General features: G+C 61.6%; 54 protein-coding genes and 1 riboswitch (2 of these 55 only partly in view). Of the genes, 30 read left to right on the top strand and 24 right to left on the bottom strand.

Annotated elements, in window-relative coordinates; genetic code table 11:
* The 3 genes from I5S59_RS10500 to I5S59_RS10490 form a co-directional block, all read left to right on the top strand.
* Nucleotides 1–277: the 3' portion of a DUF6124 family protein gene (locus tag I5S59_RS10500; protein ID WP_197876534.1), read on the top strand. The gene continues 53 nt to the left of window position 1, outside the view; the window shows 277 of its 330 coding nt (coding positions 54–330); its start codon lies off the left edge, out of view; the stop codon is at nucleotides 275–277.
* A gap of 454 nt (nucleotides 278–731) precedes the next feature.
* A complete protein-coding gene (locus I5S59_RS10495; RefSeq protein WP_197876533.1) occupies nucleotides 732–1244 on the top strand; it encodes a DUF4880 domain-containing protein in 513 nt (170 codons plus the stop codon).
* A 48-nt stretch (nucleotides 1245–1292) separates the two neighbouring features.
* Nucleotides 1293–2441, top strand: coding sequence for a M14 family metallopeptidase (locus I5S59_RS10490; protein WP_197876532.1), 1149 nt, complete (start codon nucleotides 1293–1295; stop codon nucleotides 2439–2441).
* Between the two features lie 25 nt (nucleotides 2442–2466).
* Here I5S59_RS10490 and I5S59_RS10485 read toward each other — a convergent pair whose 3' ends face one another.
* Together I5S59_RS10485 and I5S59_RS10480 are read right to left on the bottom strand one after the other, a co-directional pair.
* On the bottom strand, nucleotides 2467–2964 hold the full coding sequence (locus I5S59_RS10485; protein ID WP_128325078.1) for a PaaI family thioesterase: 498 nt from the start codon (nucleotides 2962–2964) through the stop codon (nucleotides 2467–2469).
* A gap of 109 nt (nucleotides 2965–3073) precedes the next feature.
* Entirely contained in the window at nucleotides 3074–4477 is a 1404-nt protein-coding gene (locus I5S59_RS10480) for an amino acid permease (protein WP_197876531.1), read from the bottom strand.
* Nucleotides 4478–4810: 333 nt separating this feature from the next.
* On the opposite strand from I5S59_RS10480, the gene I5S59_RS10475 reads away from it, so the two are divergent.
* Nucleotides 4811–5716, top strand: coding sequence for a LysR substrate-binding domain-containing protein (locus I5S59_RS10475; protein WP_197876530.1), 906 nt, complete (start codon nucleotides 4811–4813; stop codon nucleotides 5714–5716).
* Between the two features lie 92 nt (nucleotides 5717–5808).
* On the top strand, nucleotides 5809–7059 hold the full coding sequence (locus tag I5S59_RS10470) for an aspartate aminotransferase family protein (RefSeq protein WP_197876529.1): 1251 nt from the start codon (nucleotides 5809–5811) through the stop codon (nucleotides 7057–7059).
* A 1-nt stretch (nucleotide 7060) separates the two neighbouring features.
* Here the strand turns inward: I5S59_RS10470 and I5S59_RS10465 are convergent, their stop codons facing one another.
* The 4 genes from I5S59_RS10465 to I5S59_RS10450 form a co-directional block, all read right to left on the bottom strand.
* Entirely contained in the window at nucleotides 7061–7765 is a 705-nt protein-coding gene (locus I5S59_RS10465) for an anti-sigma factor (RefSeq protein ID WP_197876528.1), read from the bottom strand.
* On the bottom strand, nucleotides 7762–8304 hold the full coding sequence (locus tag I5S59_RS10460; protein ID WP_197876527.1) for a sigma-70 family RNA polymerase sigma factor: 543 nt from the start codon (nucleotides 8302–8304) through the stop codon (nucleotides 7762–7764). The genes I5S59_RS10465 and I5S59_RS10460 overlap by 4 nt, the downstream gene beginning before the upstream one ends.
* A gap of 83 nt (nucleotides 8305–8387) precedes the next feature.
* Nucleotides 8388–8870, bottom strand: coding sequence for a DUF3455 domain-containing protein (locus tag I5S59_RS10455; RefSeq protein ID WP_232239688.1), 483 nt, complete (start codon nucleotides 8868–8870; stop codon nucleotides 8388–8390).
* A 154-nt stretch (nucleotides 8871–9024) separates the two neighbouring features.
* Entirely contained in the window at nucleotides 9025–9312 is a 288-nt protein-coding gene (locus I5S59_RS10450; RefSeq protein WP_128325072.1) for a hypothetical protein, read from the bottom strand.
* 156 nt (nucleotides 9313–9468) lie between these two features.
* Here I5S59_RS10450 and I5S59_RS10445 point away from each other — a divergent pair, with 156 nt between their 5' ends.
* On the top strand, nucleotides 9469–9900 hold the full coding sequence (locus tag I5S59_RS10445) for a hypothetical protein (RefSeq protein WP_197876525.1): 432 nt from the start codon (nucleotides 9469–9471) through the stop codon (nucleotides 9898–9900).
* Nucleotides 9901–9926: 26 nt separating this feature from the next.
* Here I5S59_RS10445 and I5S59_RS10440 read toward each other — a convergent pair whose 3' ends face one another.
* Complete coding sequence (locus tag I5S59_RS10440) at nucleotides 9927–10871, bottom strand: LysR family transcriptional regulator (protein WP_197876524.1); 945 nt, start codon at nucleotides 10869–10871, stop codon at nucleotides 9927–9929.
* Between the two features lie 90 nt (nucleotides 10872–10961).
* Here I5S59_RS10440 and I5S59_RS10435 point away from each other — a divergent pair, with 90 nt between their 5' ends.
* From I5S59_RS10435 to I5S59_RS10420, 4 genes are read left to right on the top strand one after another with little or no spacing between them, the layout of a single operon-like run.
* Complete coding sequence (locus I5S59_RS10435; RefSeq protein ID WP_197876523.1) at nucleotides 10962–12014, top strand: Gfo/Idh/MocA family protein; 1053 nt, start codon at nucleotides 10962–10964, stop codon at nucleotides 12012–12014.
* Nucleotides 12015–12057: 43 nt separating this feature from the next.
* Nucleotides 12058–13452 carry an MFS transporter gene (locus I5S59_RS10430; protein WP_197876522.1) on the top strand — a complete coding sequence of 465 codons (1395 nt, stop codon included), beginning with the start codon at nucleotides 12058–12060 and terminating at the stop codon, nucleotides 13450–13452.
* The gene (gene aroQ / locus I5S59_RS10425; protein WP_197876521.1) at nucleotides 13449–13895 is read left to right on the top strand and encodes a type II 3-dehydroquinate dehydratase; all 447 of its coding nucleotides are present in this window, start codon (nucleotides 13449–13451) and stop codon (nucleotides 13893–13895) included. Before I5S59_RS10430 ends, aroQ begins: the two co-directional genes overlap by 4 nt.
* Nucleotides 13892–15058: a Gfo/Idh/MocA family protein gene (locus I5S59_RS10420; protein WP_197876520.1), complete on the top strand. Its 1167-nt coding sequence runs from the start codon at nucleotides 13892–13894 to the stop codon at nucleotides 15056–15058. Before aroQ ends, I5S59_RS10420 begins: the two co-directional genes overlap by 4 nt.
* Nucleotide 15059: 1 nt before the next feature.
* Here the strand turns inward: I5S59_RS10420 and I5S59_RS10415 are convergent, their stop codons facing one another.
* Nucleotides 15060–15635 carry a DUF4174 domain-containing protein gene (locus I5S59_RS10415; protein ID WP_197876519.1) on the bottom strand — a complete coding sequence of 192 codons (576 nt, stop codon included), beginning with the start codon at nucleotides 15633–15635 and terminating at the stop codon, nucleotides 15060–15062.
* Between the two features lie 221 nt (nucleotides 15636–15856).
* Between I5S59_RS10415 and I5S59_RS10410 the strand changes: the two genes are divergently transcribed.
* On the top strand, nucleotides 15857–16354 hold the full coding sequence (locus I5S59_RS10410) for a DUF1772 domain-containing protein (RefSeq protein ID WP_197876518.1): 498 nt from the start codon (nucleotides 15857–15859) through the stop codon (nucleotides 16352–16354).
* Here I5S59_RS10410 and thpR read toward each other — a convergent pair.
* Nucleotides 16341–16895, bottom strand: coding sequence for an RNA 2',3'-cyclic phosphodiesterase (thpR, locus tag I5S59_RS10405; protein ID WP_197876517.1), 555 nt, complete (start codon nucleotides 16893–16895; stop codon nucleotides 16341–16343). The two genes, I5S59_RS10410 and thpR, sit on opposite strands and share 14 nt — an antisense overlap.
* 215 nt (nucleotides 16896–17110) lie before the next feature.
* Between thpR and lpxO the strand changes: the two genes are divergently transcribed.
* From lpxO to I5S59_RS10380, 5 genes are all read left to right on the top strand, one after another.
* Nucleotides 17111–18010 carry a lipid A hydroxylase LpxO gene (gene lpxO / locus I5S59_RS10400; protein WP_197876516.1) on the top strand — a complete coding sequence of 300 codons (900 nt, stop codon included), beginning with the start codon at nucleotides 17111–17113 and terminating at the stop codon, nucleotides 18008–18010.
* 150 nt (nucleotides 18011–18160) lie between these two features.
* Entirely contained in the window at nucleotides 18161–18505 is a 345-nt protein-coding gene (locus I5S59_RS10395; protein WP_128325061.1) for a carboxymuconolactone decarboxylase family protein, read from the top strand.
* A gap of 101 nt (nucleotides 18506–18606) precedes the next feature.
* Nucleotides 18607–19164, top strand: a complete 558-nt coding sequence (locus tag I5S59_RS10390; RefSeq protein ID WP_197876515.1) for a GNAT family N-acetyltransferase — start codon at nucleotides 18607–18609, stop codon at nucleotides 19162–19164.
* Between the two features lie 56 nt (nucleotides 19165–19220).
* A riboswitch (cobalamin riboswitch) is annotated at nucleotides 19221–19428 on the top strand.
* A 106-nt stretch (nucleotides 19429–19534) separates the two neighbouring features.
* Nucleotides 19535–21670: a TonB-dependent receptor gene (locus tag I5S59_RS10385; RefSeq protein ID WP_197876514.1), complete on the top strand. Its 2136-nt coding sequence runs from the start codon at nucleotides 19535–19537 to the stop codon at nucleotides 21668–21670.
* Nucleotides 21671–21903: 233 nt separating this feature from the next.
* Nucleotides 21904–23580, top strand: a complete 1677-nt coding sequence (locus tag I5S59_RS10380) for an MFS transporter (RefSeq protein ID WP_197876513.1) — start codon at nucleotides 21904–21906, stop codon at nucleotides 23578–23580.
* A 41-nt stretch (nucleotides 23581–23621) separates the two neighbouring features.
* Here the strand turns inward: I5S59_RS10380 and I5S59_RS10375 are convergent, their stop codons facing one another.
* The 5 genes from I5S59_RS10375 to I5S59_RS10355 form a co-directional block, all read right to left on the bottom strand.
* Nucleotides 23622–24368 (bottom strand): DUF4393 domain-containing protein, encoded by a 747-nt coding sequence (locus I5S59_RS10375; protein ID WP_197876512.1) that lies wholly within the window; start codon nucleotides 24366–24368, stop codon nucleotides 23622–23624.
* A gap of 334 nt (nucleotides 24369–24702) precedes the next feature.
* The gene (locus I5S59_RS10370) at nucleotides 24703–25938 is read right to left on the bottom strand and encodes a saccharopine dehydrogenase family protein (RefSeq protein ID WP_197876511.1); all 1236 of its coding nucleotides are present in this window, start codon (nucleotides 25936–25938) and stop codon (nucleotides 24703–24705) included.
* A gap of 27 nt (nucleotides 25939–25965) precedes the next feature.
* The gene (nspC, locus tag I5S59_RS10365) at nucleotides 25966–27063 is read right to left on the bottom strand and encodes a carboxynorspermidine decarboxylase (RefSeq protein WP_197876548.1); all 1098 of its coding nucleotides are present in this window, start codon (nucleotides 27061–27063) and stop codon (nucleotides 25966–25968) included.
* Between the two features lie 180 nt (nucleotides 27064–27243).
* Nucleotides 27244–27798 carry a hypothetical protein gene (locus tag I5S59_RS10360; RefSeq protein ID WP_197876510.1) on the bottom strand — a complete coding sequence of 185 codons (555 nt, stop codon included), beginning with the start codon at nucleotides 27796–27798 and terminating at the stop codon, nucleotides 27244–27246.
* 97 nt (nucleotides 27799–27895) lie between these two features.
* Nucleotides 27896–29488, bottom strand: coding sequence for a GMC family oxidoreductase (locus I5S59_RS10355; RefSeq protein ID WP_197876509.1), 1593 nt, complete (start codon nucleotides 29486–29488; stop codon nucleotides 27896–27898).
* 97 nt (nucleotides 29489–29585) lie between these two features.
* On the opposite strand from I5S59_RS10355, the gene I5S59_RS10350 reads away from it, so the two are divergent.
* Nucleotides 29586–30602 (top strand): AraC family transcriptional regulator, encoded by a 1017-nt coding sequence (locus I5S59_RS10350; RefSeq protein WP_197876508.1) that lies wholly within the window; start codon nucleotides 29586–29588, stop codon nucleotides 30600–30602.
* Here I5S59_RS10350 and I5S59_RS10345 read toward each other — a convergent pair whose 3' ends face one another.
* Nucleotides 30603–33134 (bottom strand): LuxR C-terminal-related transcriptional regulator, encoded by a 2532-nt coding sequence (locus I5S59_RS10345; RefSeq protein WP_197876507.1) that lies wholly within the window; start codon nucleotides 33132–33134, stop codon nucleotides 30603–30605.
* Between the two features lie 98 nt (nucleotides 33135–33232).
* Complete coding sequence (locus I5S59_RS10340; protein ID WP_197876506.1) at nucleotides 33233–33421, bottom strand: hypothetical protein; 189 nt, start codon at nucleotides 33419–33421, stop codon at nucleotides 33233–33235.
* A 117-nt stretch (nucleotides 33422–33538) separates the two neighbouring features.
* Between I5S59_RS10340 and I5S59_RS10335 the strand changes: the two genes are divergently transcribed.
* Complete coding sequence (locus tag I5S59_RS10335) at nucleotides 33539–34405, top strand: LysR family transcriptional regulator (RefSeq protein ID WP_197876505.1); 867 nt, start codon at nucleotides 33539–33541, stop codon at nucleotides 34403–34405.
* Here the strand turns inward: I5S59_RS10335 and I5S59_RS10330 are convergent.
* The 5 genes from I5S59_RS10330 to I5S59_RS10310 form a co-directional block, all read right to left on the bottom strand.
* Entirely contained in the window at nucleotides 34379–35536 is a 1158-nt protein-coding gene (locus tag I5S59_RS10330) for an HPP family protein (RefSeq protein WP_197876504.1), read from the bottom strand. The two genes, I5S59_RS10335 and I5S59_RS10330, sit on opposite strands and share 27 nt — an antisense overlap.
* A 218-nt stretch (nucleotides 35537–35754) precedes the next feature.
* A complete protein-coding gene (locus I5S59_RS10325) occupies nucleotides 35755–35949 on the bottom strand; it encodes a hypothetical protein (RefSeq protein WP_197876503.1) in 195 nt (64 codons plus the stop codon).
* Nucleotides 35946–36755: a DUF2092 domain-containing protein gene (locus I5S59_RS10320; protein WP_197876502.1), complete on the bottom strand. Its 810-nt coding sequence runs from the start codon at nucleotides 36753–36755 to the stop codon at nucleotides 35946–35948. Before I5S59_RS10320 ends, I5S59_RS10325 begins: the two co-directional genes overlap by 4 nt.
* A 118-nt stretch (nucleotides 36756–36873) precedes the next feature.
* Entirely contained in the window at nucleotides 36874–37467 is a 594-nt protein-coding gene (locus I5S59_RS10315) for a hypothetical protein (protein WP_197876501.1), read from the bottom strand.
* Nucleotides 37468–37623: 156 nt separating this feature from the next.
* Nucleotides 37624–38415: an aldolase gene (locus I5S59_RS10310; protein ID WP_197876500.1), complete on the bottom strand. Its 792-nt coding sequence runs from the start codon at nucleotides 38413–38415 to the stop codon at nucleotides 37624–37626.
* Between the two features lie 209 nt (nucleotides 38416–38624).
* Between I5S59_RS10310 and I5S59_RS10305 the strand changes: the two genes are divergently transcribed.
* Complete coding sequence (locus tag I5S59_RS10305; RefSeq protein WP_197876499.1) at nucleotides 38625–39947, top strand: aspartate aminotransferase family protein; 1323 nt, start codon at nucleotides 38625–38627, stop codon at nucleotides 39945–39947.
* A gap of 78 nt (nucleotides 39948–40025) precedes the next feature.
* Here the strand turns inward: I5S59_RS10305 and I5S59_RS10300 are convergent, their stop codons facing one another.
* Nucleotides 40026–41522 (bottom strand): PLP-dependent aminotransferase family protein, encoded by a 1497-nt coding sequence (locus I5S59_RS10300; protein ID WP_197876498.1) that lies wholly within the window; start codon nucleotides 41520–41522, stop codon nucleotides 40026–40028.
* A gap of 199 nt (nucleotides 41523–41721) precedes the next feature.
* Here I5S59_RS10300 and I5S59_RS10295 point away from each other — a divergent pair, with 199 nt between their 5' ends.
* The 5 genes from I5S59_RS10295 (at nucleotide 41722) to I5S59_RS10275 (ending at nucleotide 45616) form a co-directional block, all read left to right on the top strand.
* The gene (locus tag I5S59_RS10295; protein WP_197876497.1) at nucleotides 41722–42615 is read left to right on the top strand and encodes a transporter substrate-binding domain-containing protein; all 894 of its coding nucleotides are present in this window, start codon (nucleotides 41722–41724) and stop codon (nucleotides 42613–42615) included.
* Nucleotides 42616–42693: 78 nt separating this feature from the next.
* The gene (locus I5S59_RS10290; protein ID WP_197876496.1) at nucleotides 42694–43335 is read left to right on the top strand and encodes an amino acid ABC transporter permease; all 642 of its coding nucleotides are present in this window, start codon (nucleotides 42694–42696) and stop codon (nucleotides 43333–43335) included.
* A 12-nt stretch (nucleotides 43336–43347) separates the two neighbouring features.
* Nucleotides 43348–44010: an amino acid ABC transporter permease gene (locus tag I5S59_RS10285; protein ID WP_197876495.1), complete on the top strand. Its 663-nt coding sequence runs from the start codon at nucleotides 43348–43350 to the stop codon at nucleotides 44008–44010.
* The gene (locus I5S59_RS10280) at nucleotides 44003–44782 is read left to right on the top strand and encodes an amino acid ABC transporter ATP-binding protein (RefSeq protein WP_197876494.1); all 780 of its coding nucleotides are present in this window, start codon (nucleotides 44003–44005) and stop codon (nucleotides 44780–44782) included. The genes I5S59_RS10285 and I5S59_RS10280 overlap by 8 nt, the downstream gene beginning before the upstream one ends.
* Before the next feature lie 75 nt (nucleotides 44783–44857).
* A complete protein-coding gene (locus I5S59_RS10275) occupies nucleotides 44858–45616 on the top strand; it encodes an SDR family NAD(P)-dependent oxidoreductase (protein ID WP_197876493.1) in 759 nt (252 codons plus the stop codon).
* Nucleotides 45617–45681: 65 nt separating this feature from the next.
* On the opposite strand, the gene I5S59_RS10270 is transcribed toward I5S59_RS10275, so the two are convergent.
* On the bottom strand, nucleotides 45682–46404 hold the full coding sequence (locus I5S59_RS10270) for a sulfite exporter TauE/SafE family protein (RefSeq protein WP_197876492.1): 723 nt from the start codon (nucleotides 46402–46404) through the stop codon (nucleotides 45682–45684).
* A 97-nt stretch (nucleotides 46405–46501) separates the two neighbouring features.
* Nucleotides 46502–51001 carry an NEL-type E3 ubiquitin ligase domain-containing protein gene (locus I5S59_RS10265; RefSeq protein WP_197876491.1) on the bottom strand — a complete coding sequence of 1500 codons (4500 nt, stop codon included), beginning with the start codon at nucleotides 50999–51001 and terminating at the stop codon, nucleotides 46502–46504.
* 363 nt (nucleotides 51002–51364) lie between these two features.
* On the opposite strand from I5S59_RS10265, the gene tssA reads away from it, so the two are divergent.
* The 6 genes from tssA to tssF all read left to right on the top strand — a co-directional run.
* Entirely contained in the window at nucleotides 51365–52930 is a 1566-nt protein-coding gene (tssA, locus tag I5S59_RS10260; RefSeq protein ID WP_197876547.1) for a type VI secretion system protein TssA, read from the top strand.
* Between the two features lie 31 nt (nucleotides 52931–52961).
* On the top strand, nucleotides 52962–53468 hold the full coding sequence (gene tssB / locus I5S59_RS10255; protein ID WP_197876490.1) for a type VI secretion system contractile sheath small subunit: 507 nt from the start codon (nucleotides 52962–52964) through the stop codon (nucleotides 53466–53468).
* Nucleotides 53469–53491: 23 nt separating this feature from the next.
* Nucleotides 53492–54967, top strand: coding sequence for a type VI secretion system contractile sheath large subunit (gene tssC, locus I5S59_RS10250; RefSeq protein WP_197876489.1), 1476 nt, complete (start codon nucleotides 53492–53494; stop codon nucleotides 54965–54967).
* A gap of 10 nt (nucleotides 54968–54977) precedes the next feature.
* The gene (gene tssE / locus I5S59_RS10245) at nucleotides 54978–55385 is read left to right on the top strand and encodes a type VI secretion system baseplate subunit TssE (protein ID WP_197876488.1); all 408 of its coding nucleotides are present in this window, start codon (nucleotides 54978–54980) and stop codon (nucleotides 55383–55385) included.
* A 10-nt stretch (nucleotides 55386–55395) separates the two neighbouring features.
* Complete coding sequence (locus tag I5S59_RS10240; protein WP_197876487.1) at nucleotides 55396–55656, top strand: PAAR domain-containing protein; 261 nt, start codon at nucleotides 55396–55398, stop codon at nucleotides 55654–55656.
* Nucleotides 55657–55724: 68 nt separating this feature from the next.
* Nucleotides 55725–55807, top strand: the 5' portion of a protein-coding gene (gene tssF / locus I5S59_RS10235; RefSeq protein WP_197876486.1) for a type VI secretion system baseplate subunit TssF. The gene runs 1705 nt beyond the window's last position; 83 of the gene's 1788 nt are visible here — the first part of the coding sequence; its start codon is at nucleotides 55725–55727; the stop codon falls past the right edge of the window.

Below are 55807 nucleotides of genomic sequence, written 5' to 3'. Positions count from 1 at the left end.
CAACAGCGACGCCGCCCGCCGTGCGCTGGACTTCTACTTGAACCCCACGCCCGCGGGCGACCCTGTCAACGCGTGCTGGCTGGTGCCGCGTGATGACATCAGCGAGCTCCAGGCCACTGAGCACGCTGCACAACTGCTGCGCTGTGCCGCAGCCACGGCCTATGAGTCCGCCAACGGCTTGCAAGGCATGCAGCGCGACCTGGCGCTCACGGTGGTGCACATGATCAACATGGCCAAAACGGTGCTCGACCACCTGCCGGCGCAGCAGCGATCCTGAACAGACAGAAGGGAAGCAAAACGTGGAAAGTCGCGGCAATGGCGGCGCTAGAGCGGGTCATTGCGGGAGGAAGGCCCATTCGGTAAAAGTTTTTTACTGAATGAGGGAAAATTCATTTGACTTGCAAATGATAACGATTATTATTGCTCACAACTGGTCGCGAGACTGGTTGGATAAACTGAAAGGCCTTAGGTCGGACTCTCAGATTATCTCCTCATCAGGCTAATCACGGTTTTTGACCCGGCTTTTTGCCGGGTCTTTTTTTTGGCTCTTCAGGCTAATGAAGGCGGGTGCTGCTTGAATGGCCGCGATGATAGCAAAGGAATGTCGCACGGTGAAGCATGTAACAATGCTTTGCAGAATTAGCACTTGAGAATCAATCTCGTTACAACTAAGCTGTTGTCGCGTCAAGGAAGACGCCCCCTCTTCCCCCCACCCAGCAAGGAGCTTGTACATGACCCGTCTGTTGCTGCCCCTTGAGCACCACCCTCATTCTCACGACATGACGGACGACAGCCTGCTGCTGCAGCTTAAAAAGCTGCCGCGTCGTGTTCAGCAAGTGTTTCTTCTGAGTCGCCTCGACCAACTGAGTTTCGCCGCCATCGCCAAACGCCTGGACCTTCCGGCATTGACCGTGGAGCGCCACATGAACCAGGCCCTGCAGAGCGTATGCCCGAACGCCGATGCGCTGGCAAGCAAGGCTGGCCAGTGGTACGTGCGCTTGCAGAGCCCGCAGGTCACCGCCAGTGAGCGTATCGACTTTCGCCGCTGGCTCGATGCTGCCCCGGCGCATCGCGACGCCTTCCATGCCACCGAACTGCGCTGGCGCACCCTGCTGGGCCCGGCCCGCCAGCTGGGCGTTGATGCCTGGTACCGTCAGCCTCGTGCCGCCTTGTCAGTGGGTGGTTGCTCGATGGCCATCGGCCTGGCCCTGGCCGCATTGGCAGCGATCGGTTTCTGGTCGTGAGCCAGGCGTGTAGAGTGGGCAACACAACAACTCTACAGGTGCCTGGTGATGACTGTGACGCTGCCCCCTTTGCACATCGATTGCGATTTTGATTCCGGCAATATCCTGATCAACGACACCAGCGACCCGCGCCAGACACGCCTGGCCATTCGCCCGGACACCCACAGCGATCACTTCCAGTGGTTCCACTTCAAGGCCAGCGGCCTGACCCCGGGCCAGCAGCACGGCTTTGTGCTGGAAAACGCCGGCCAGTCTTCCTATAACCAGGCCTGGCAGGGTTATCAGGCGGTAGCGTCCTACGACCAGCAAAACTGGTTTCGCGTGCCCACCCGCTTTGAAGGCAACGCCCTGAGCTTTACCCTCGACGCCACGCAACCCCAGGCCTGGTTCGCCTATTTCGAACCTTACTCCCGCGCCCGCCACAACCAGTTGATCGAACGCGCGCGCGCCCTGCCCGCTGTCGAACTGATCGCCACCGGCCGCAGTGTCGAAGGCCGCGACATCCCCTTGCTGCGCGCAGGCGACGGTGCCGCGGGCAAACGCAAAATCTGGATCATCGCCCAGCAGCATCCGGGTGAGCACATGGCCGAGTGGTTCATGGAAGGCGTGATTGACCGCCTGGCGCGCAACGATCCGACCCTTCAGGCACTGCTAACGCGGGCCGACCTCTTCCTGATCCCCAACATGAACCCGGACGGTGCCTTCCGCGGGCACTTGCGCACCAACTTCGCCGGCCAGGACCTCAACCGCGCCTGGCAGAACGCAAGCATCGACAAGAGCCCGGAAGTGTTCTTTGCCCAGACGCAGATGAAGCAGCACGGTGTCGATATGTTCCTCGACGTGCATGGCGACGAAGAAATCCCCCATGTGTTCACCGCCGGCTGCGAAGGCAACCCGGGTTACACCGAGCGCCTGGCCGGCCTGGAAAAAGCCTTCCGCGACAACCTGTGTGCACGCACGGTCGACTTCCAGCAGGTGCACGGCTATCCGCGCTCGGCACCGGGCCAGGCCAACCTGACCCTGGGCGCCAACAGCGTCGGCCAGACTTATGAGTGCCTGTCGCTGACCCTGGAAATGCCGTTCAAGGACCACGACGAAGCCCCCAATGCGCAGACAGGCTGGAATGGCCATCGTTCGAAGAAACTGGCTGACGCGGTGCTGGATGTGCTGGAGCAGATGGTCGATACCTTGCGCTGAGCGGCATCGACCTCCCTGGTTTGTATCAAGCCTGACCGTGGGCCTTGTGCTTGAGCTTCTCGGTGTCGACGCGTACGAACACCGAGTCGGCAGTCACGGTCAGGACATCGCCCGCCCACACCTCGCAGATCACCCGGCTCTTGCGCCCTACTTCGCCTTCGACCCGGGCCTTGAGCAGCAGCTCGACACCCATCGGGGTTGGCTTGAGGTAGGTCAGGTTCAATTGGCCGGTCACGCAGTCCAGCCGCGGCAGGCTGCCAGGCTCGCGGCCTTCGGCGCGGTAGTGGTAGGCCATGGCCGTCCAGTTGGAATGGCAATCGACCAGCATCGCCAGCAGGCCGCCATACACCAGCCCCGGCCAGCCGAGAAAGGTGCTGTCCGGCGAGTGCCGGCAAACCAGATGAACTCCGTCTTCGTCCCAATGACTTTTCACATGCAGGCCACTGGGATGGGAACAACCGCAGCCATAGCAAACGCCTTCGGGCGCGGCCAGTTCCTGGAGGGATAGCAGGTGGTTACTCATAAGCTTCCTGATTGTCTGTTTTAGAGGGAAAGCGCAGGCTGATAGTAACGTCATGTAACGCAAAAGCCCATGAACAGGTCATGGGCTTTCTACTGCGCAAAGGTGCAGGCTAGGCGCCTTTGCCCACCACGGCAGGGAGGGCGCTGGATGCGGATTTTCGCCGGGTCAGCGAGATCAGCAGGATCGCCAGGGTAACGCCTGCGGTCATCAGGGTTTCGTAGCGGTAGGCCGGGCTGATCAGCATGTAGCCCAGCACCATCACGATCACGCCGATCACCAGCCACGTGAGCCAGGGGAACAGCCACATCTTGAACGCCAGTTCGGTACCGGCACGGTCGGTAATGGCGCGCATGCGCAGTTGCGACACGGCAATCACCAGGTACACCAGCAGCGCGATGGCACCGGTGGTCGAGAGCAGAAAACCGAAGACCTTGCCCGGAAATACATAGTTGACCAGGCACCCGGCGAAGCCTGCGAAGGTCGAGAGGATCACCGCCACGGTCGGCACGCCATTGCCGGAAATACGCTTGGTCATCGGCAGCGCTTCACCCCGCGAGCCCAGCGAATAGAGCATCCGCGACGCGGTGTACAAGCCCGAGTTCATGCAGCTGGTCACCGCCACCAAGACCACCAGATCGACCAGCAGCTTGGCCCCCGGTACGTTCAGTACTTCCAGCACGCGCTGGAATGAGCCCACTGATTTGAGCCCCGGATCGTTCCAGGCCACCAGCGACACGATAAAGAAGATCGACACGATGTAGAAAATCGCGATGCGGTAGACCACAAGGTTGGTGGCTTTGCGAATCTTGTCTTTCGGGTTGGCGGTTTCGTCGGCCGCGATGGTAACGATCTCGGCGCCGAAAAACGAAAAGATGGTAACCAGCACGCCGCCCAGCACTGCGCCGAAGCCATTGGGCATGAAGCCGCCGTTGGCCCATAGCTGGCTGACGCCGGAGGTCTGTTGCGCCAGCGGCCACACCCCGAACACCGCCAGGGTACACACGACAATAAAGGCCAGGATCGCCACGACCTTGATCAGGGCGAACCAGTATTCGAACGCACCAAAATTCTTCACGCTGATCAGGTTGGTACCCGACAGCACGACCATGATCAGAAAGGCGAACAACCAGGACGGCACCGCCGGGAAATAGGCATGAAGGATGTCAGCGCCAGCGATGGCCTCAACCGGAATGATCAACACCCAGAACCACCAGTACAGCCAGCCGATGGTGAAACCGGCCCAGGGGCCGATGGCCTGGCTGGCGTAGGTGGAAAACGAGCCGCTGTCGGGATTGGCAATCGCCATTTCACCGAGCATGCGCATCACCAGCAGCACCAGCAGGCCGGTCATGGTGTAGGAAATGAGAATGGCCGGGCCGGCGGTGGCAATGGCGGTGGAAGAACCGATGAAAAGTCCCGCACCGATGATGCCGGCAATGGAGATCATCGACACCTGACGCGAGGTCAGGCCATGCTGCAGCGAACGCTGTTTCTTTTGTTGTAGCGATGCCATGTTCAACCCTCAACTGGGTATGTCGGCGACGCATGCGTCAGCGACAGGAATAGAGCAGAAATTATTATTGGACGTGGTGACGGTTGTTATTTTAAGTGGCCCGTACCCAACCGAATTAAATAGTCCTCCAGCGCCGGTTTAATTAACTTTCAAGCAGCACAAAACGGTCAGTTAGTTGCACTGACAATGGCGATTTGGCTACTGCGAATTTCAGTTGAAATCCTTGATACGGATCAGTATTAATCTAGAGGAGTGACGCCTACAAACGACCTTTTAGAAGCACATAATTCCATTACGGAATGACCTCACGCCTTTTTCGCTGGATTACCCGCCATGTCCAAACGCCTGATGCCTTCCACGACCGCCCTGCAGTGCTTCGAAGCCGCCGCCCGGCATTTGAGCTTCACCCGCGCCGCCCAGGAGTTGCACCTGACTCAGAGCGCGGTAAGCAAACAGGTTGCCCAGCTTGAGGACATGCTCAGCCATCCACTGTTCCAGCGCATTCGCCGGCGCCTGCACCTGACACCGGCCGGCGGCCTGTACCTGGCCGAAGTGAACAAGATTCTCGTGCAGCTGGACATGTCGAGCCGCTACATCCTCAGCTACGGTGGCGAGACCGAAGTGTTGCGCATCGCCACCCAGCCGACCTTTGGCGAGCGCTGGCTGGTACCCAACCTCAAGGGCTTTGGCGACTGCCACCCACGCATTCACCTGGACATACGCAATGCCCTGGAACCCTTCGACCTGATCCAGGCCAAGGCCGACATCGCGTTTTTCTTCGGTCAGGGCACCTGGCCCGGGGCCACCTGCATCGAGTTGTTCAACGAGACCGTGGTACCGGTGTGCTCACCACAACTGCTCAGCCAGCACCGTTTCGACAGCGCCAGCGCGCTGGTGGCCCACCGTCTGCTGCAGTGCACCTCGCGCCCGGAGGCCTGGCACGAATGGTTCCAGGGCCAGGGCCTGCACAGTGAAAACAGCTACCACGGCCCGCGCTTCGACACCTTTTCCATGTGCATACGCGCCGCACAAGCCGGCTGCGGCATTGCCCTGATCCCGCACTACCTGGTGGCCGAGGAACTGGCCGAGGGCAAGCTGGTGATTGCCTGGCAGCATGCCAAACCCAGCGAAGGTTCGCATTTCATTGCTCATGCCGAGCATGCAGCCGAAGTGCCCAAGGTACGAGCGTTCGTGCAGTGGATCAGGCAGCGGGTGCAATTACAGGCGCAACATTCATAATTTCAGGAATGACTGCAATCGTTTAATTCGCTTGCACCAAGGCCGCTGCGCTCGCTTAGATACCGGCATAACTTGCCAGAGCGCGCGTGCATATGAATCACGATTTTATCAGCCAATCCATTTCAGTTGTTCACCCGATAACCCTGAGCCACGGTAAAAATGCGCAAGTCTGGGATACCGCGGGTAAACGCTACATTGATTTTGTCGGAGGTATCGGCGTATTGAACCTGGGGCATTGTCACCCCGGTATTGTTGCCGCCATACAACATCAAGCGACACGCCTTACGCACTACGCCTTCAATGCCGCAGGGCACGAGCCGTATATTGAACTGATGCGTCGCCTGGCCGATTTCGTGCCGCTGTCTTACCCACTGAGCGGGATGCTCACCAACAGCGGCGCCGAAGCCGCCGAAAACGCGTTGAAGATCGTCCGCGGTGCTACCGGTAAATCGGCAATCATCGCGTTTGACGGCGGCTTTCATGGGCGCACCCTGGCCACCCTGAACCTCAACGGCAAAGTGGCACCGTACAAGCAGCGCGTCGGCCTGTTACCAGGGCCGGTGTATCACTTGCCCTACCCGAGCGTTGACACCGGGGTAACCAGCGAGCAGGCCTTGCAGGCGCTGGAGCGTCTGTTCAGCGTTGAAATCGACGTAAATGAAGTGGCAGCGGTAATTTTCGAGCCGGTTCAGGGCGAAGGCGGCTTTCTGGCCATGGAACCGGCGTTTGCCCAGGCGCTGCGCCGTCTCTGTGATGCCCACGGGATCCTGATGATTGCCGATGAGATCCAGTCCGGTTTTGGCCGCACCGGCCAGCGCTTTGCGTTCCCGCGCCTGGGCATCGAACCGGACCTGCTGCTGATGGCCAAAAGCATTGCCGGCGGTATGCCGCTGGGGGCGGTGGTCGGGCGCAAGGCCCTGCTCGACAGCCTGCCCAAGGGCGGCCTGGGCGGCACCTATTCGGGCAACCCGATGGCCTGCGCCGCAGCGTTGGCCACCCTGGAGGCCATGACCGATGCCAACCTCGCCACCTGGGGTGAGCAGCAGGAAACGGCCATTGTCAGTCGCTACCAACGCTGGCAGGCCAGAAACCTTTCGCCTTACCTGGGACGGCTGACGGGCACTGGCGCCATGCGCGGTATCGAACTGGTCGATACCAAGGGCGCTCCCGCCCCTGCTCAGCTTGCACAACTGCTGGCGGCGGCCAGGGATGCCGGGCTGCTCCTGATGCCCAGCGGCAAGGCCCGGCACATCATCCGCCTGCTGGCGCCACTGACCATTGAACCGGCGGTGCTCGAAGAAGGCCTGGACATTCTTGAGCGATGCTTGGCGCAGTTGACCTGAGTCAGATCACCTTCACCGCACGGCCAATGAACTGGATCGGCCCGGTCGGCTTGCCGGTTGGCGAGCCACCGCGTCCTTCGAGGGTCAACTCGAACAGTTGGTTAGGCTCCAGTGGTGGCAGCTTGTCCAGAGGGATCTGCAAGGTCTGGCCAGGCTTGACCAGGCCCAGGGACACAGGCGCCTGCCACCGCTCGCCTTTGGTCCAGAACTGCAGGGACTTGTCAAGCGGCACCTCAACCACACCCAAGGGTATCAACTGCATGTTCTGCCGTTCGCCGGCCTGAATAACCCAGCCGGGGGCGTTGCTCTGAGGCGCCACCAGCACCACCAGGTATGTCGGAGCGCTGACCGGTGGTGCGCGCAGCAGCAATACGCCAAGCACCAGGCATGCGCTTACCGCTAGCGCCGTCAACCCACGCCACAACGCCAGCCGATCCCACCAGTTGATGCGCTCAACCGGTTGCAATCCCCCCACACTGTCGACGATTCGCGGCCAGACGCTGGCAGGCGGCGGTGTCGGCGCTGCCAGTTCGGTCAACGGCAGCAGGCGCTGCTCCCAGGTGTCGACCGCTGCCTGCAACGCAGGATCATGGTCCAGGCGCTGCTCGATTTCTGCACGCGGTCCAGCGGCCAGAGTACCCAGCACATACTCGGCGGCCAGCAGGTCCATTTCATCCTGGGTGTCGTTATCCGGGTCGTCTTTCATTGCAGGCACTCGCGTAAAGCAGCCAGGCTGCGCTTGATCCAGGCTTTCACCGTACCTAGCGGCGCGTTAAGGTGTCGGGCGATCTGGGTGTGGGAAAAGCCGTCGACGTATGCATGCACAATGCAGGCACGACGATTAGCCGGGAGTTTTTCCAGGCACTGTTGCAGACGTGACGACGGCAGGTGTTCCTCACGCTCGGCAGCCTCTGCGTCCGGCTGCTCCAGCGCCGCATCATCACTGACTTCACGCTGGTGTTGACGCAGCGCGTTGAGCGCCAGGTGTCGGGTGACACTGTACATCCAGCCCCGACCGCTGCCGCGTTGCGCATCAAATCCTGCGGCGCCCGTCCAGATGCGCAGGAAGGCATCGTGCAGCAGGTCTTCCGCCTCGGCAGGTTCACGCACCAGGCGCAACAACACACCGTACAGCCGCGTCCCTTCCTGCTGATACAACCGGCGCAGGGCCTGACGCTCGCCACGTGCGCACGCGGCCAGCTGCGCCTCATAATCGAAAGGGGGTTCGGGTAATGACACAGGCATCCGCCGTCACAGGGTGGTTGTCCCCCACAACGAGGGGGCGCTTGGCAGTTGCAGCGTAGTCGACTTCCGTCGCGCACAAGGCCCTACTGGGCCGCCCAGAAAATATAGTCGGCCTGGTAGTCGACTTGCTCGCGCTGGCCCTTCTGGGCCAACCCGCAAGCGCTACTCGGCGCCACCCCGCCTTTGAGGGCCACGCGCTGGATATAGGTAACGCCCGTCATCGCCCCCTGCCCTTCGGCCGGGTTGGCCTTGACCAGTTGATACGGCAGATTGCCCGGACTTGAAGGCGCCACCGCCAGTTGCGTGCCGGTGACTTTTGACCCGTCCTTGGCCTGCCAGGTGGCCGGTGGGCCGAAATAGCTACCCACGGCCTTGCCACTACGGTCTCGAAGCTGCGCCTTGGGGCCAACGAATACCCACTCGGTCTGGCCCGGCATGTCGGCCTTTTCACGGCACTCGTAGGTGATCTCACCCATACCGACGGTTTCCAGGGCGACTTTGTGGCCGTCGGGCACGTTGATACTGTCAGGCAATACTGTGGCGGCCTGAGCCTCCGACAACGGCATCAGGCAGGCACAGGCAAAGGCGGCACAGGTCAGGTTGAAGCGGTTCTGGCAGCTCATGGCATTGCTCCGTAACAGGCAAGGGGTTGGCAGCACTGATGCTGCTACCAGTACTACCCGCCAGAACGGAAAACGGATGCAGGCCAATAAAAATAAATTACAGCCCCAGTTCCTGAGGGGTGAGCATGTCGCATTCAAATGCGATCCAGCCGCCTTCCAGCTCGGCATGGCCATTGACGATCGGGCCGTAGTAGCTCAGGCCGTTGTCCAGGGTCACGCAGATATGCGTGGCCTTGTCGGGCGCCGCCAGGGTGCCGACAAAATGGACCTTTTTCAGGGTTTCGGTGACTGCCTCGAGACCGACCCGGATCGCGACGTTTTCCACCGCTTCGACGTCTTCGTGCAAGTCGTCGCTGACGGTCACGGTGGCTGTGTAGTTGTACATGCTTGAACTCCAACGACGGATAGATCGGCGTCTGCTGACGCACGCGGGCGCCTAGGGTAATGGAGTGTCACGGAAAAATCCCGTTTGCTTCGACATCCGGCAGCAGCAAACACTGGTATTGTGCGCCCCCCGCCAAGACTATTCAGGGAATACACATTGACCGCTGAACAACACCTGACCTCGGACCTGTTCGAAGTCGACAAGCGCCTGGGCCTCAAGCCTGTGGTGGATTTCAACACCTACCTGGAAAAGGCCTTCGGTGCCGGTCCCTGCCGCTGCAGCCGCTGCCAGGCCGCTGCCGGCGACGAAACCGGCTACACCCACGCACACAGCTTCGACTTCGCCGGCCAGGTCGTGCATCGGCGCTTCGCCACCACCTCGGGCAGCGACGTGCTGCTGGTACTGAAGAAAGCCTGGTTGTCGTACACCAAGAACGACCTGCCGGCGCTGGGCAGCCTTGACCGCGACACCCTGCTCGCCTTCGTCGAACCGGCCTTGCACAAGCGCCTGTTGCCGCTGCTGCTGGCCAGCGGGCTGGTCAAGGAAGTGGACGGGCAGTGGTTGTTGCAGGCACAAGCCGGCGACTGACACGTACTAACCGCCGGTTTGCGCCCTCAGCTGTCAACCGCCAACGCATAGGGCCCCTGCGCCAATTGCTCGCGCAGGAATGCCACACAGCTGCGCACTTTCGCCGAGCTGCTCGAACGTGCGGCCGTCACCGCCCAGACATCGGCGGATTGGTAGTGGCTGGGCAGCACACGCACCAACGAGCCGTCAACAAGGTTGCCGACCACGTCCCAGTACGACGCCATGATGATGCCGTGGCCATCCAGCGCCCACTGGCGAACAATGTCGCTGTGGTTGGCGGCCATGGGGCCGGTGACCTTGACCGTCTCGGCACCGCCCGGGCCGATCAGGCGCCACACCCCGAAGCGGTCGTCCCGGCTGCGAAACAGCAGGCAATCGTGCTGCGCCAGCTCTGCCGCCACCCGTACCGGCCCGCGCCGCGCCAGGTAATCAGGGGCGGCCGCCAGCACGCGCTTGTTCTCGACCATGCGATGGGCAATCAGGTGCTTTTCCTGGACTTCACCCACGCGGATATCGATGTCGAAGTTCTCGCCGATCAGGTCGACGCGACGGTCCATCAGTTCCAGCCAGATGTCCAGGTCGGGATGCCGCTTGCGCAGCAACGACAGGATCGGCGCCACGTGCTCGCGCCCCAGGCGCAGGCTGGTACTGATGCGCAAGGTGCCGCGCGGCTCGCTGAGCGCACCGGACAACGACTCGAGCATGGACTCGACGTTCTCGAGAATTTTTTGCGCCCAGGCAAACGCGGCCTCGCCATCGCTGGTGATGTTCACCCGCCGGGTGGTGCGGTTGAACAGCTTGACTCCGAGTAGCGTCTCCAGCGTGGCGATACGCTTGCTGACATGGGCCGGTGACAGGCCGGTTTCGGTCGCTGCGGCGATAAAACTGGAACGCCGGGCCACCTCACAGAACAGCTGCAGGTCACGCAGCAGCGGCTCATTATTCGCTATCAGCGCATTCTGAATCTTCATTCGCCCCGATTATCTCCCCGGTGTTTTTTATTAGCCTCTCATAAACCGTCTTCGCGGTCTGCCTTTACCCACAAGAACAATGAGAGCCCCATGAACCCACTGCGCATCGCCGTCGCCGGTGCCGGCCTGATCGGCCGCCGCCACATCGAACTGATTCAGGCCAGCAGTGCCTGCCACCTGTGTGCCCTGGTCGATCCGGCACCGGGTGCTGCCGAACTGGCCAGTGCCGCCGGGGTGCCACTGTATGCGTCGCTGGAACAACTCTTCAGCGAGCAGCGTCCGGACGGGGTGATCCTTGCCACGCCCAATCATTTGCATGTCGAGGGGGCGCTGGCCTGTGTCGAACAGGGCGTGGCGGCCTTGATCGAGAAGCCGGTGGCGCATACCCAGGCAGAAGGTAGGCGCTTGCTGGCCATTGCCGGGCAAGGCGATGCACGCCTGCTGGTCGGCCATCACCGGGCCCACAGTGCGATCCTCGCCAAGGCCCGCGAAGTGATCGCCGAAGGGCTGCTGGGCGACCTGGTGGCGGTCATGGGCAGTGCCCTGTTCTACAAGCCCGACGACTATTTCGATGCCGCACCCTGGCGTCGCCAGGCCGGTGGTGGCCCGGTGCTGATCAACCTGATCCACGAAATTGGCAATCTGCGTTCGCTGTGCGGCGAAATCACTGCCGTGCAGGCCCAGGCCTCCAACGCCACCCGTGGCTTTGCCGTGGAAGACAGCGTGGCCATCAGCCTGCGCTTTGCCAGCGGCGCCCTCGGCACCTTCATGCTCTCGGACACTGCCGCCTGCGCCCGCAGCTGGGAGCAAACCGCACGTGAGAACCTCGATTACCCAAGCTACGACGACGAAGACTGCTACGTGATCGCCGGCACCCGTGGCTCGCTGTCGATCCCGAGCATGCGCCTGAAGTACTACGAACAACGCGAAGACCGTTCCTGGTGGAAACCCTTCAACACCGCCATCGCTGAACCGGAACAGGCCGACCCGCTGCAGCGCCAGCTGGCGCACTTCTGCCAGGTGATTCGCGGCGAGGTTAAACCGCTGGTGACGGTCCGCGACGGCCTGCGCAATCTGCAGATCGTCGAGGCCATCAGCCAGGCCGCGCACAGCGGTCGCATTGTCGATACCGCATCGCTGTAACCCCTGCTGCACCTCCATAACAACAACAAACGGAGACACGCCAATGGCCAATCATGCCGATGGGCTGCACGCTGCAAAGCAAACCAAAAAGGCCACTGCCAGTGGCTGGGTCGGTTCGGCCCTTGAGTACTACGACTTCTTCATCTACGCCCAGGCCGCCGCGTTGATTTTCCCGCAGGTGTTCTTCCCCTCAAGCGACCCGAAGGTGGCGATCATCGCTTCGCTGGCAACCTATGGCGTGGGCTACCTGGCGCGCCCGGTCGGGGCGTTTTTCCTCGGCCACTGGGGGGACACGCGGGGTCGCAAGAATGTCCTGCTGCTGTGCATGTTCCTCATGGGCCTGGCTACCGTGGCGGTCGGCCTTTTGCCTACCTACAACCAGATCGGCTACTGGGCACCGGCGTTGCTGGTGGTGTTGCGCCTGATCCAGGGCTTTGCCGTGGCCGGTGAAATCGCCGGGGCCAGCTCGATGATCCTTGAACATGCACCACCCGGGCGGCGCGGCTTCTTTGCCAGTTTCACCCTGCAGGGCGTGCAGGCCGGCCAGGTATTGGCTGCAGCCATTTTCCTGCCCCTGGCCTACTTCATGCCCGAAGACGCGTTCAACAGCTGGGGCTGGCGGATTCCGTTCCTGCTCAGCGCCGCCGTGCTGATCGCCGCGTTCATCATTCGCCGTGAAGTCGAAGAGCCCGAAGCCTTCACCCGCAAGGTCAACCCGCAGCTGCCACAACGCTCGCCGATCCGCGATGCATTCAAGTACAGCTGGCGCGGCATGCTGGTGGTGCTCGGGGTGTCGCTGATGAACGTGATCCCGGTGGTGACCACCGTGTTTGGCGCCGCCTACGCCGTGCAGCCTGCCTATGGCGTGGGCTTCGACAAGAGCGTGTACCTGTGGATTCCGGTGGTGGGCAACATTGTTGCGGTGCTGGTGATTCCCTTTGTCGGCAACCTGTCCGACCGCATCGGCCGGCGCCCGTTGATCATCGGCAGTGCACTGGGCTGCGGCCTGATGTCGTTCCTGTACCTGTACGCCATCAGCCTGCACAACCTGCCGCTGGCCTTTGCCGCCTCGCTGCTGATGTGGGGCACGATCTACCAGGGCTACAACGCCATTTTCCCCAGCTTCTTCCCTGAACAGTTCCAGACCCACTACCGGGTGTCGGCCATGGCCATCGCCCAGAACGTCGGCTACATGTTCACCGCCCTGCTCCCGGCCCTGTTCACCGCCGTCGCGCCGCCCGGCTCAGACAACGTGCCGCTGCTGATCGGCAGCATCACCTGCCTGGTGACCGCCATCTCGGCGATTGCCGCCTGGAGCGCACCGGAAACCTACCGCACCCCGCTGGACCAGCTCGGCCGCCACGACGCCGTTGCCCTGGACAAACCCACCTATGACGCCATGCGCGCCACCTCACTGACCGGAAGCCTTCGTCCATGAACACCTTGCTCGTACTCAATGGCCCTAACCTGAACATGCTCGGGCTGCGTCAGCCCGAGGTCTACGGCCGGGAAACCCTCGCCGATGTGCAGCACCTGTGCGAGCAGGCCGCCAGCCGCCTGGACCTCGCCCTGGAATTTCAGCAAACCAACCATGAAGGGCAGATGATCGACTGGATTCATCAGGCCCGTGGCCGGGTTGCCGGCATTGTCATCAACCCCGGCGCCTGGACCCACACCTCGGTGGCCATTCACGACGCCCTGATCGCCGCCGAAGTGCCGGTGATCGAAGTGCACATCTCCAACGTCCACCGCCGCGAGGCGTTCCGTCACCACTCCTACGTGTCGTTGGTGGCCAAAGCGGTGTTGGCAGGCTTTGGCACCCACGGTTATGTGCTGGCGATCGAACACTTCGCCCGTCTGCTGCAAGGAGGTGAAGCATGAAAACCCTGGCCAACCCTACGCGGCGTCTGCGTCTGGGCTTTGTCGGCGGCGGCCTGGAGTCGTCGATTGGCGCCACCCACCGCTACGCCGCCCACCTGGATGGGCATTTCGAACTGGTGGCCGGCGTGTTCGCCCGTGACCCGCAACGCAACCTCGCCGCCGCCCAGGCCTATGGCGTCGACCCGGAGCGCGTGTACGCCGACTTCCAGGCCATGGCACGGGCCGAAGCCGAACGCACCGATGGCATCCAGGCGGTGGCGATCATGGCCCCCAACGCCGTGCACGTTCCGGCGAGCCTGGCCTTTCTCGAGCACGGCATCGACGTCATCTGCGACAAACCGCTGGCCACTGACCTCGCCGAAGCCCGCAGCCTGCTTGCCCAGTCCCGCCAGGGCCCGGCCCTGCACCTGCTGACCCACAACTACAGCGGCTACCCGATGATTCGCGAAGCTCGCGAACTGATCGCCCGGGGCGCGATCGGCGACGTGCGCCTGGTTCAGGTCGAACATGCCAGTGCCTTTGGCACCCACCCGCTGGAGCAACAAGGCAGCAAGGCCCTCGCCTGGCGCACCGATCCCGGCCAGGCCGGCACTTCGTCGGTACTCGGGGATGTCGGCGTGCATGCCCATCAGTTGCTGCGCTTTGTCACCGGCCAGGAGGTCAGCGAAGTCTCGGCCGAACTCAGCACCCTGGTACCGGGCCGTCGCTCGGACGACAACGCTCACGTCAAGTTGCGCCTCAGCGGTGGCGGGCGCGGCATGCTCTGGGCCAGTTTTGTCGCCGCCGGGCATCGCCACGGCTTGCAGATCAGGGTGTTCGGTTCGACCGGTTCGCTGTACTGGCATCAGGAAGAGCCGGAGCGCCTTGAACTGCGCCATCAGGACCAACCGCACCAGGTCCTGCGCCGCGGCGAAGCCTGGCTGAGCGAAGCGGCCAAACAGGCTACGCGGATCAAGGCAGGCCAGCCCGAAGGGCTGCTGGAGGCATTCGCCAACGTCTACAGCGATGCTGCCGAACTGATCAGGGCGCGCCGCGAACAACGCCCCAGCGCGCCACTGGCACGCCTGTGCGCTACGGCTGAAGACGGCCTGTTGGGAATGGCGTTCATTGATGCTTGTGTCCGCTCCAACGAGGCCCAGGGGCGCTGGACCTCGCTGGACTGATTCAGTCGTCCAGCGGCTTGGGCGGTGCCGCAGGCTTGGCGGGTTTGGCCGGCTTCTCGGCCTTACCCGGTTTGCCATCGGCCGCAGGCTTGCCGGCAGCCTGTTTCTGCTCTGCCACGGTCGGCGCGACGATGGCCTTCTCCGCCTCGGGCAAGGCATCCACGGCAGCAAAAATAGCGCTGGGCTCAACGGTACCGGTGTGCTCAATCCGGTGCTTTTTGCCATCCTTGCCCACCAGTACCACCTGGGTCACCACGGTGTCGGCGGCACTGAACTTGAATTCGCGGATCAAAGCCATGGTGGCCTGCTGGTCAAGGAACTTGTCTTCGCGCTTACCCATCATGCCGGCAATGCTGTACAGCACCAGGTTGCGCTTTTCGAACTCACCCTTGGTGGCGGGGTCCTTCAGCGCCTGGTCCAGGCTTCGGAGGGTCGGGTCGGCGGTACTCGGCGCAATCACGATCAACGGGCGGGCCTTGTACAGATCTTGTTCCAGGGGGGAGGGATCACTGTTGGCCGCCAGGACGGGGCCTGCAATGGCCAACACAGTGGCAAGGGTCAGTGACCGTATGAGCATGCGCATCTCCTTCAGTTTCCATGCATCAAAGACTACAGATCGCGACGAAAGATCCGAGGTGCGAGCCTAAACTACAGGACGAAATCCGTGGACAGCTCAAAGGTAACTTCCGATTTCCGTGTAGGGCCTTGGACCATGTCCATCACTGGCTGACACCTGAGTCTGAGGATAGCTGATGGCTGACAGCCACGCCTGCCACTCCCCTGCCGAAGGACTGGACCATGAGCATTGCCGATGCCCTGCTGTTATTTCTGATTGTTGCCACTGCCCTGGGTTGCGGCCTGATGGGCGGGTTGTTTTTTGCCTTCTCCAACTTTGTCATGAAAGCGCTTGAGCGCATCCCCGAGCAAAGCGCCGTGACGGCCATGCAGTCGATCAACCAGGTGGTGCTCAACCGGGTGTTCTTTGCCTTGTTCTTTGGTACCGCCCTGACCAGCATTGCCTTGCTGATCTGGGCCTACCAGCGCTTTCCGCTACCGGGCAGCGTGTGCATGGGCATCGGCAGCGGCCTGTACCTGGTCGGCAACATCCTGGTGACGGTGGTGATCCACGTACCGAAAAACCAGAGCCTGGCCCGTCTCGACCCGGCCAGCACCGAGGCCATCAGCGCCTGGCACCGCTACGTACCGAGCTGGAGCCGCTGGAACCACGTGCGCACCATCACCGCCCTTGCTGCAGCAGCGTGGCTGATGCTGGCGCTGGGATTCATTCGCCTGTAGCAGCCATCAACGGCCACTGCGCCAGCGGCCAGTAGCGGCCTTTGCGCGACTCGAACAAGGTGAAGTGCCGCGCCCGCAGGTAAAAATCGGCAGCAACCTGCGCTTCGGGCACCGGGCCCTGATAGTTGCGCGCCAGGGTCAGGTGCGCGCGGTACTCCCTCGGTGCTTCGGCAAAGCCCATGGGCAGCATCGCCTGTTGCAGGTCGTACACCAGTTGGCGCAAGGCTGCCGGGGTTTGCGTGGGGGTCAGCACCAACGCCCGCGCTGCACGCCAGGCTTCCAGCCGGTCCAGTTGCACGCTCAGGGATTTACCGGGTAGCGGCACCGCCGATGCTGCCGCACAGATCGCCGGCAGTTGCGCACTGGGCACTGCTCCGAGAAACAGCAGAGTCAGGTGAAAGTTGGCCGATGGCACCGCCCGGCCCAGTGGCGACCCCAGTTCATTACGCCAACGGGCAATTGCACGGCGCTGCGGCGCTTCGCATTCCAGGGCAAAAAACAGCCGGTTGAAGGGTTCGCCTTGCAGCAAAGCTTCTGTCATTGCGATGGGTCTCCTGCTCTACGCCCTTTGTTTATTATCCATAGCGCAACCTGTGACGCGCCTGCAAGCCAGGCCGCAAGCGTGGCAGCAAACCTTTGCGTCTGTGACTAATGTCTGGCGTCAATGCCGTAACATTTTGTACAAACAACGGTCCCGATTGTTTATGCTGGCGGGCTCATGCCATGGCGCATCGCCACTCTGAACCGTACCTGCCCATGAAAATATTCCTCGTTTTACTGTTTGTGTTCTCGATTGCCTACGTCCACTTGCGTGGTCGGGTCAGGCACAAGATCACACGCCAACTGGGTGATCATTCGAGCTTCCTGGCCCCGGTCAACGTATTCCTCTACCTGTTCTCCAAGCTGCCGGCCAAACCTTACCTGCCGGTCGACAATTTCCCCGAGCTCAAGCCGTTGCAGGACAACTGGCAGGCGATTCGCGCCGAAGCCCAGCAACTGTTGCAGGTGGGTGAAATCAAAAGCTCGCAGAACTATGACGACGTCGGCTTCAACTCGTTCTTCAAGAGCGGCTGGAAGCGCTTCTACCTGAAGTGGTACGGCGAGAGTCATCCCTCGGCAATGAAGCTCTGCCCGCGCACCACGGAACTGCTGCAAAGCATCGGCACGGTCAAAGCGGCGATGTTCGCCACCCTGCCGCCGGGTTCCAAACTGGTTCGCCACCGCGACCCGTACGCCGGCTCCTACCGTTACCACCTGGGCCTGGATACGCCCAACAGTGACGACTGCTACATCTGCGTCGACGGTGAGAACTACGCCTGGCGCGACGGTGAAGGGGTGATCTTCGATGAAACCTACATTCACTACGCCTCCAACCAGACCGACCACAACCGCATCATCCTGTTCTGCGACGTCGAACGCCCGCTCAAGTACCGCTGGGCCACCGCCTTCAACCGCTGGTTCAGCCGCAACGTGATGGCCGCCGCTGCGGCACCGAACGATGCCGGCGACAAAACCGGCGGCATCAACCGCCTGTTCACCCGTATCTACAAGATCCGTGCCCGTGGCAAGGCCCTGAAAAAGCGCAACCGCACCCGTTACTACCTGGAAAAATGGGCCGTGGTGGCCGCGCTGGTGGTGGCGTTCGTCTATATCTGAGTGGCCGCACCGTTCACCGTTGCGGGTCAGGCCCGACCCGCAACGGCCCTCCCCCGTCCTCCGTGTTTCCCCGATCATCGACCAACGGCGCCCCGCTGGCGAAAAAACTGGCTTCACTGTTGTTGTTGCCAACAGCACGAGGTGAAGACGATGAGCATGATGGACTGGGACGCCTACCGTAAGCAGTTAATGGCCGGTATCGGCGACCTCAAGCAACTCTCCCCCGACACGGTCAACGGCTACATGACCGCCAGCGGCGCCGGGGCCAAAACCAACCACCTGGATGCCAAGACCCGCGAGCTGATCTCCCTGGCCGTGGCCGTGACGACCCGCTGTGACGGCTGCATTGCCGTGCACTCGGCCCAGGCCGTCAAGCACGGTGCCAGCCGTGAGGAAATTGCCGAAGCGCTGGGCGTCGCCGTGGCCATGAATGCCGGCGCAGCCCTGGTGTATTCGGCCCGCGCGATGGATGCCGTCGGCAAAGCCGGCAGCTAGTTGGCCGCGCCTGTGCCAGGCCGGCATGCACAACATGCACAAAAAGTTGCATGCCGGCAGCAAGGCTTTCAGACTCGCGGTTCACGTTGCAAGGAACCGCCATGATTCACATCCGCCCCATGACCCCCGCTGACTTCGAGCACTTCTGGCCGACTTTCCAGTCCATTGTCGCGGCCCGCGAAACCTATGCTTTCGACCCGGCCATGAGCCAGGAACAAGCCCGTCAGCTGTGGCTGGAATTACCGCTGCACACATTGGTGGCAGAAGAAGACGGGCAACTGCTCGGCTCCTACTACCTCAAAGCCAATGCCGCCGGCCCAGGCGGCCATGTGAGCAATTGCGCCTACATGGTTTGCGAGGCCGCCCGCGGACGCGGGGTGGCGCGCTTGATGTGCGAACACTCGCAGCGGCTGGCCCGCGAACAGGGCTTCCTGGCCATGCAGTTCAACTCGGTGGTAGCCAGCAACGAGGTGGCGGTCGCCTTGTGGCACGCGCTGGGCTTTGAAACCGTCGGCCGCCTGCCCCGCGCCTACCGGCATGCACGCCTGGGCCTGGTCGATTGCCTGGTGATGTACAAGTGGCTGGAACAGCCACAACAGCCGATGCTGATCGGCCGCAAAAACATCGAGGCGATCGTCTCCCGCAAACGCGGGCGCTGAGCCGTATCGCCCCCAACATGCGCGCAAGTCATTGACGACAAAGACGTTCAATGGTCAGATGCGCGCCAGTTTCAGGTGTCCTGCGCCGCCGTGCGCAGGGTGAAACGGGAAGCCGGTGCGTCACATCGAGTGACTAGTCCGGCGCTGCCCCCGCAACGGTAAGCGAGCGAAGCCTTCGAAACACCACTGTGCCACGGCATGGGAAGGTGAAGGCCTTCATGACCCTCGCAAGCCCGGAGACCGGCCTGAAGCCTCGTTTGGCAACCCCGCGGTGGGCGGGCGCAGGCCGGTTTGCGGGCGCCTGCGCGCGCAATTCCTTCATGCGTTGTTCCCTCCGGGATTCATTCATTCCTGTTCATTTTGGAACGACATGTCCCGTTACTCCAAGCTCCACACCCTGGCGGCCAATGCCCTGGCGCCTTGCCTGGCATTCTCCCTGCCATCCTTCGCTGCTGAATCCGGCATCCTGGCCCTGCCCTCAACGGCCATCACCAGCAACATTGATAATGACCCGATCAGCCTGGCAACGCCGCTGCCCACAGGTTCGCGCCTGAACCTCAGCGCCATGGACACCCCGGCCAGCACCAGCAGCATCAGCGCCGACGTCATCGAGCAGCGCAACAACCGCACGGTGCAGGACGCCGTTAGCCGCTCGCCGGGCATCACTTCGATTGCCACGCCGGGTGACGGCAACACCGGCCTGTCGGCCCGCGGCTTTACCGGCCACGGTTCGGTGATGACCCTGTTCGACGGTTCGCGCCTGTACACCGGTGCAGGTACCCAGACCTTTCCGGTCGACCCGTGGATGGTCGAACGCATCGACGTGATCCGGGGCCCGGCCTCGGTCCTCTATGGCGAGGGCGCTACCGGTGCGGTCATCAACGTCATCCCGAAAAAGCCGTTCGCCGGCGAGATCCGCAATCACCTGCGTCTGGGCTACGGCAGCTATGATCGTCAACAACTGGCCCTGGACAGTGGCGGCTCGCTGAGCGAACGCCTGAGCTACCGGCTCACCCTCAATCAACAGGCCGGCAATGGCTGGGTGGATCGCGGCGACTCGAGGAGCCTGGCCATGAGCGCGGCCCTGCGTTTCGACGCCACCGACGATCTGAGCTTCACCCTGGCCCACGACCGCGGCGATGCCGAGCCGATGAACTACTTCGGCACACCGCTGATCGACGGCCATCAGCGCGACAGCCTGAGCAAGAAAAACTACAACGTGCGCAACGACGTGCAGCGCTACCACGATGAGTGGACGCGCCTGAACACCGACTGGAACCTCAGTGATGCGGTCAGTGCCAGTAACCAGCTCTACTACATCAAGAGCCGCCGGCATTGGCGCAACGCCGAGGACTACACCTGGAACAGCGACCTGGGCACACTTTCGCGTGGCAGTTTCCTGGAGATCAAGCACGACCAGGAACAGATTGGCGACCGTCAGAGCTTTACCTTCGACCACTCGCTCTTCGGCCTGAGCAGCAAGACCGTGGTGGGCGCCGAGTACAACCGCATCCGCTTCGGTGTCGACAGCAACTCGCCATACAACGATGTCGGCGGCGATTACATTGATCCGTGGAACCCGGCGCCCGGCTACTTTCACAGCCAGGACCCGACCCGGCCACAGACCCACAGCACCACGCGCACCTTTGCCCTGTTTGCCGAAAACCGCACGCAGTTGTCCGAGCGCTGGTCGCTGGTCACCGGTGTACGCCGCGACCAGAACCATATCGACCGCGACAACCTGATCGATGGCACCCGCACGGACCGCAGCCTCAGCGGTGGCAACTGGCGGGCCGGGCTGGTGTTTGCCGTGACCGACGAACTGTCGCTGTACGGCCAGTACTCCACCAGCGAAGACGGCGTGAACAGCCTGCTCACCTTGAGCCCGAGCCAACAGCAGTTCGACCTGACCGAAGCCAGACAGACCGAGCTGGGCCTCAAGCAACTGTTCTGGGACGGCCGAGGCGAGTGGACCCTGGCCGCCTACCACATCGTCAAGAATAAGCTGCTGGTCGACAACCCGGTCACCCACGAAAAAGAGCAAGCCGGGCAACAGACCTCCGACGGGCTGGAGGCGACCCTGGAGCTGGCCCTGGCCAACCAGTGGCAGGTGTCGGCCAATGCCTCGGTGGTGCGCGCCAAGTACGACGATTTTGACCAGACTGTAGGCGGCGAGACGGTATCGCGCGCGGGCAATCGCCCCACCAACGTACCGCGACGCACGGCCAACCTGTGGGTGAACAAAGGGCTGAGCCAGGGCGTCGATGTCGGCATGGGGTTGCGCTATGTCGATCAACGTTATGCCGACACCGCCAACACCCAGAGCGTGCCCGGCTTTACCGTGGTCGATGCCAACCTGGGCTGGCAGGTACTGCCCGATGTGCGCCTGGGCCTGCAACTGAACAACCTGTTCGACCGTCGCTACGCGGCGACCGCCCACAGCGGCGAGCAGTGGCTGATGGGCGAGCCGCGCTCGTATTTTGCGACCGTGGATTACAGTTTCTAGGGACTGACTGCGAGCGCTTTGCGCTCGATCGCAGGCTTCGCCAGCTCCCACCCTGCCCTGTGTGGGAGCTGGCGCAGCCTGCGATGGGCTGCACCGCAGCCCCAAAGTGGATATCCGCAAAAACATGATTATGCTTGAAGAAGCCTTTCAGCAGTGCCAGACCGTCACCCCCAGGGCCAGGGTGAGGTATGGCGTGGGTACTCCGGCCTACAATAACAAGACGGAGAACACTCATGGCGGCCATCGACAGCACCTCCACCGGCAGTGCGCCCAAGCACAGCATCACCAAGGAGGAGCGCAAGGTCATCTTCGCCTCGTCCCTGGGCACCGTGTTTGAGTGGTACGACTTCTACCTCTACGGTTCGCTCGCAGCAATCATCGCCAAGCATTTCTTTGCCGGCGTCAACGAAACCACCGCATTCATCTTCGCCCTCCTCGCCTTCGCCGCCGGGTTTGCCGTGCGCCCCTTCGGCGCGATTGTGTTCGGCCGTCTGGGTGACATGATCGGGCGCAAGCACACCTTCCTGATCACCATTGTGATCATGGGCGTGTCCACCGCAATCGTCGGCTTGCTACCCAGCTACGCCAGCATCGGTGTGGCGGCGCCGATCATCCTGATCACCCTGCGCCTGCTGCAGGGCCTGGCCCTGGGCGGCGAGTACGGCGGCGCGGCGACCTATGTCGCCGAGCATGCACCGAAAGGCCGACGCGGCTACTTCACCTCGTGGATTCAAACCACCGCTACCCTCGGGCTGTTCCTGTCGCTGCTGGTCATCCTGGCCTGCCGTACCGCCCTGGGCACCGAAGCCTTTGAAGCCTGGGGCTGGCGGATTCCGTTCCTGCTCTCGATCCTGCTGCTGATCGTCTCGGTGTACATTCGCCTGCAACTGAGCGAGTCGCCGGTGTTCCAGAAAATGAAGGCCGAAGGCAAGGCCTCCAAAGCGCCGCTGACCGAGTCGTTCGCACGCTGGGACAACCTCAAGATAGTGATCATGGCCCTGCTCGGCGGCACCGCCGGCCAGGCCGTGGTCTGGTACACCGGGCAGTTCTACGCGCTGTTCTTCCTGCTGCAGATGCTCAAGATCGACCCGCAAACGGCCAACCTGCTGATTGCCGGTTCGCTGCTGATCGGCACGCCTTTCTTCATCTTGTTCGGTAGCCTGTCCGACCGCATCGGGCGCAAGGGCATCATCATGGCCGGCTGCATCATTGCGGCACTGACCTACTTCCCGATCTTCAAGGCCCTGACCCAGTACGGCAACCCCGATGTCTTCCTGGCACAGGAGATGAACCCGGTCACCGTGGTCGCCGATCCCGATCAGTGTTCGTTCCAGTTCGACCCGGTGGGCAAAGCCAAATTCACCAGCTCTTGCGACCTGGCGAAAAGCGTACTGGCCAAGCGCGCCATCCCGTACGAGAACGTGAAGGCCGAGCCTGGCACCGTGGCGCAGATCCACATCGGTGACAAAGTGATCCAGAGCTTTGAAGGCTCCGCAATGCCGGCAGCCGACTTCAAGACCCAGAACGATGCCTTCGCGCTCACCCTCACCAGCGCATTGAAAGAGGCGGGTTACCCTGAAAAAGCCGACCCGGCGAAGACCAATTACCCGATGGTGCTGCTACTGCTGACCATCCTGGTGATCTACGTGACCATGGTCTACGGGCCGATTGCCGCGTGGCTGGTGGAGTTGTTCCCGGCGCGCATCCGCTACACCTCGATGTCACTGCCCTATCACATCGGCAATGGCTGGTTTGGCGGCTTCCTGCCAACGGTGGCGTTTGCCATGGTGGCGGCCACGGGGGATATCTATTACGGGCTGTGGTACCCGATCGTGATCGCGGTGATGACCGCCGTCCTCGGCATTTTCTTCATGCCGGAAACCAAGGACCGGGATATCAATCACACCTGAAACCGGTGCTCGCCCTCTCCTGCACGGGAGGGGGCGGCGCGCTACTCCGGCTGCGCCTCACCTGCTCCATCAACGACACAAGCTTCAATAAACTGCTTGCCCAGGCTGGTCAGGCCCGCACTGTAACGTTCAATTCTGGGTTGAACATCCGCGCGCTGATGTGACGCCATGTACTCATGGATGGATTCATGCGCCTCCAGATCCGCATAAACCTGCGCATCCGTGAAGCTGATTTCATGGCGCTTCTCTATCAACCCCAGCCGAGCCAGATTATCCAGATAGTTTGGCGTCAGCTCGACACACTCGCAGCCTGCCTGCTCTCCCACATCGGAAAAACACTCAACGCCACGTTGATAGCTGTACGAGTCGCTCGAAAACCATCCGGTAATCCTGCGAAGGCCCCGCAGACGGGTATAGAGATGGATCGACAGCAGAGGAATGGAGCCGTTGCGACTCAATACCTGCAATATTTTCGCCTCATCCGATGTCAGCTGCTTGATGATTTCAGCAAAGGACGGATGCGCCCTGTACGCGGTTTCGACGTCCATCGCCGAGGCCAGCAGGTTGACGTACAAACCGCGAAGGCTGTCATCGCCCCCCAGGTAACGCAAGGCTTCCACCACCGGCACGGCCACATTGGGCTTGGGCGATATGCGCCGGGCCTCAGGGATGGCCTGAATCTTCGGTGCCAGCTCTTCGGACAATTTGGCCTTTATGCGTTCATAGCCCCAGATCACCATCTCCAGAGGCGCCAACAACACATGTATCGATTTGGTGGCGGTTTGCAAGGCTTTGCCAAGCTCTTTGGCCGCCGGCTGAATGGCATCCTGGTAGACCGGAACGGCGTTTACGATACCGCCAACGGCATCAATGACAGCTTTGGTCGATGACGCTTGTTATTCTTCAGACACCTCGCACTCCCTTTTTTTTTGGCTATCCATCGTGGTAACGATGCCAGTAATTGAACATCAAGCCAATGCAGGCAGCCGTTGACCTGCCGGATTCAGGCCTGGCACACAGAGGGGTTCTGGAAGGGACTACAGGAGGATCGCTCACCGGGCAGCGCCGGGGCGTATGACAGGGTGCGCCTGTACTGACGCACCCTGTGTTTACATCAAGCCATCAATTCCAAGGACGGTCGCCGTTCTCGTCTTTGATGCGGGTCGGCAGGCCCATCACGTCCAGCGCCTTGAGGAACGGCTCAGCCGGCAGCTCCTCGACGTTGGCCATGCGCTGCACATCCCACTCGCCACGGGCAACCAGCAAGGCGGCCGCGACTGGCGGAACACCGGCAGTGTAGGAAATGCCCTGGCTGTCGGTTTCGGCGTAGGCCTCTTCGTGGTCGGCCACGTTGTAGATGAAGACCTCACGTGGCTGGCCATCCTTGGTGCCCTTGACCAGGTCACCGATGCAGGTCTTGCCGGTGTAGCCCGGTGCCAGCGAGGACGGATCAGGCAGCACGGCCTTGACCACCTTGAGCGGTACCACTTCCAGGCCTTCGGCGGTCTTGACCGGCTGCTCGGAGAGCAGGCCGAGGTTTTTCAGCACCGTGAAGACATTGATGTAGTGCTCGCCAAAGCTCATCCAGAAACGCACGTTGGGCACGTCGAGGTTCTTCGACAGCGAGTGCACTTCATCGTGGCCGGTCAGGTACAGGTTCTGCGAACCGACCACAGGCAGGTCGTCCGTACGCTTGACCTCGAACATGGTGTTGCTGGTCCACTGGCTGTTCTGCCAGCTCCACACCTGTCCGGTGAATTCGCGGAAGTTGATTTCCGGGTCAAAGTTGGTGGCAAAGTATTTGCCATGGGAGCCGGCATTGACGTCGAGAATGTCGATCGAATCAATGCGGTCGAAATACTGTTGTTGCGCCAGGGCTGCATAGGCATTGACCACACCCGGGTCAAAGCCGACGCCCAGAATGGCGGTGATGTTCTTCTGCTGGCACTCTTCGAGGTGTTTCCACTCGTAGTTGCCGTACCACGGCGGAGTTTCGCAGATTTTGCCCGGTTCTTCGTGGATCGCGGTGTCCAGATAGGCCACACCGGTATCGATGCAAGCACGCAGCACCGACATGTTGAGGAACGCGGAGCCGACGTTGATGACGATTTGCGATTCGGTTTCGCGAATCAGCGCCTTGGTCGCTTCGACGTCCAGGGCGTTCAGCGCAAATGCCTTGATTTCAGCAGGCTGCTTGAGGCTGCCCTTGGCAATGACGCTGTCGATGATGGCCTGGCATTTGGAGATGTTGCGCGACGCGATAGCAATACGACCGAGTTCGTCGTTGTGCTGCGCGCACTTGTGGGCCACCACCTTGGCGACACCTCCTGCACCAATGATAAGAACGTTCTTCTTCAATTTATCTATCTCTCCTTTACTGCCAGCTCAAGACAGGCTGGACAAGTAGTCTTCGAAACCAAATTCGCGAACCACCTCAACACTACCGTCGAGTTGTTTCACTACGATGGACGGCATTTTCAGGCCGTTGAACCAGTTTTTCTTGACCATGGTGTAACCTGCTGCGTCAACAAACGACAGCCGATCGCCGATGGCCAGCGGCCGATCAAATTGATATTCGCCGAAGATGTCACCGGCCAGGCACGACTTGCCGCAGACCATGTAGGTGTGCTCGCCGCTGCTTGGCGCCAGCTTGGCGTTGAGGCGGTAGATCAGCAGGTCGAGCATGTGCGCTTCGATCGAGCTGTCGACCACGGCCAGGTGCTTGCCGTTGTACAGGGTGTCGAGCACGGTGACTTCCAGCGAGGCGCTCTGGGTGATGGCTGCTTCGCCCGGCTCCAGGTAAACCTGTACGCCGTACTGCTCGGAGAAGGCCTTCAGGCGCGCGCAGAATGCGTCCAGCGCATAGTCTTCGCCGGTAAAGTGGATACCGCCGCCCAGGCTCACCCACTCGACCTTGTGCAGCAGATGGCCGAAGCGCTCTTCGATCACGCCCAGCATCTTGTCGAACAGGCCAAAGTCGCCGTTCTCGCAGTTGTTGTGGAACATGAAGCCGGAGATCTGATCGATGACGCCCTCGACCTTCACCGGGTCCCACTCGCCCAGGCGGCTGAACGGGCGCGCCGGGTCGGCCAGCAGGTAATCGGAGCTGCTCACCTGCGGGTTGACGCGCAGGCCGCGCACGGTGCCTTCGGTCTGCTCGGCAAAGCGCTGCAGCTGGCTGATGGAGTTGAAGATGATCTTGTCGCAGTTCTCGACCATCTCGCCGATCTCGTCGTCGGCCCAGGCCACGCTGTAGGCGTGGGTTTCACCGGCAAACTTCTGGCGCCCCAGCTTGAGCTCGTACAGCGACGACGAGGTGGTGCCGTCCATGTACTGCTGCATCAGGTCGAACACCGACCAGGTGGCAAAGCACTTGAGAGCCAGCAGGGCTTTGGCGCCGGAGTTTTCGCGCACGTAGGCGATCTTCTCCATGTTGCGCAGCAGCTTGGTTTTGTCGATGAGGTAGTACGGCGTTTTGATCATTTCGAGGCCCCCGGCCAGGCCGGCCAAAAAAAGGACACGCATTGTGCCTTCACTCGATACATATCGAAAGGGAGAAAAGCGCTTTTCCTTCAGTCAGTGGTCAGATTGCCCGTGCGCACCCCGTATTAACGGGCTTTGCGCTGCTTTCGACGGTCACTGCGCAGGGGTGTGTTTACAGGCTCAGGCCAGCGACTTGCGCCCCCACACCAGCACTTCACCGGCGGTGGCGATCACCAGGCTCAGCCCGCTATAGGAAAAGCCGAAGGCGCGCACTTCTAGCTCCACCCCCAGCTTGTGAAACACCGCAGGCCGCCCATAGCGTTCGCCATGCAGCCACGAACCCGGTTCCACCAGCAGCAGGTGCTGCTCCGGCCAGGCCAGGATGATGTCTTCGACCATCCAGCCATCGGCGGTGGCCAGGGGCAAGCCACCGCCACTGATGCCGGCCATGCGGATTACCCGGCCGCTCAGCGGGCCAATGCCGTGCGCGTCCAGGTAGCGGTCGCTGCCGAGGTTGTCGGTGCGGTCGCGGGCGACTTTTTCACCGCGCTGGCAATCCAGCACGCTGCGCCCGGAGCTTGAGGCAATCAACAGCAGTTCGCTGTCACGGTCGAAACCGACCTCCAGCAGCCCGGCAACGGTGAACCGGGCTGTCTGCGTCCAGGGCGCAGGCGGCGCCATCACCGGCTGGTGCTGGATGGTCTGGCGCAAAGGGTCGAGGTGTCTGCTGCTCATGTGGCCTTCCGTTCGGGCGCATCAGCCGGTGCACCGGCACCGGCCCTTCACGGAATACCATGGATTCACAGGCTTTGACGATACCCTGCGGCGTACGTTACCCCCTTGAGCCGGCCCCCAGCCAGTGCGCGGCCCGCTCCGCAATCATGATCGCGGCGGCATTGGTGTTGCCCCCGACCAGGGTCGGCATGATCGAGGCGTCGACCACCCGCAGGCCCTCGATACCATGCACGCGCAGCTGGCTGTCGACGACCGCCTGCTCGTCGCTGCCCATCTTGCAGGTGCCCACCGGGTGGTAAATGGTGTCGGTGCGCTGGCGCAGCACCTCGACCAGTTGCTCGTCGGCGTACAGCCCCTGGCTGTACATGTCCTTGAGCCCGAACGGGGCCATGGGTGCCTGTTCGAGGATGGTGCGGGCCATGCGATAGCCTTTGAGCAGTGTGTGCACATCGTCGTCATGGCTGAGCAGTTTCGGGTCGATGCGCGGCGCGGCAACCGGGTCGGCCGAATACAGGCCCACTGTACCGATACTTTTCGGCCGCAACACGCACACATGGCAGCTGAAACCATGGCCCCAGTGCAGGCTGCGGTTGTGGTTGTCGACCATGCTGATCACCGAGTGCAGCTGAATATCCGGGCGCGCCAGGCTGGCATCGGTTTTGAGGAACGCCCCGGCCTCGGCGAAGTTGCTCGCAAAGGGGCCGGTCTTGTTGCGCGCATAGTCGAGCAAGGCCTTGCCCATCTTCACCCCGCCGCCTACGGAAAAGCCGGGCAGCGTGTTGTCGCTGCTGCGGTAGCACAGCACCACGTCCGGGTGGTCCTGCAGGTTCTGACCGACGCCCGGCAGTTCATGGTGTACCGCAATACCGTGCGGCTTGAGTTCGGCCTCGGCGCCGATACCCGACAACATCAGCAGCTGCGGGCTGCCAAAGGCACCGGCGCTCACCAGTACCTCCTTGCGCGCCTTGAGTTCGACCGGCCTGCCCTTGACGCGCACCTTCACGCCCACCGCCTGCTTGCCTTGCAACAGGATGCGCTCGGCGTGAGCATGGGTGATGACCGTAAGGTTGCTGCGCTGCTCACGTACCGGTTTGAGAAACGCCGTGGCGGTGCTCCAGCGCCGGCCGTCGCGAATGGTCACCTCGTAGGGCCCCACGCCTTCCTGATCGGCACCATTGAAGTCCGGGTTATAGCGGTGACCGGCCATTTGCGCGGCCTTGATGAAGGCCTGGCTGGCCGGATGCGACTGCGCCTTGCCGACATACAGCTCGCCGTTGCCGCCATGGTGCGCGCAGCCACCACCGTGGTGGCTTTCGCTTTTGCGAAAGTACGGCAGCACATCGGCGTACGACCAACCGGGATTGCCCAGCGCCTGCCAATCATCAAAGTCGCTGTGATGCCCGCGAATATAGATCATGCCGTTGATCGAGCTGCTGCCGCCCAGCACCTTGCCACGCGGCTGATAGCCCACGCGCCCGCCCAGCCCCGGCTGCGGTACGGTATTGAACGCCCAGTTGACATGCCGGGTCGGCAAGATGGCGGCAACACCGATGGGGGCATGGATCAGCGGCGAACGGTCCTGCGGGCCCGCCTCCAGCAGGCAGACGCGCACTGCCGGGTCGGCACTCAAGCGGTTGGCCAGCACACAGCCTGCCGAGCCTGCACCGACGATGATGTAGTCGAATTCCATTGTTATTGTTCTCACGCTGCGGAATGAACTGGCATTGTTGGCTGGCGTAGCGCAAATTAATTGATCTTTGCCGACTTATTTTTGATCTTTGACGACTATGAGCGCACTCATCCGCATCAGCTCCCTGACCGGTTTTCGTGAGGTTGCCCTGCAATTGGGCGGCGATCCCGATGCCCTGCTCAAACGCTTTCGGATCGACCCGGGGTTGATGCTCGAAGAAGACGCGCGCATGCCGCTGCGTGCCTTGGTCGGGCTGCTCGAATACGCCGCGCAAACGCTGGACTGCCCAGACTTTGGCCTGCGCATGGCGGCGTATCAGGACCTGCAGGTGCTCGGCCCGATTGCCCTGATCGCACGCAGTTCGGCAACGGTCGGCCTGGCGCTGGCCGATATCGTGCGGTTTATCGGCTACCACAGCCCGGGCATACACCTGGACCTGGACACCAGCCAGAACCATGCGCCGAAGCTGGTGATCGATATCCGCCTGCCGGGCCTGGTGCAAAAGCGGCAAATGGTCGAACTGGCAATGGGTGTGGGCTACAACACCATGAAGTTGCTGTGCGGCGCGCACTTCAATGCCCAGGCGATTCTGCTCAGTGGCGCCTCGCCACTGCCGGTGGCGCGCTACCGGCGTTTGTTCAAGGCCACCACCTACCCCGGCCAGGCCTGCAACGCCCTGGTGCTCAGTGCCGAGCAGTTGCAGCAACCGATCGAACAGCAAGACCCCTTGATGCACAAGACCCTGGACCACTACCTGAGCCACTTCGGCGCCAGCGAGCCCGCCAATCTCACGCAACAGGTCGAGCGCCTGATCCTGCGCCTGCTGCCCACCCAGCGCTGCCGCCTGGCGCTGGTCGCCGAGCAGCTGGGGTTGCATGAGCGGGTGTTGCAGCGGCGCCTGGCCGAGCAAGGCAGCGGTTTCGAAACGCTGCTTGAGGCCCTGCGCCGGGACCGCGCCGAGCTTTACCTGGCCGAACGCAACATGCCGATGTCACAAGTGGCCGGTTTGCTCGGCTTTAGCGAGCAAAGCGTGTTCAACCGCGCGTGCCGACGCTGGTACGGCACCACCCCGAAGGCACGGCGCCAGCATCTGCTGGCGGCTGCGCCCGACTGATCAGTTGAGCCCCAGCTCTTTGGCCCTGGCCACGGCCTGAGTGCGACGCTCCACGCCCAGTTTGAAATTGATCCGCTGCGCATGGGTTTTGACGGTGTGCAAGGAGATAAACAGGCTTTCGGCAATCTGCTGGTTGGAAAAGCCCTGGGAGATCAGCTTGAGCACGTCCATTTCGCGGCGGCTCAACAGCGCCGCCGGCTCGCCCTCGCTACTGCTGGCTTCGCCTGCCCAGCGGGCCAGCGCCGGGTTGCGCAAGGCAAACGCCCGCTCGACACTCACCAGGCCCATTTGCCGGGCCTGGGCAAGCGTCTCCAGCAGCATCTGCTTGGCCTGCGCCGGCTTGTTGTCGGCGTGCAGCGCCTCGGCCAGGCTGAAGCCTGCTTCACAGGCCAGGGCCCGGCGCCCTTCGTTGCGGGCCCGCGCGTGCAAGTGCGTGAGTTTTTCCAGGGCCGGGCCGACCGCCCCCCCGGCAAGGCTTGCCTGCAGTTGCAGAAGGTGCAGGCGCAGGTGCAGGTCGGGCGCGCCATACGGCGCGTATTCCAGTGCCGTCGCAGGCAAGCCGCTCAAGGCTTTATCCACCTGCGCCGTACGCCCCTGGCGCAGCCACAGGCGCGCCTTGGCCCGTAGCACCTGACCTTGATAGACCGACTCGCTGATCAGGTTGTACTGCATCGCCCGTTCGGCATCGGAAATACGCGTAAAGGCACTGGCCAGGTCGCCCTGCACACCGTCCAGCTCAGCCAGGCCCAACAAGCCCCAGAACGCCGCCAGATCACCACAGAACTGACATTCCTGCATGCCCGCCTGAAACACCGTTTCCGCTTCCTGATAGCGCCCCAACTGCACCAGGATCGACGCCTGACGCAGTTGCACCCGGCCTCGCATCGGGCTCGCCTCAGCCCCCCAGGCCGCAGACAGCTCAGTGTACAGACGCTTGAGCAACGTCTCGGCACGCAGCAGCTCACCGCGCAGTTCCAGCAGTTTCACATGCCCCAGGGCCATGACGCTCTCCATGGCCAGGCTGGCGTGCTGTCGGGCCTTCTTGGTGGCGTCGCGATTGAGCTCCAGCGCTTCGTCCAGGCGCCCGTCGATCAAGGCCATTTCCACGAGCAGAGCAGTACTGAACAGGCATTGGCTCCAGGAGCGCTCGGGCAACTCCTCTACGGCTTCAGTCAGCCAGCGCCGCGCTTGCTCGCCCTGCCCACGATGAAACGCAATGTTGCCGCGCAGCGCTTTCCACTGCGCGATCAGTTCAAACTGACGCACCGCATCGGGCTGCGGCAGAAAGCGGGCCAGCTGCTCGGCGTACACCTGCGCTTCGTCGAGCCGGCCACTGAGCAACAACGCCCAGGCATTGAGTATCAACAAACGCGGGGTGCTGACGAGCAGCTCGCCCGGTAGCTCGCGGCGCCACTGCATCAGTTGCGCCAGGCTACGCCCTTGCAACAAGGCATCACCGGTGAAGCGCTGCATCAGGCTGGCGGCCATCTCCGGCTGATCGGCGCGCACCGCATACTCCAGCGCCAGGCGCACATTGCCCTGGTTTACGTACCACTGGCAGGCCTTGCGAAACACCGCCTTGGCGAGGTTCTCCGGCAACTCGCCAGCCAGCGCGCCCCTGACCGCCACAGGCACTTGGTACACCTGCCCGTCACTGCCGACCGGCTCGATAAACAACCCGCAGGTGCTCAACTGCTCAAGCAAACCCGCGCCTTCGCCAACCCCGAGCAGGTGCTCGCACAACCCGGCATCGAAGTACGGCAGCTGCGCAAGGGTGAACAGCGCCTGGCGCCATTGCTCCGGCAACTCGTCCAGCAGCTCCCGGCGCAGGTATTCAAACAGCAAGCCCTCTGCCAAATTGAAAGGCTGCGGTTCGGCCGTAGATTTCAGCGCCAGCAGGTACAGGCGAATGCCGGCGCACCAGCCTTGGGAGTCCGTACGCAGGTCGTTGACGGCAGGCCATGGCCAGTGCCGGTCCTTGTGTTGCAACAGCTCGCCCAACTCCTGCTCGTTGAAACCAAGCTCGGCACTGCCCAGCTCGAACAGGTCGGCATCGAGCAACAGACGGGTAAGCTGCAAGGCGGGCCGCCGCCGGCACGCCAGCCACCAGTTGACCTGCGCTGAGGTGCTCAGGATCAGGTCATTGAGCAGCGCATCCAGCGCTGCGTCGGGCAGCCGCGGATAGTCGTCGATCATCAGCCACAGCGCAGACTGCGCGGTATCCAGATGCTCACGAACCTGCGCCGGAGAATGCCCTTCTACCCCGAGGGCATCGGCCAGTTGCTGCAGGAAGGCTTCGCAGCTGATGGCTTTGCCACGCAGGTTGAGGTAGACCACGCGGGTATCGGCCGGACAATGCTGGACACACTCGCTCAACAGCGCGCTTTTACCGCTGCCAACCGGGGCGCAGAGCAGGCGTAACCGGCAGTGGGCGTTAAGCAATGCTTCGCTCAGGCGTGGGCGCTGCACATGGCCAGGCGCGAGTCGTGCCGAGCCTGCAGGTAAGGTGTGGCGGGTGTTCAGTTGGGACATTGGCACATCAGCTTATTGTTCTTTGTAGCAGCATGTTGCAACTCGGCGGGCGTCAAGGCAAACAGCGCTGCAAAAAATGAGCGACCCAATGTTTGCGGTTACTCTTCAGCCTCCGGAAAATTACGACAACTCTTGCGTTCGGCCAGCTCCTTGTCACTGGGACGCTGGTCCACGAACACCGCATGGCCGTCTTTGTAAATCTCCAGAAAGCCCCAGTGCAGATCCTGCTCGCGCTGGCCGGGCTTGGGCGGTTCACGCCACCAGGGTTCACGACTGATCAACTGCATGGCCAGGCTCCGGTTACAACAACCTGTTTACTATAGTTGAGTGAACGATGAGCGTTTTGCTGCCCCAAAACAGTGCAAACCCACTAGAATGGGCCACCTTTTTCCTCGGCACTTTCCATGGATATCGAGCTGGCCCGTACCTTTCTTGAGATCGTCCGTTGCGGCAGCCTGGTTTCCGCTGCCGAGCGCCTGCATGTCACCCAGACCGCCATTACCGCGCGGGTGCAGAAGCTCGAGCAGCACCTGGCCTGCCAGCTGTTCATCCGCAGCCGCAGCGGCGCCACCCTCACTGCCGATGGCGAAGCCTTCGTGGTGTACGCCAACCAGCTGGTACAAACCTGGGAGTCGGCCCGTCGCGACTTGCCGCTGCCCGAAGGCTGCCACCAGGTGCTGCATATCGGCGGCGAAGTCAGCCTGGGCAACCCGATGGTGCTCGACTGGGTCAGCGCGCTGCACCACGCCATGCCCAGCCACGCCATCCGCAATGAAGTCAGCGATGGCGAATCGTTGCTGCGCAAACTGGAAATGGGCACGCTCGACGCCGTGCTGGTGTACCAACCGACTTATGGGCCGGGTGTGCAGGTCGAGCAACTGATGGAAGAAAAGCTCATTCGCATACGTCGTACCGACAAGCCTGAGCCCTATATCTACATTGACTGGGGCGAGGACTTTCGTCGCCAGCACGATGCCGCCCTGCCCGAGCTCACCCGCCCGACACTGAGTTTCAACCTCGGTCCGCTGGCGCTGCAATTCATCCTCGAACACGGCGGCAGCGGCTACTTCCGTACCCGCGTGGTGCAAAGCTACCTGGACAGCGGCATCTTCGAGCGCGTGCCGCAGGCACCGGAGTTCACCTACCCCACCTACCTGGTACACGCCCGCGAGCGTGACAGCGAAGCCCTGCAACAGGCCTTCACGGTGCTGCGCAAACTGGTCGCCGACGGCGACAGCGACTGGTCACAGCGCTGGGACCCGGTGATCTGAAGGTGCGCCGGTTGTCAGCAGGTGCCGCTTGAGCCCGGCGATCAGGTCGGTCTGGGTGATGACACCGGCCAGTTGCTGGCCCACCAGCACTGGCAGGCAATGCAAGCCTCGGTCGCTCAGCAGCGGAATCAGCGTCACCACCGGCTCGTTGCTGTTCACCGTAATCACCGGCCGGCTCATGATCTGTGCCACCCGCACCTGACGGCGGCGCAACAGCCCGCGCCAGCTGAACTGCGACTGGGCCATGGCGGCACCGGCCAGGTCGCTGAGGGTGACGATCCCCACAAGCTGCTGCGCCTCATCGAGTACCGGCAAGGCCTTGACGTGATGGCCGGACAATTGCTTCCAGGCCGCTTGCAAGGTTGTGCCTGGTGTGACCTGCTGCACATCGCGGGACATCACCGACGCGGCGGTGATCCCGCCCAGGCTGCGCTTGAGCGCGTGCTGCTCGGTGGTCAGGATGATGTGCTCGAGTTCGTCACGCGTGATGTCGACGAACTCGCCCAGCGCTTCGAGCGTCTGGTCCAGGTCCTCGCCACTTACGCCAACCCGCTCACCGGGCGAGACATCGGCGGTGTGATGCAGGTCGCTGCGCGGGGCGGCGGTCTTCGGGTAGCGCACGCCGGTCAGGCGGTTATAGATCACCGCCACGGCGACCAGCACCAGGGCGTTGAGCATGATCGGCTCGAACACCCTGTCGCCCAAGGCTGCAAGCGACGAGTCAGCCAGCACCACACTGACCGCTACTCCACCGCCAGGCGGATGCAGGCAGCGCAGCAGGCACATCACCAGCAACGCCACCCCTAGCGCCAGCGCCGCCACCCAGAGGCCGCTGCCGAACCAGTGATGCAACACCAACCCGACCACGGTCGCGCTGGCGTAGCTACCGACAAAAGGCCAGGGCTGGGCCAGCGCACCGGAGTGCACGGCGAACAACAGCACTGCCGAGGCGGCCAACGGCCCCAGCAAGTGCAGGGCCACGGCGCTGCCAAATACCTGGGTGCAGGCAAGGCCTGCGAGCAGCAAACCGAGCAATGCACCGACGCCTGCGCGCAGCCATTCTTTCGGGGGGATGTTCAGCGGAGCCGGCAGCAGCCGGGTAAACCAGTTGTTCAAGCGGCGGGAAGGCATAGGTAAATCAACGACCTGGCAGTAAAAAAAGCCCGGCCGACAAGGGCTGGGCTGAGCATTGCACGGGGCAACGCCGAATGGGCTCCGTCCATGGAGATGGAATGTTTGAGTGTTGCAAAATATTGCGTGCAGGGGATTCTGACCGCGAAGCGCACGCGGGTGTTAATTCAAAATAGTGAAGGCTGGCTGCAAATATTTTGCAGTCTTCAGCGCTGCCCTCAGTTGTTGCGCCGGGCCGTGCGCCGCGCCACACCCGCGACGCTTACCGGTGTAAGCGGGCGCCCCACCACGGCCTGGGCGTCGGGAATCAGGCTATGCACGCCCGGTACCGACAAGGTTTCGCCCAATTCAAGGGCAGCGGTCAGGGCAAAGCCTGCCAGTAAAAAGCCACCCGACTTCATCAACAGGTTCATTTGGCTTTCGCTCCTACAAAGTTGCTCGGCAGGCCCTCTGCATTCGGCAGGTCTTTAAGCTCGATCTTTTTCGCGTTGGTGGCGTTGTTGAAGGCAAACTCCTCCGGCGCGACCTGAACGCCGCTTTTCCAGTCGCTCAACTGGATGCTGTATTGCGGTCCACCGGTAATCTTTTTAGAGGTGATCACATACCGACAGGGGTAAGGCTGATCGCCTTGGGCAATCCAGATCTGCCAGTCGACTTCTTTCTTGCGAAAGGCCAGGTGATCACACTCGACACCTCCGATGACCCCACTGCCCAGGTCCTTGATGTCGGTAACACCTTCCATCAACTGCTCCTGCGGATTGGACATGAACAGATCGGCGCCTGGCAGCGGCCTGTTGTACTTGTCCCGCAGTTCGTCCAGCAGGTGGTCCAGCGTGCCGGGTATTTCGATCTGGGCGTAGATGTTCTTTTTCTTGCCGAGCAAGGTCAGGGTCTTGCCGTCAAAAAGCATTTCGATGTCGGTAAAACCACTGGAACGCGTACTGCGGATTTTGTCAGGCCGGCTGATCAGCACCGTGCCGGAGCCAGCCAATGTCAGCCGCTGCTGATCTTTGCTGACCACATCAAGCGTGGTGTCGTAGCTGAATGACAGGGTTTTCTGCGCGGTCATGTAGTCGGACATGCTTTTGAGCAGGCGCTTGGCATCGGCTTCATCGGCCTGTGCCGGGATCGAGGCGGCAAAACCGGCGATCAGGGCAAGCCCTGTAGCCAGTGCACGTGTTGATGAGGAACGGGTTAACCTTCGGGCGCTGATATTCATGGGAATTTACCGCCATGAGTGTGCCGAACTGGCATCGCGGACCCATAACGATAGCCCCGTCCCCCGCCGCGCGTGGGCCATTTGCCGACCACTCATCAGACCATCAGGCCAGCCTGGCTCAGCTTTTCTTCAGCCAGGGCCCGACCAGCCCCAGGGCACCCCGGCCACCGCGGCGCAGGCTTGCCAGCAATGGCAGCCAGGTGACCTCGGTAATTACCACCTCCGACGCCGGCATCAAACGCACCTCGCCCGCCGTGCCCCCGGCCGGGCCGCCATCGGGCATGTAGATGGTCACCCAGTCATCGACGGCATCCAGGACCAGACACAAACGCCAGCCTTCACCCTCGGCAATCATGCCGACCTTGGTGTCTGTCTCTTCCTCCAGGCCCGCCAGGCGGGTGCTGAAGTCCTTGAACAGCTGATAGCCGGGAAGGTTGCCCAGCACCTTGTCCTCTACCGATGCAAGCGCTTTGGCGGCCACGGCGGTCCTGGCCAGCAGACCGGCTGCAAAGCAGATCACGATCAGCCCGACCCCTGCTGCCAGGCTGATCAAGGTGACGCCGGCGACATGGTAGCCGGCAAACACTGGCGCCACGGCCTGCACAGGACCGTGCAGCAAGTGGATGGCCTTTTCGATCAGGACCACGATCAGCACCAACGGGAGGATGAACAACACGCCACCAATCACCGTGGTCTTGATGAACTTGAACATGACAATCCCCTGTGCGCCTGCCTGTGTACGGCAATCGCTTGAAGGCTAGTTCAACACCGCGGTTTTGGAGCCACTATTGGTTGCAGCGCATGGGCGACCGCTACGCGCTCGATCGCAGGCTGCGCCAGCTCCCACAGGTAGGCGCATGAGCCAACGCTACGCCGAAAACTCGGGCTCGGTACGCGCCAATTGGCGTTTCACACTCTCCAGATGCAGGCGTGCACTTTCGGCATTGCCGACCTGCATCTGCCGACAGGCCGCGCTGGCGACCTCATGAGGAACACGCTTCAACGGCCTGCCGCTGGCCATCGCCTTCAACTGCACCTCGGCCGCCCTTTCCAGGTAATAAAGATCATCCCAGGCCTCGGCGACAGTGGGCCCCAATACCAGTGGCCCATGGTTTTTCAACATCACGATGTCCGCCGAACCCGCTGCCCGGGCGATACGTTCGCCTTCGGCTGCATCCAGGGCCAGCCCGTTGTAATCCTCGTCAACCGTCAAGCGTTCATAGAACTTAAGCGCCGTCTGCCCGGCCCAGACAAAAGGGGCGCCCTCCAGCATGCACAAGGCCGTGGCGTGCGGCATGTGGGTGTGAAACGCCGCCGTCGCCCCGGGGTTCAAACGGTGCAACTGCGCATGAATGAAAAATGCCGTGGCCTCGGGCTGGCCCTCACCCGCCACTACCCGACCGTGAAAATCACAGATCAGCAACGATGAGGCGGTCACTTCGGCAAACGCCAGGCCGAACGGGTTGACCAGGAACAGATCCCGATGACCCGGCAGCACAAAGGAGAAATGGTTGCAGATGCCTTCACCCATCCCCAGCCTGGCCGCCATGCGAAAGCAGGCCGCCAGGTCTATCCGGGCCTGGCGTATCGCCAGAGTGTCCAGATTACTGGCCGACGGGTGCGCACCTGATGCGCGGTTTACATCAAAAGCATGGGCCATGGTCAAACGTCCTGAGTCGACAAAGCGTGCCTGCAAGACTAGCCAGAATGCGCAATACGCCAAGGGACAGTTGCACGGATTGCTTGTGTCAGTCACCTGACCCGGCGCTTCCCCGCATCTGGCCCTACAGGCGCTTCGAGGATTGTTCCTATCTTGACCCCGAGCACCGTGAACCCACGGCCAAACCCGCATCAGCCCTGAGGTCGAACATGAGCAAGCCGGTTTCCAATGAATACGTCCACGCCTTGGATCGCCAATACGTTTTCCACTCCTGGTCAACCCAGGGCACCCTCAACCCGCTGGTGATCGCCGGTGGTGAAGGCTGCACCTTGTGGGACTACGAAGGCCGTCAGTACCTCGATTTCAGCAGCCAGCTGGTCAATACCAACATTGGCCATCAGCACCCCAGGGTCATTGCCGCCATTCAGGCGCAAGCCGCCTCGCTGGTAACAGTCGCCCCGGCAACCGCCAACCTGATGCGCGGCGAAGCGGCCAAACGCATCCTCTCCCATGCGCCGGCCAGTTTCAGCAAGGTGTTCTTCACCAACGCCGGGGCGGACGCCAATGAAAACGCCATGCGCATGGCCCGGCTGTTCACCGGGCGCGACAAGATCCTCTCGGCTTACCGCTCCTATCACGGCAGCACGGGGGCGGCGATTGTCGCCACCGGCGACCCGCGACGGGTGCCCAATGAATACGCCCGCGGGCACGTGCATTTCTTCAACCCCTACCTGTACCGCAGCGAATTCAACGCCACTTGCGAAGAAGAAGAATGCCAGCGCGCCCTGCAGCACCTGCGACGCGTGATCGAATGCGAAGGCCCCAACGCCATTGCTGCGATTCTGCTGGAAACGGTACCGGGCACCGCCGGTGTGCTGGTGCCGCCTGCCGGTTACCTGCAAGGTGTGCGCGCCCTGGCCGATGAGTTCGGCATGCTGTTGATCCTCGACGAGGTCATGGCCGGATTCGGACGTACGGGCAGCTGGCTGGCCCTGGATCATTTTGCCGTGGTGCCCGACCTGATCTGCTTTGCCAAGGGGGTCAATTCAGGGTATGTGCCCGCTGGCGGCGTGATGATTTCGCAAGCGATCAGCGACTACTTCGATCACCATTTCTTCCCGGGTGGCCTGACCTACTCCGGGCACCCGCTGGCCATGGCGGCCATCGTTGCCACCCTCGATGTCATGGCCGAAGACGGCCTGGTCGACAACGCCCGTCATGTCGGCCAGGAGCTGTTGGGCCCCGGCCTGCGGGCCTTGGCCGCCAAGTACCCGTTGATCGGCGAGGCCCGCGGCATCGGTTTGTTCTGGGCACTGGAGTTTGTCAGCGACGAGAAACTCAAGACGCCGCTGCCCGCCACGGTCATGGCCCAGATGAAGGCCGCGTTCCAGGCGCGAGGCCTGCTCACCTTCATTGTCGAAAACCGCGTACACGTGGTGCCGCCGTGCATCGTCAACCCTGCCCAGATCGCCCAGGCGCTGGCAGTTTTCGATGAAGTGATCGGCGAGTTCTCGGCCAGATACGCGCACTGATCACCGTTGCGCGCCCGGCTCGTTGCCCATGAGCAAACAGCCGGGACGCCTCAAAGCGCCGGGCCTTCGCCATCCTGTTCAGCACTCATCAAGTACCTGCGCCAGCTGGCGAATGCCTGGACGAATGTGCGCAACATCGATGGCGTGAAAACCCAGGCGCATGAAATTCGCAGGCGGCGCCTGGTCAAAGAAAAACTGCGCACCCGACTCGATCAGTACACTGCGCCGGGCTGCGGCCCAGGCCAGCTTCTGGGTATCGACATGCGCAGGCGCCGCCAGCCAGAACGCACTGGCGCCTTCACTGCCAACTGGCCGACAGCTGCCGAGCGTCTGGCTGAGCGCTTCGCTCAGCGTCTCGCGTCGACGCGCATGTTCTTCACGAAAACGCCGCAAGTGCGCATCGTAGTGACCTTGGGCGAGAAACTGCGCGAGCATGCGCTGGTTGTTCAGGGGCGGATGGCGATACATCAGGCGGCGCAGGGCGCGCAGCTCATCGATCAGCTCCGCGTCAGCCACCATGTAGCCGATGCGCAAGCCCGGTGAAAACGCCTTGGACAAGCTGCTCAGGTAGATCACCCGGCCGCTGCTGTCACTGGCTTTAAGGGCCGGCTGCGGGTGGTTGTCCAGGTTCAGTTCAGCGTCGTAGTCATCCTCGATCAAGACCTGATCGTGGCGGCGTATCTGGCGCAACAACTCCCCCCTGCGCGGCGCGCTCATGGAGATGCCGGTTGGCACCTGATGACCGGGCGTGACATACAGGTACTCGCATTGATCCAGGCGCGCATCCACCACCAGCCCCTGTTCATCGATGGGCTGCAACTGCACCTGCGCGCCCTGCAAATCGAAAATGCTCTGCGCATCGCGAAAGCCGGGGTTTTCGATGGCGACCTTGACGCCATTGCCCATCAACAGGGTCGCCAACAGGTACAAGGCATTTTGCGAGCCGAGGGTCACGAGGATTTCGTCGGGCCGGGCCCAGATGCCACGCTTGGGCAGTACCCGTGTGCGCAACTGCTCAATCAGCATTTCATCGTCACGGTCGAAGCGGTCGCGCATCCAGCCCTGGTCGCGTTCGCTGCGCAGGGTATTGCGCGACACCTCGCGCCAGCGCTCCAGCGGGAACAGGTCCTGGATCGGCTGCCCATAGATGAAGGGGTAGGTAAAACTCGACCAGTTACCGGGCCTGAGCACGCCGTGCTTCAAACTGGGGAGCAGCTTGAAGCGATCGCTCCAATCCGGGGCGCGGTCACTGCCACCGTCGTCGCAATAGCCCGGCTTGCGCACCGGGTTGAAGCGCAACAAGGACTCGTCGAACGCGGCACCGCAATAGTCCGGGTGCAAGTAATAGCCGCTGCGCGGACGGCTGACCAGGTAGCCGTTGTCCAGCAGGCTTTCATACACCAGCGCCACGGTATTGCGCGAAATCGACAATTGCTGGGACAGCTTGCGGCAGGACGGCAAGGGTTCGTCCGCCGGGAACCCGCCGCCCAGGATCGTTGAAACCAGCGACTCCCTGAGCTGCTCCTGCAGACCGCGTTGCTGGTCAAAATCCAGGTGAAACAGATGATCGATCATAGCCTTTCCATTCGCTTGCCGACCTTTGGTCAAAGCAAATAGCGCGCCATGCTTTTTACCGTGTCGACTGGCCAGTCGAATGCACTGAACTGCCCCTATCGCTGCGCCGAAGCGCCTCACTATGGTTGAGCCAAGGCCAGCGCAAGCCCCCGGCGAAAGCGGTCAGACACACCCCCTTCCGACAAGTGGAGCAGCACACATGAAGCACTCAAGCATGGCATCGATGCCAGCCAAAACCCTGGGCCTGTTGCGCAAATTGACCCTCGCCACCCTGGTGGTGTCCGCCTCCTTCGGGGCCCATGCCGACCTTGGCGAGGTGAAGAGCAAAGGGGTCCTGAGCGTCGCCACCGAGGATGACTACGCGCCGTTCAACTTCATCGTCGATGGCACACCGGAAGGTTTCCACAAAGACCTGCTGGAAGACCTGAAAGCGTATGCCAGCGCTCAGAAGTTCGACGTCAAACAGGACATCCTGCCGTGGACCGGCCTGCTCGCGTCGGTGTCGTCGGGTCAGTACGACCTGGCGTTTACCGGTGCACTGGTGACCGACGAGCGCCTGCGGGTATTCAACTTCGCCCCGCCCTTCGCTTCTGCGCAGCACTTTTATGTCAAACGCGCCGGCGACACCCGTCTCACCGATATCGCCAGCCTGTGTGGCAAAACCGTCGGACTGCAAGCCGGCAGTGCCTTGCTCGCACGTTTGCCGGAGCTGAAGAAAATGATGCAGGCCCAGGGCTGCGAGATCGGCAAGGTGGTGGAGTACCCGTCCTATCCAGAGGTGTACGCCGACCTTGCCAACGGGCGCCTGGACTACGCAATCAACGCACTGATTTCCGTCAACGACCTGGTCAAGGCGCGCGGCGACACCTTCGCCAAGGGCATCGCCGTCTCAGGTGCCGGGTTTGCCGCCTGGCCGGTGCCCAAGGGCAGCCCGGAGCTGCTCACGTTCCTCACCGGATTCATGGACCACATCCGTGCCAACGGCCGCCTGGCTGAGCTGCAAGCCAAATGGTTCGGCGAGGCCTTCGCCGACATGCCCAAGGAGCCGATCACCGAAGTGACCCAGTTCCATACCCTCGCCGGCATGCAGTAAGTCGCCCCTGCTCGCCCGGCCATCCGTGACCGGGCGCTGCACCGCCCTTCCCTTTCGTGTAATTCAAGGACCTGCGGTATGAACGGACAAGCCTGGTTGTTGCTGTTCGAAGGCGCCTGGACGACCCTCTGGATATCCGCCACGGCGATTGCCATCGGCGTCGTGCTCGGGCTCGCCATCGCCCTGGTACGCATGGCAAAAGTCCCCTTTGTCGACCAACTGCTGGTGCTCTACATCAGCCTGGCCCGCGCCACCCCTTTGGTGACGTTTGTGCTGTTTCTGTTCCTCTCGGCACCCACCTTCGGCATCAACATGAGTCGCAACACGGCGGCCATCGTCGCCATGACCCTGAACACCGCCGCCTTCAATGCCGAGATCTGGCGCGCCGCCTTCCTGAGCTTTTCCCGTGATCAAAAGGAAGCCGCACTGGCCTGTGGCATGACCAGCGGGGTGTTCTTCCGGCGCATCATGCTGCCGCAGATGATCACCACCAGCCTCCCCGGCCTGGTCAACGAAATGTCGTTCCTGATCAAGGGCAGCCCGGCGATTGCGGTGATCGGCATCGTCGACCTGACCCGTGTGACCAACCGCATCGCCGCGGTGACGTACGACCCCCTGCCGCCGATTCTCGCCGCCGCGCTGCTGTACATGCTGATCATCAGCGTCCTGCTCAAGCTGCAGGCGATGGCGGAAAAGAAAGCCAACCGCCTGGCCATGTAAGGAACCCACACCATGACTGAATGGAGCATTCTCTGGGACGCACGCGAGGTCTTCTTCAACGGATTGATCGCCACCGTGCAGCTGTTCGTCCTCTCGACCCTCTGCGCCTTTGTGCTGGGCTGCGCGCTGGTCTACCAGCTGGAGCACGGCAACCGCCTGTCCAGGGCGCTGCGTCTATTGATCAACCTGATGCGCACGCTGCCCTTCCTGATCCTCGCCTACCTGTTGTACTACGGGCTGCCACAACTGGGCCTGCGCCTGAGTGCCTGGTCGGCGGGGCTGCTGGCCCTGATCGTGTACCACGCAGCGTACTTTGCCGAGATTCTGCGTGGCAGCCGCCTGGTCATGCCCGAAGGCTACGTGGAAGCCGCCAAGGCCCACGGTTTCACGCCGCTGCGCCTGTACCTGCGGATCATCCTGCCGACGCTGGTGATCAAGACCCGTCCACTGCTGGGCAATCAGTTGATCATCGCCCTGAAGGACACCGCGTTCCTGACCATCATCACCGTGCAGGAACTGACGGCCGCGGCCAACTCGGTGCAGTCCACCTATTTCATTCCCACCCAGGCGTTCGTCGTGGTGATCATCCTGTATTGGCTGATCAGCATCTGCCTGGAACTGGCACTCAAACGCGCCGCCCGGTTCGGTGCAAAACGAGGGTTCGACTATGTCTGAGCACACGCACGCAAATGCTGTACCGGCGGTCAGCATCAAGAAAATGTCCAAGAGCTTTGGTGACATCGAGGTGTTGCGGGATATCGACCTGGTGGTCAACAAGGGGGAAGTGGTCAGCGTGCTGGGCTCTTCCGGCTCGGGAAAATCAACCATGCTGCGCTGCATCAATTGGCTGGAGGAGCCTGACCGCGGCACCATTCATATTGCTGGCCAGCGGATCGGCGTGAATGAACACGCCGGGCGCAAGATGACCAGCAAGGAGCTGGCAACCGTGCGGGCGAAAACCGGCATGGTGTTCCAGGGCTTCAATCTGTGGCCGCACCTGAGCGTGATCCAGAACGTCATGGAAGCCCCGATCTACGTCAAGGGCATGCCCAAGGAGCAGGCCCGGGCCGTTGCCATCGAACTGCTGGAAAAAGTCGGCCTGGTAGACAAACACAATGCCTTCCCCTTCACCTTGTCCGGCGGACAGAAGCAGCGCGTGGCGATTGCCCGTGCGCTAGCCATGAGCCCGGAAGTGATCCTGTTCGATGAACCGACCTCGGCCCTGGACCCCGAGCGGGTCGGTGAAGTATTGACCGTGATGAAAAACCTCTCCGCCGAGGGCTACACCATGATCGTGGTCACCCACGAAATGGAGTTTGCCCGCGCGGTGTCCGATCAGGTGGTGTTCCTCGAAAAGGGCCTGATCATCGAAAAGGCTCCCCCCGCGCAATTTTTCACCAACCCGAAGACCGAGCGGGTACGCAAGTTCCTCGAGATTTCCGCCTGACACTCCCGTCTTTCAGCGCACAGGTCGCAATTTGACCCATGTGCACTCACGTGCTCACACCAAACGAGGTAACACATGAACAAGGTCGCATTCATCACCGGCGCAACATCAGGTTTCGGTCGCGCCACGGCAAGGCGCTTCGCCGACGCCGGCTGGTCGCTCGTGCTCAGTGGCCGGCGGCTGGAACGCCTGCAGGCACTGCACCAGGAACTGGGCGACAAGGTGCCCGTGCATATCGCCGCGCTGGATGTGCGTGATGCCGCGGCCGTGCAGCAGTTGGTCGACACATTGCCAGAAGGGTTTGCCTGCATCCATGCGCTGATCAACAACGCCGGCCTGGCCTTGGCGCCAGAACCTGCACAACACGTAGCGCTTGAGGACTGGCACACGATGATCGACACCAACATCACCGGGCTGGTCAACGTCACCCATGCGGTGCTGCCGCGGTTACTGGAAACCGGCAAGGGCGCGAGCATCATCAACATCGGTTCGGTGGCCGGCGAGTGGCCGTATCCGGGCGGTCACGTCTATGGCGCGAGCAAGGCGTTCGTCAAACAGTTCAGCTTCAACCTGCGTTGCGACCTGATCGCCACCGGCATCCGGGTGACCGACATCGCCCCGGGAATGGCTGAAACCGAGTTCACCCTGGTACGCACCAAAGGCAACCAGGCCGCTTCGGATGCCTTGTATGGCAGCACTACGCCATTGACTGCCGAGGACATTGCCGAGCAGATTTTCTACGTCTGCAAGCTCCCCGAGCACATCAATATCAACCGCCTGGAAATCATGCCGAGCCGCCAGGCCTGGTCGCCGTTTGCCATCGATCGCGACTGATGAGGGCGTAGATCCGGCCCATTCAAAAAACGCACCGCTGGCCCTGAGGCCACGGTGCGTTTTCTTTATGGCGTGACGAGGGCGTTGATCAGGGTTGCGCCGGATAACACCACCAGAAGCACGCCGATCACCGTCTGCAGTGACATCGGCTTGCGCCGGAACAGCCATTGCCCCAACAGGTTGCCCGCCAGCGCCGGCAGCAACAGCGACACGGCGAGGTCTACCTGCGTACGGTTCAGCGCCTGCAGAAGCCACAGACTTGTTAGCGCACTGGCACTGCTGACGGCAAAAAAGATGATCGCCGTGCCGCGCACACTCGCCGTCGACAAGCCACTGCGCAACAGATAAACCACCAGCGGCGGGCCGCCTGCCGAGGCCATTGCCGTGGCCAGCCCCGACACCAACCCCGCTGGCAACGCCCAATGGCTCGCCAGCGTCTTGGGTGCCCGGCCCGCAGCGGGCCTGATCAATACCAGCACGCCACCGACCAGGCACATTGCGGCGGTTACCGGCGCCATCCAGTACCCGGGAAGCCTGGCCAGGGCCAGGGCGCCCAATGGCACCGCCAGCAGCATGCCGATGACCAGGCGCATACCCACCCGGGGGTGACATGTCGCCAATGCATTGGGCCACAGGCTGACACTGCACAACAGATCGAGCATCAACACCACGGGGATTACCTGGGCCGGCGCCAGGCTGGCAAGCAGGCCCAACGTCAGGACCATGGCGAAACCAAAGCCGCTGTAACCGCGGACCACACCGGCGGCGAACGCCAGAAACATGAACATAGTGCCGACCCCTTGAGCTTCCGTTGGCAGGACTCTAAGGGGACGACCCAACACCCGACAGGGCCAGTTGCAACGGGTCAGCGGGCCAACACCAACGCTACACCGGGTCCTGCGTCAGTGCCTCACGCGTCAGTTGCAACAGCAAGGCCTGACGTGCGACCTGGCGCTCATCATTGACCGCGTTGACACGGACCAGGTACTCGACCTCCGGTACGCTTTCTGCCTCCTCCAGCAGTGCGTTCAAGCGTTCGTGAAAGGGCGCATCGACTACTTCAAGACGCGCCTGTTCGGTGCGTTGCAGGTGCTCTTGCCAAAATTCGCGCTGCACCAGCGATGCTGCCAGTTGCTCGGTTGTTTCAGTGTTCAGTACCTGGTTGCGCGCCCGTTCGATACGCGCCTCATCAACCCCTGCGACTTCAGCAAACAACATATCGCCAGGTTGTGCGGGCAGATCAAGCGCATCGCGCAGGGCCACCCGGTAGGCCAGCCCTACTTCGATCTCGTCAGGATTGCTACCCGCCGCACGGCGCGCCTGAATGTCCTCCAGCGCTATCCGGTCGACCTGGTCCAGGCGCCACAGTTGCCGCCCCAGGTGCAGCAATGCGCCCTGCTGGTCTCCCGCCACAGCGTCTAGGCGCGCTCGCCAGACCAGCATGCGCAATTCCAGGTTGCTGAAGCACAAGGCTACGCTGTCCTGGCAGGTCAATTGCTGGGTGACCTGAGAGAAGATCTCCTCGCGCAGGCTGGCATGCTCGCGCATCCACTGCAGCAGGGTGAACACCCGATCGGCCAGGGCCTCGCTACGTCGCCGGAAGTCTGCCGTGTCCAGCAAACGCCCCAGCAGCTGAAAAAAGTCATCGCTCCTGGGCTCCATCTCCATCACCTCCCAGACCGACGACAACTCATCGCGCGCCAGGCTGTTCACCGCATCGAGCCAGCGTTGCCGGGCAGAGATCGAGCCCTCGGCGACTACTTCGCCCAGCGGTGGCACGGCCGCCTGCAGACGCTGCGCGTCCTGCGCGTTCAACGGGTTGCCCCACAGCAGGATCATCCGCCGGGTCCATATCGGCGCCCGATGAAATCGCCGCGGCAATGCGCTGATGCGATTGTCGCGCAAGTCGACCAGCATCAGTTCGGACGCGTCCAGCACGCCCGCCGGCAATTCGGTCAGGTGCGTATTGCGCAAGTGCAACCGGCGCAGGCGTGTCAGGGCGACAAGGGAAAAGCCGCGCCCCAATGGATTGAACGACAGATTCAGGTATTCGAGGGACTCGGACTGGGACAGTAACCTGGCCTGGTCAGCATCCAGCACGATTCGGTTGTTGAACATGTCCAGCTCGCGCAGGTGCTCAAGCTGCGAGAGGCCCGACGGTACCCGCGCAAGCCGGTTGCCGTTGAGTTCCAGAATCCTGATGTTGCTGAATGCGCGCAGGAAGCTCGTCGGTATGTCCTGCAACTCCATGCCCATCAAGGCCAGTTCCGAAACATGGCCAAAGCTGACATCGGCCGGGAGCGTCGGCAAGACGCCAGGGGCGGCGGCAAACATGGCAAACCGGTAATTTTGCACGCCCTCCGCACCGGCTGGTCCCGTGGTCGTTCTATGTCGCCAGCAATCGATCAGGCAGCGCATGAAATAGTCGCGCTCCTCACGCACATCGGCACGGGTGACCTGGGCTGACCATTGCTGCAGATGGCTGTCCAGTGATGCGAGCTCATTGCCCAGCCGGGTTATTTCGGTGTTGACGTCCAGCTGCGCATGCCGGACATCATTCAACCAGGCCAGGACCTGAGTATCGGTAAAGCTGGGATACAACTCGCGGATCATGGCGAACAGCGCCAGCGGCCTGGGCCCGCCTCCGGCAGCGCCGCGGCCGCTCAACGGATACCCTACCCGACCATCGATCAATCGTTGCGGCGCGCGGAACCAGCCCCTGGCTCTGTGCCCACCGAGTAGCTGTGCGACCTGTTCGCGGCGATTGACGGCCTGACGCCCCAGCAGCACCCGCAGGTTGTGGGCAAACGGCTCGCTCACGCCAATGGCGTTACGCTGGTGATCATCATGCGCGCTGGCAAGCACATCGAACAGCTCTCCAGCATCACCCTGCGCCCTCCCCTGGGCATCGAGCCGCTGGAAACGGCCGGCAAGGTGGACAAGGTCAACCTGCCGGGAACCTGCGCCTACCACCAACAATTGCGGACCGCCGCTTCCCCCTTCGAACAGCCTCCAGCGCATCGTTGCGCCCCCTGGCAGGTGCTCAAGCATCGCCAGGGCAACCCGGGCCAGGTCGGCGTTCTGCGGTGTATCCAGATAGAAGGCTTCGAACACCCGGGCCTGCCGAATACGTGATGACTGCACCCGCGCCGCTTCGCCAAGGCGCAACGGCACACGTGCGCGCTCCATCAGCTGTTGGCGGTCGGCGACGGCAGCCGCCCGTAACAGTTCGCGGGCGGCAGGTTCATGCAGGCTGGGGAAGTTACGGCGCAAGGCCGTGGTATGCGGGGTGGCGCTTGCCTGCTGGGCGTCGTACACACGCTGAAAGACAAGGCGCCGATTGCGCCAGGTCAGTTCAGCCAGGTCCTGATCGGAAAGCTCCCGCGCCGCAGGCAGGCTGCGGGCATGCTGCAACACTATGCCATCGTCGCTGCGCACGCCTGAGCGCAGGGCGCTGATCACCGTGCGGATGCGCTGATCCAGGCGAAAGCGCAATACACTGTCGGCCAGCGCAGCCGCCGGCGCCCGCCCTTCAACATGCAATGCCCGCAACTGATCGGCTTGCATGCCATGGGCCAGCAAAACCTGATCGATCTGCTCGTCATCCAGCTCGCGAAATCGTCCGCCAAGGCGGCGAAACAGGTAATGGCTATCGCGCCACTGCGCGGGCTGCTCGTACCACAGGCGCCATGCGCCCGCTCCGTTGTGGCAGAGCCTCGGACCAACGCCAGCACGTGGGCGCAATTGCCACCGGCTGTCCGAGGCGCGCTGAACCACGGGATAGTAGTGGCCGTCCATCTCGACCCAGGCCTGATCGTCACCCAGTCGGTGTATACCCGCCTCGTCAACAATGGCCTCGGGCGCTGGCGGCGCGCTGCGAAAAGCCTCCCAGGCCGGGCTGCACAGGCGCGTCGTGCCATCGTTCATTTGCGCAGGTACAAGGCTGTCCACCCACGTAGAGCGCGTCCATAACCGTTGCGCCACGCCGATGCCAACGGCAGTAACGCCCATGATTGCGAGGTCGGTGGCCACCTGGGCAAGATGATCAAGCGCTTCGTTGGTATCGCCGTCATGCCAGGCCTCGACGCCATGATAGACCTCGCCAAGCAGCTCCCACGCGGTGACGGCCAGCAGTGCGGCGCCGATAACCGGAACGAAAAAGCCTGCCAGGTTGAGCAATGCCCAGCCTTCGGCCTTCAGACGCTGGTCGTGTGCCTGCTGCACCGCCCGGTCCAGGTCGCTCACCGGTACCGCAATCATCGCGGCATCGTCCTTGATCTGCTCAATACGCGCCTGCCCGAGGGTGTCAAACAGAGGCCCTGAATAAGCGCGCAGGTGTTCGTCCAGGGTGTAGTTGGCCCAGATCGCCAGGTCCTTGTAGGCAGGGATGACGACGGAGAAAAACTGCTGGCTGTCGCGGCGCCGTACGAAACGACTGAAGAAGCGCTGGTAAGAATCCGTACGCAAGCGCCTGCCCAGCTCATTGGCGAGGCGCTGCAGGCTCGTGAAGGCACTCCAGGCGCCATTCGGATCGCCCGGCACATGCACCAGAACGCGGGCGCTGGTATTACGCAGCAGCCCCTCATCAATGACATCGAGCACGACGATCTGCTCAAGGTTGCAGCCCAGCAGGCGCAACTGCTTGGCCACCACCGGTTTGTCCTGCAGCCGCGGCGGTTTGCCATCGGCGCACAGCCCGACAATCAGTTGCAGCTCGTCCTCGCTCAGGACATTGTTCAGCCTGGCCTTGTAGGCATCAACCAGCATCCCGTGACGATGGGAATCACCCAGCAAGGCGGCCACGCTTTGCCCATCCGGCGTGGGCGACAGCAGCACATTGTCCAGATGTTGCTGGTATTGCCCCCCCAGGTCGAGCGTACGACAGATGCCGGCGAACTCGACTGCCGAGGGGGGTTTTACCTGCCCCAGGCGAGAACTGCTGAGGCGATTGCCCCGCGGCTGTCCCTGTGCCGTGGCCTCTTCTGCGGTGAAATTGCGCAGTGCTGCTTCGAGCAACGGCACATCGGCATATACCACTTCGGTGAGGTGGGCCCCCACCGGTTGCGCATTGATGACCGGCTCCCGATGCCCCGCGATGAACGTCCATCGCTGGACGTTGAACGTCTCGTTAAGGTGCTGTTCCAACGCCTGCTCGAGGCGCCCAAGGGCAAAGCCGTCGATGCCTTCGATACGTTCCAGCACGGTGTGTATCCGTTGACGTATCTGCAAGCTCTGACGCAGCGCCGGGCCAAGCTTTGCCATGTGCTCGGGAGTCGCCGAGCGTAGCCAGGTGGGCAAACGCCCGGCAATGAAGTGGTCTTGGAAGGACTGCTCCAGGTCAAGTGTGTCCTGCGTTGCGGGCGCTGGCTTGGGTAGCGTTTCCATGGTGCGTGCCTCCAGGCTGTTGGAGACGCGAGCCTAGGCAGAGCGACATGGTTGCGCAGGCTAGATACTTAATACCTACCCTTGGCCTACGCCGCGCTACCTCGAATAGCAGCAGTTGTCCGAACAATATGATTTCAGCCCCCCATGCGCAGTGCGGATTGAATCGCTTTTGAGAAAGTGGCAGCACGCCCCACTAAAACGGAACATTCCCACAAGCTACGTCGACTCTTCCCTACTTATATTTTTGTTCAGCTTGACCAGACTTCAAGTGTGCCTCCTACATGTGCTTGGCGGCGATCGAGGGGCGCACGCAACATGACTCACACACGCATCCTAAAGTTCACGCATACGAAGCACATGACCTTGAACTATAGAAATACGCTTGTCGAACACTACCTGAAACTTGCCAAAAATCCGCTGCACGTAGATTCGCCTGCGGGTACGGATGCGCGGTTCTCGCCTGAGTTCGAACAGCTTGAAATTGAGCTGGCAAAAGAAGGCGCTCTGCACAATAACAACGAAGTCGACTGGCAAAGCGTACTCACCGGGTGCGAGGCATTTCTTGGCGTACAATCTAAAGATCTGCGAGTAGCCGTTTGGTTGACTTGGAGTTTGTATCAACGTGAATCATTCGCAGGATTACTGGCTGGTTTTACGCTACTGCAGTCCCTGTGCGACATCTACTGGCCAACCCTGCACCCTCTGAAACATAGCACCCGAGCCGCCGCCTTCAACTGGCTGCTGCCCCGGCTGGACAAAGCGCTCTCAGACCATGTGGCAATGACGGAGCAGCTACCGCTATTTCGTCAACTGGCAGCATTGCTTCGCGACCTCGAACACGCACTATCCCATCATTTAGGTGCGCGAGCCCCCATGCTCCTGCCGCTCTCTCGTCGACTTGACGAACTTGTTGCACGCGCGGACAAAGGCTTGCCCACCCAAGGAAGTGTCAGTGCTGCGATTGCACAGGTTAAGCAAATTGCCACTCAAGTTATGTCGCCGAGCTCGGCCGTGGAAAACGAGAAGGACGCCCACAAAAATTTGCGAGCCCTGCAAGATCAAGCCCACTCGTTGTGTAGCTACTGGCTCAAGCAAAAAGTCAGCGATATTCGAGCCCTGCGTTTGGCGCGTACGCTGCTATGGCTGCCAATCGACACACTCCCTGAGCATAACGCCGAGCGCACCACCACCTTACGCGGGATTCCAGCCGACAAACTCGCTCGCTTTCGCGAGTTGTTTCAGCAAGCCAAATACGCGGACCTGCTCCTGGAGCTCGAGGCAACTATTGCCCGTTCGCCATTCTGGCTCGATGGTCAGCGTACGGCATGGGAGTGTCTGCAAGCGCTTCAAGCCGAGCACGCAAGTCGAGAGATAGAGATCCAGTCGGCGCTTTTCCTGCAGCGTTTGCCTGGGCTTGAAGCACTGCACTTTCACGATGGCACGCCATTCGCTGATGCACAGACAAGTATCTGGCTCAGCGCCCACGTGATGCCTCACCTCATGCCCTCGGCCCCGTCAGCTTCAATATCATCCGCAACAACGGAACACACAGATTCCAGTTGGGCGATCGCACTGAGCGAAGCGCTATCCACGTTGCAGAAATCAGGACTCAGGGCCGCAGTTCAACAACTCAAGCGAGCCGGGTGTATTGCCGAAGGTGGTCGAGAGCGTTTTCTGTGGCAACTAGCACTCGCTCGCCTTTGCTTCAACGCCAAGAAATACGAATTGGCCAAGACCCAACTCGATGCACTTGATCAAATTCTTCAGGGTGCCGGCTTGGGGGAATGGGAGCCCGCACTAGTTCTTGAGGTTCTCAACCTGCTGCGTGACTGCTGTGAGCTGTTGCCACAGAACCATGCGGTTCGGGAGCGTAAAGAAGAAATCCATCGAAGACTGTGCCATCTGGACCTCGAGGTAGTACTCGAATAAGTGCTTGAACAACCCGCAAAGGAGAAAGGACATGGCCAAAGAAGGCTCTGTAGCACCCAAGGAACGTATCAATGTCACTTATAAGCCTGCCACGGGAGGGGGCCGTGAAGAAGCTGAGCTGCCATTGAAGCTGATGGTCCTCGCAGACTTCACACAGCGCAAGGATGACCGCCGCATCGAGGAACGCAAACCGATCAGCATCGACAAACACAGCTTTGACGATGTACTGGCCAAACAGGAAATTCAGCTCGCCATCGCCGTCCCCAATCGATTGCAGGATGACAGGAACGACGACGAACTCTCGATTCAGTTACACATCCAGTCAATGAAGAATTTCCACCCTGACCAAATCATTGAGCAAGTACCCGAGCTCAAGAAGCTGATGGCGCTGCGCAATGCCCTTGTCGCTCTAAAAGGTCCACTGGGCAACGCGCCGGCCTTTCGAAAGGCCATTGAAAACGTCTTGGGGGATCCTGAAGCACGTGAGCGTGTCCTCAGCGAACTGAGCCTCGTATCGCAACCCGAAACGGACGACTGATCCCACGGACAAGGAAGCACCCCATGAGCACCCGTACGACCGCAACCACCCAGTACCAGAGTGAAGACCTCGGCATCCTTGGCCGCATTATTGCCGAAACCAAGCTGACACCCGCAGATGATGGCTACCTCACTGCTAAACGAGGGGTCTCTGCATTTATCGAAGAACTGCTGAAGCCTCAGAACAGTGGCGAGCCCGTAAAAAAGGTCGTGGTTGATCGCATGATCGCTCAGATTGACGAAAAGCTGAGTGAGCAGATGGACCAGATCCTGCACCACATCGAATTTCAATCGATGGAGTCCACTTGGCGTGGCCTCAAACTGTTGGTGGATCGCACCGATTTTCGCGAAAACATCAAGATCGAGATCCTCAATGCCTCGAAACAGGACCTGCTAGAGGACTTTGAAGATAGCCCTGAAATAGTCGAATCCGGCCTTTACAAACATGTTTACAGCGCCGAGTACGGTCAGTTCGGTGGCGAACCGGTGGCGGCCCTGATCGCTAACTACTACTTCGACCCCACTGCCCCAGACATCAAAACTTTACAGTACGTTTCCAGTGTGGCGTGTATGTCCCATGCACCGTTCTTGTCAGCCGTAAGCCCCAGATTTTTTGGTCTTGAAAGCTACACCAGTCTCGCCGACATCAAAGACCTGCGAGACCACTTCGGCAGTCCGCAGTTCACCAAGTGGCAATCTCTGCGCCAAGAAGAAAACGCCCGCTATCTGGGATTGACCACCCCGCGCTTTCTGCTCCGTGAGCCCTATCGTATTGATGGCAACGCCACCAAGCGTTTCGCTTTCAATGAGAACGTCGCCAATGATCATGAGCACTACTTATGGGGCAATACTGCCTTTGCATTCGCCACACGACTCACTGACAGCTTTGCCAAATTTCGCTGGTGCCCGAACATCATCGGACCACAGAGCGGCGGCGCCGTGGAAGATTTGCCGCTGCATCACTTCGAGAGCATGGGCGAGATCGAAACCAAGATCCCGACCGAAGTGCTCGTATCTGATCGCCGTGAGTATGAACTGGCCGAAGAAGGCTTCATCACGTTAACCATGCGAAAAGGCAGCGATAACGCCGCCTTTTTCTCCGCCAACTCGATTCAGAAACCAAAAAACTTCGGCAGCAGCGATGACGGTAAAGCAGCAGAGCTGAACTACAAGCTCGGCACCCAACTGCCGTACTTGTTCATCATCAACCGCTTGGCGCATTACATCAAAGTCTTGCAACGCGAGCAGCTCGGATCCTGGAAGGAGCGTACAGATCTGGAGGATGAGCTCAACAAGTGGATCCGGCAGTACGTGGCTGACCAGGATAATCCGAACGCCGAAATTCGAGGGCGACGCCCTCTACGTGCTGCAGAAATCACCGTTAGTGACGTAAAGGGTGAGCCGGGTTGGTATCGCGTCAGCCTGAATGTCCGCCCGCACTTCAAGTACATGGGAGCCGATTTCACCCTGTCGTTGGTTGGCAAACTGGACAAAGAGTAGGTACGCAATCATGTCGAGATTCGGCAGCCTGTTCGAGCGTTTAAACGAGACCTCCTGTCATTCTGCCGACACGGCTCAAGACGACTGCATCATGGCGTCGGTCGCCGGCCATCTGGCGAAAATGCTCAGCACCCGCGCGGGCAGCGTGCAAACGCTGCCCGACTACGGGCTGCCGGATCTCAACGACATGCGCTTGAGTCTGCATGACGCCCTCAGCTTGGCCCGGGGGGCAATCGAACGCTTCATCGAAGCGTACGAACCGCGCTTGAGCAATGCAGTGGTGACATCTATGCCCCAGGGCAGCCATCACCTGTCATTGCGATTTCATATCGACGCCCTGTTAGTGGTTGAAGGCAACAAACGTCCGGTCCGCTTCGTCGCTAGCCTCGATGGTAGCGGGCAGGTCACCTTACGCTAAGGAGAATTCAATGTCTGGAAAACCCGCTGCTCGCAAGGGCGACTCCACTACAGCTGGCGATACCAGCCCGATTGATTGTGGTTCGCCCAATGTACTGTTTGACGGACTACCTGCTGCCCGTGAAGGAGATACCACCTCGTGTGGCAGTGAACTCTGCGGCAACTTAAGTTCAACCGTACTTATCAACGGCAAGGCTGCAGTGACGATCGACAGTGAGGACTCATCCGGTAATGTCGTGACCAGTGGCTCAGGAACAGTCCTGATTGGGTAATTCCTCTCTCGCACAACGGCATTGTGAGCGTCAAAAAAACTGATGGCGATTTCAGGAGTTCCCTCTTCTTGTCACTGAATCACTATTACCAAAGCGAACTAACCGCCCTACGTCAACTCGGCAAACGTTTCGCCGAGCGCAATCCGGCCTT

The organism is Pseudomonas alkylphenolica, from assembly GCF_016009175.1.
GTDB classification, from domain to species: domain Bacteria; phylum Pseudomonadota; class Gammaproteobacteria; order Pseudomonadales; family Pseudomonadaceae; genus Aquipseudomonas; species Aquipseudomonas alkylphenolica_B.
Note: the sequence above shows the minus strand (reverse complement) of the source record. Positions and strands in the feature narration are given on the sequence as shown.

Coding starts and splice junctions, on each gene's coding strand:
- I5S59_RS10495 (WP_197876533.1), top strand. CDS start 732: ATGACCCGTCTGTTGCTGCCCCTTGAGCACCACCCTCATTCTCACGAC.
- I5S59_RS10490 (WP_197876532.1), top strand. CDS start 1,293: ATGACTGTGACGCTGCCCCCTTTGCACATCGATTGCGATTTTGATTCC.
- I5S59_RS10485 (WP_128325078.1), bottom strand. CDS start 2,964: ATGAGTAACCACCTGCTATCCCTCCAGGAACTGGCCGCGCCCGAAGGC.
- I5S59_RS10480 (WP_197876531.1), bottom strand. CDS start 4,477: ATGGCATCGCTACAACAAAAGAAACAGCGTTCGCTGCAGCATGGCCTG.
- I5S59_RS10475 (WP_197876530.1), top strand. CDS start 4,811: ATGTCCAAACGCCTGATGCCTTCCACGACCGCCCTGCAGTGCTTCGAA.
- I5S59_RS10470 (WP_197876529.1), top strand. CDS start 5,809: ATGAATCACGATTTTATCAGCCAATCCATTTCAGTTGTTCACCCGATA.
- I5S59_RS10465 (WP_197876528.1), bottom strand. CDS start 7,765: ATGAAAGACGACCCGGATAACGACACCCAGGATGAAATGGACCTGCTG.
- I5S59_RS10460 (WP_197876527.1), bottom strand. CDS start 8,304: ATGCCTGTGTCATTACCCGAACCCCCTTTCGATTATGAGGCGCAGCTG.
- I5S59_RS10455 (WP_232239688.1), bottom strand. CDS start 8,870: ATGCCGTTGTCGGAGGCTCAGGCCGCCACAGTATTGCCTGACAGTATC.
- I5S59_RS10450 (WP_128325072.1), bottom strand. CDS start 9,312: ATGTACAACTACACAGCCACCGTGACCGTCAGCGACGACTTGCACGAA.
- I5S59_RS10440 (WP_197876524.1), bottom strand. CDS start 10,871: ATGAAGATTCAGAATGCGCTGATAGCGAATAATGAGCCGCTGCTGCGT.
- I5S59_RS10435 (WP_197876523.1), top strand. CDS start 10,962: ATGAACCCACTGCGCATCGCCGTCGCCGGTGCCGGCCTGATCGGCCGC.
- I5S59_RS10430 (WP_197876522.1), top strand. CDS start 12,058: ATGGCCAATCATGCCGATGGGCTGCACGCTGCAAAGCAAACCAAAAAG.
- aroQ (WP_197876521.1), top strand. CDS start 13,449: ATGAACACCTTGCTCGTACTCAATGGCCCTAACCTGAACATGCTCGGG.
- I5S59_RS10420 (WP_197876520.1), top strand. CDS start 13,892: ATGAAAACCCTGGCCAACCCTACGCGGCGTCTGCGTCTGGGCTTTGTC.
- I5S59_RS10415 (WP_197876519.1), bottom strand. CDS start 15,635: ATGCTCATACGGTCACTGACCCTTGCCACTGTGTTGGCCATTGCAGGC.
- I5S59_RS10410 (WP_197876518.1), top strand. CDS start 15,857: ATGAGCATTGCCGATGCCCTGCTGTTATTTCTGATTGTTGCCACTGCC.
- thpR (WP_197876517.1), bottom strand. CDS start 16,895: ATGACAGAAGCTTTGCTGCAAGGCGAACCCTTCAACCGGCTGTTTTTT.
- lpxO (WP_197876516.1), top strand. CDS start 17,111: ATGAAAATATTCCTCGTTTTACTGTTTGTGTTCTCGATTGCCTACGTC.
- I5S59_RS10395 (WP_128325061.1), top strand. CDS start 18,161: ATGAGCATGATGGACTGGGACGCCTACCGTAAGCAGTTAATGGCCGGT.
- I5S59_RS10390 (WP_197876515.1), top strand. CDS start 18,607: ATGATTCACATCCGCCCCATGACCCCCGCTGACTTCGAGCACTTCTGG.
- I5S59_RS10385 (WP_197876514.1), top strand. CDS start 19,535: ATGTCCCGTTACTCCAAGCTCCACACCCTGGCGGCCAATGCCCTGGCG.
- I5S59_RS10380 (WP_197876513.1), top strand. CDS start 21,904: ATGGCGGCCATCGACAGCACCTCCACCGGCAGTGCGCCCAAGCACAGC.
- nspC (WP_197876548.1), bottom strand. CDS start 27,063: ATGATCAAAACGCCGTACTACCTCATCGACAAAACCAAGCTGCTGCGC.
- I5S59_RS10360 (WP_197876510.1), bottom strand. CDS start 27,798: ATGAGCAGCAGACACCTCGACCCTTTGCGCCAGACCATCCAGCACCAG.
- I5S59_RS10355 (WP_197876509.1), bottom strand. CDS start 29,488: ATGGAATTCGACTACATCATCGTCGGTGCAGGCTCGGCAGGCTGTGTG.
- I5S59_RS10350 (WP_197876508.1), top strand. CDS start 29,586: ATGAGCGCACTCATCCGCATCAGCTCCCTGACCGGTTTTCGTGAGGTT.
- I5S59_RS10345 (WP_197876507.1), bottom strand. CDS start 33,134: ATGTCCCAACTGAACACCCGCCACACCTTACCTGCAGGCTCGGCACGA.
- I5S59_RS10340 (WP_197876506.1), bottom strand. CDS start 33,421: ATGCAGTTGATCAGTCGTGAACCCTGGTGGCGTGAACCGCCCAAGCCC.
- I5S59_RS10335 (WP_197876505.1), top strand. CDS start 33,539: ATGGATATCGAGCTGGCCCGTACCTTTCTTGAGATCGTCCGTTGCGGC.
- I5S59_RS10330 (WP_197876504.1), bottom strand. CDS start 35,536: ATGCCTTCCCGCCGCTTGAACAACTGGTTTACCCGGCTGCTGCCGGCT.
- I5S59_RS10325 (WP_197876503.1), bottom strand. CDS start 35,949: ATGAACCTGTTGATGAAGTCGGGTGGCTTTTTACTGGCAGGCTTTGCC.
- I5S59_RS10320 (WP_197876502.1), bottom strand. CDS start 36,755: ATGAATATCAGCGCCCGAAGGTTAACCCGTTCCTCATCAACACGTGCA.
- I5S59_RS10315 (WP_197876501.1), bottom strand. CDS start 37,467: ATGTTCAAGTTCATCAAGACCACGGTGATTGGTGGCGTGTTGTTCATC.
- I5S59_RS10310 (WP_197876500.1), bottom strand. CDS start 38,415: ATGGCCCATGCTTTTGATGTAAACCGCGCATCAGGTGCGCACCCGTCG.
- I5S59_RS10305 (WP_197876499.1), top strand. CDS start 38,625: ATGAGCAAGCCGGTTTCCAATGAATACGTCCACGCCTTGGATCGCCAA.
- I5S59_RS10300 (WP_197876498.1), bottom strand. CDS start 41,522: ATGATCGATCATCTGTTTCACCTGGATTTTGACCAGCAACGCGGTCTG.
- I5S59_RS10295 (WP_197876497.1), top strand. CDS start 41,722: ATGAAGCACTCAAGCATGGCATCGATGCCAGCCAAAACCCTGGGCCTG.
- I5S59_RS10290 (WP_197876496.1), top strand. CDS start 42,694: ATGAACGGACAAGCCTGGTTGTTGCTGTTCGAAGGCGCCTGGACGACC.
- I5S59_RS10285 (WP_197876495.1), top strand. CDS start 43,348: ATGACTGAATGGAGCATTCTCTGGGACGCACGCGAGGTCTTCTTCAAC.
- I5S59_RS10280 (WP_197876494.1), top strand. CDS start 44,003: ATGTCTGAGCACACGCACGCAAATGCTGTACCGGCGGTCAGCATCAAG.
- I5S59_RS10275 (WP_197876493.1), top strand. CDS start 44,858: ATGAACAAGGTCGCATTCATCACCGGCGCAACATCAGGTTTCGGTCGC.
- I5S59_RS10270 (WP_197876492.1), bottom strand. CDS start 46,404: ATGTTCATGTTTCTGGCGTTCGCCGCCGGTGTGGTCCGCGGTTACAGC.
- I5S59_RS10265 (WP_197876491.1), bottom strand. CDS start 51,001: ATGGAAACGCTACCCAAGCCAGCGCCCGCAACGCAGGACACACTTGAC.
- tssB (WP_197876490.1), top strand. CDS start 52,962: ATGGCCAAAGAAGGCTCTGTAGCACCCAAGGAACGTATCAATGTCACT.
- tssC (WP_197876489.1), top strand. CDS start 53,492: ATGAGCACCCGTACGACCGCAACCACCCAGTACCAGAGTGAAGACCTC.
- tssE (WP_197876488.1), top strand. CDS start 54,978: ATGTCGAGATTCGGCAGCCTGTTCGAGCGTTTAAACGAGACCTCCTGT.
- I5S59_RS10240 (WP_197876487.1), top strand. CDS start 55,396: ATGTCTGGAAAACCCGCTGCTCGCAAGGGCGACTCCACTACAGCTGGC.